General features: G+C 68.5%; 30 protein-coding genes. 15 read left to right on the forward strand and 15 right to left on the reverse strand.

Features of this window, described 5'->3' with window-relative positions; genetic code table 11:
- Positions 1-301: 301 nt before the first annotated feature.
- From E8D38_RS23725 to E8D38_RS23750, 6 genes are all read right to left on the reverse strand, one after another.
- The gene (locus E8D38_RS23725) at positions 302-4,981 is read right to left on the reverse strand and encodes a LamG-like jellyroll fold domain-containing protein (RefSeq protein ID WP_246099631.1); all 4,680 of its coding nucleotides are present in this window, start codon (positions 4,979-4,981) and stop codon (positions 302-304) included.
- Between the two features lie 60 nt (positions 4,982-5,041).
- On the reverse strand, positions 5,042-5,899 hold the full coding sequence (locus E8D38_RS23730; protein WP_140636325.1) for a class I fructose-bisphosphate aldolase: 858 nt from the start codon (positions 5,897-5,899) through the stop codon (positions 5,042-5,044).
- A gap of 100 nt (positions 5,900-5,999) precedes the next feature.
- Positions 6,000-6,983, reverse strand: coding sequence for an aldo/keto reductase (locus E8D38_RS23735; protein ID WP_140636327.1), 984 nt, complete (start codon positions 6,981-6,983; stop codon positions 6,000-6,002).
- Positions 6,980-7,963, reverse strand: coding sequence for an ABC transporter permease (locus tag E8D38_RS23740; RefSeq protein ID WP_219851851.1), 984 nt, complete (start codon positions 7,961-7,963; stop codon positions 6,980-6,982). Before E8D38_RS23740 ends, E8D38_RS23735 begins: the two co-directional genes overlap by 4 nt.
- Before the next feature lie 50 nt (positions 7,964-8,013).
- On the reverse strand, positions 8,014-9,567 hold the full coding sequence (locus tag E8D38_RS23745; RefSeq protein ID WP_140636331.1) for a sugar ABC transporter ATP-binding protein: 1,554 nt from the start codon (positions 9,565-9,567) through the stop codon (positions 8,014-8,016).
- A 49-nt stretch (positions 9,568-9,616) separates the two neighbouring features.
- On the reverse strand, positions 9,617-10,651 hold the full coding sequence (locus E8D38_RS23750; RefSeq protein ID WP_140636334.1) for a substrate-binding domain-containing protein: 1,035 nt from the start codon (positions 10,649-10,651) through the stop codon (positions 9,617-9,619).
- Positions 10,652-10,829: 178 nt separating this feature from the next.
- On the opposite strand from E8D38_RS23750, the gene E8D38_RS23755 reads away from it, so the two are divergent.
- Genes E8D38_RS23755 through E8D38_RS23765 form a run of 3 tightly spaced genes read left to right on the forward strand, consistent with a single transcriptional unit; the run spans position 10,830 to position 14,835 of the window.
- On the forward strand, positions 10,830-12,320 hold the full coding sequence (locus E8D38_RS23755) for an FGGY family carbohydrate kinase (RefSeq protein ID WP_140636336.1): 1,491 nt from the start codon (positions 10,830-10,832) through the stop codon (positions 12,318-12,320).
- A complete protein-coding gene (locus E8D38_RS23760) occupies positions 12,317-14,080 on the forward strand; it encodes a glycerol-3-phosphate dehydrogenase/oxidase (protein ID WP_140636338.1) in 1,764 nt (587 codons plus the stop codon). Before E8D38_RS23755 ends, E8D38_RS23760 begins: the two co-directional genes overlap by 4 nt.
- Entirely contained in the window at positions 14,077-14,835 is a 759-nt protein-coding gene (locus tag E8D38_RS23765; RefSeq protein ID WP_140636340.1) for a GntR family transcriptional regulator, read from the forward strand. The genes E8D38_RS23760 and E8D38_RS23765 overlap by 4 nt, the downstream gene beginning before the upstream one ends.
- An 86-nt stretch (positions 14,836-14,921) precedes the next feature.
- Here E8D38_RS23765 and E8D38_RS23770 read toward each other — a convergent pair whose 3' ends face one another.
- From E8D38_RS23770 to E8D38_RS23785, 4 genes are all read right to left on the reverse strand, one after another.
- Positions 14,922-16,055: a branched-chain amino acid ABC transporter substrate-binding protein gene (locus E8D38_RS23770; RefSeq protein WP_140636342.1), complete on the reverse strand. Its 1,134-nt coding sequence runs from the start codon at positions 16,053-16,055 to the stop codon at positions 14,922-14,924.
- A 234-nt stretch (positions 16,056-16,289) separates the two neighbouring features.
- Positions 16,290-16,700: a hypothetical protein gene (locus E8D38_RS23775; RefSeq protein ID WP_140636344.1), complete on the reverse strand. Its 411-nt coding sequence runs from the start codon at positions 16,698-16,700 to the stop codon at positions 16,290-16,292.
- Entirely contained in the window at positions 16,697-17,140 is a 444-nt protein-coding gene (locus E8D38_RS23780; RefSeq protein WP_140636346.1) for a DNA polymerase III subunit chi, read from the reverse strand. Before E8D38_RS23780 ends, E8D38_RS23775 begins: the two co-directional genes overlap by 4 nt.
- A gap of 34 nt (positions 17,141-17,174) precedes the next feature.
- On the reverse strand, positions 17,175-18,647 hold the full coding sequence (locus E8D38_RS23785; protein WP_140636348.1) for a leucyl aminopeptidase: 1,473 nt from the start codon (positions 18,645-18,647) through the stop codon (positions 17,175-17,177).
- Positions 18,648-18,674: 27 nt separating this feature from the next.
- Here E8D38_RS23785 and lptF point away from each other — a divergent pair, with 27 nt between their 5' ends.
- Genes lptF through E8D38_RS23810 form a run of 5 tightly spaced genes read left to right on the forward strand, consistent with a single transcriptional unit; the run spans position 18,675 to position 23,393 of the window.
- Complete coding sequence (gene lptF / locus E8D38_RS23790) at positions 18,675-19,769, forward strand: LPS export ABC transporter permease LptF (RefSeq protein ID WP_140636350.1); 1,095 nt, start codon at positions 18,675-18,677, stop codon at positions 19,767-19,769.
- Positions 19,770-19,782: 13 nt separating this feature from the next.
- Positions 19,783-20,892, forward strand: a complete 1,110-nt coding sequence (gene lptG / locus E8D38_RS23795; RefSeq protein WP_140636352.1) for an LPS export ABC transporter permease LptG — start codon at positions 19,783-19,785, stop codon at positions 20,890-20,892.
- Positions 20,892-21,284: a sirohydrochlorin chelatase gene (locus E8D38_RS23800; protein ID WP_140636354.1), complete on the forward strand. Its 393-nt coding sequence runs from the start codon at positions 20,892-20,894 to the stop codon at positions 21,282-21,284. The genes lptG and E8D38_RS23800 overlap by 1 nt, the downstream gene beginning before the upstream one ends.
- On the forward strand, positions 21,281-22,234 hold the full coding sequence (locus E8D38_RS23805; RefSeq protein WP_140636356.1) for a CysB family HTH-type transcriptional regulator: 954 nt from the start codon (positions 21,281-21,283) through the stop codon (positions 22,232-22,234). The genes E8D38_RS23800 and E8D38_RS23805 overlap by 4 nt, the downstream gene beginning before the upstream one ends.
- Before the next feature lies 1 nt (position 22,235).
- The gene (locus E8D38_RS23810) at positions 22,236-23,393 is read left to right on the forward strand and encodes a pyridoxal phosphate-dependent aminotransferase (protein ID WP_140636358.1); all 1,158 of its coding nucleotides are present in this window, start codon (positions 22,236-22,238) and stop codon (positions 23,391-23,393) included.
- 22 nt (positions 23,394-23,415) lie between these two features.
- On the opposite strand, the gene E8D38_RS23815 is transcribed toward E8D38_RS23810, so the two are convergent.
- Positions 23,416-25,362, reverse strand: coding sequence for a type IV pilus assembly protein FimV (locus tag E8D38_RS23815; protein WP_140636361.1), 1,947 nt, complete (start codon positions 25,360-25,362; stop codon positions 23,416-23,418).
- A 124-nt stretch (positions 25,363-25,486) separates the two neighbouring features.
- Between E8D38_RS23815 and E8D38_RS23820 the strand changes: the two genes are divergently transcribed.
- A complete protein-coding gene (locus tag E8D38_RS23820) occupies positions 25,487-26,266 on the forward strand; it encodes an oxepin-CoA hydrolase, alternative type (protein WP_140636363.1) in 780 nt (259 codons plus the stop codon).
- 12 nt (positions 26,267-26,278) lie between these two features.
- Positions 26,279-26,980 (forward strand): histidine phosphatase family protein, encoded by a 702-nt coding sequence (locus E8D38_RS23825; RefSeq protein ID WP_140636365.1) that lies wholly within the window; start codon positions 26,279-26,281, stop codon positions 26,978-26,980.
- Positions 26,981-27,035: 55 nt separating this feature from the next.
- Here the strand turns inward: E8D38_RS23825 and E8D38_RS23830 are convergent, their stop codons facing one another.
- On the reverse strand, positions 27,036-27,812 hold the full coding sequence (locus E8D38_RS23830; RefSeq protein ID WP_140636367.1) for a class II aldolase/adducin family protein: 777 nt from the start codon (positions 27,810-27,812) through the stop codon (positions 27,036-27,038).
- Positions 27,813-27,879: 67 nt separating this feature from the next.
- Here E8D38_RS23830 and E8D38_RS23835 point away from each other — a divergent pair, with 67 nt between their 5' ends.
- From E8D38_RS23835 to E8D38_RS23845, 3 genes are read left to right on the forward strand one after another with little or no spacing between them, the layout of a single operon-like run.
- The gene (locus E8D38_RS23835; protein WP_140636369.1) at positions 27,880-28,584 is read left to right on the forward strand and encodes a Crp/Fnr family transcriptional regulator; all 705 of its coding nucleotides are present in this window, start codon (positions 27,880-27,882) and stop codon (positions 28,582-28,584) included.
- A gap of 57 nt (positions 28,585-28,641) precedes the next feature.
- Positions 28,642-29,721: a phosphotransferase gene (locus E8D38_RS23840; RefSeq protein WP_140636371.1), complete on the forward strand. Its 1,080-nt coding sequence runs from the start codon at positions 28,642-28,644 to the stop codon at positions 29,719-29,721.
- A gap of 14 nt (positions 29,722-29,735) precedes the next feature.
- Positions 29,736-30,953, forward strand: a complete 1,218-nt coding sequence (locus E8D38_RS23845) for an acyl-CoA dehydrogenase family protein (protein WP_140636373.1) — start codon at positions 29,736-29,738, stop codon at positions 30,951-30,953.
- A gap of 11 nt (positions 30,954-30,964) precedes the next feature.
- Here E8D38_RS23845 and E8D38_RS23850 read toward each other — a convergent pair whose 3' ends face one another.
- On the reverse strand, positions 30,965-31,723 hold the full coding sequence (locus E8D38_RS23850; RefSeq protein ID WP_140636375.1) for a hypothetical protein: 759 nt from the start codon (positions 31,721-31,723) through the stop codon (positions 30,965-30,967).
- 65 nt (positions 31,724-31,788) lie between these two features.
- Between E8D38_RS23850 and E8D38_RS23855 the strand changes: the two genes are divergently transcribed.
- Together E8D38_RS23855 and E8D38_RS23860 are read left to right on the forward strand one after the other, a co-directional pair.
- Entirely contained in the window at positions 31,789-32,481 is a 693-nt protein-coding gene (locus E8D38_RS23855; protein ID WP_140636377.1) for a glutathione S-transferase N-terminal domain-containing protein, read from the forward strand.
- Between the two features lie 294 nt (positions 32,482-32,775).
- A complete protein-coding gene (locus E8D38_RS23860) occupies positions 32,776-34,410 on the forward strand; it encodes a cation:proton antiporter (protein WP_181179390.1) in 1,635 nt (544 codons plus the stop codon).
- A gap of 14 nt (positions 34,411-34,424) precedes the next feature.
- Here the strand turns inward: E8D38_RS23860 and E8D38_RS23865 are convergent, their stop codons facing one another.
- Together E8D38_RS23865 and E8D38_RS23870 are read right to left on the reverse strand one after the other, a co-directional pair.
- Positions 34,425-36,626 carry a response regulator gene (locus tag E8D38_RS23865; RefSeq protein WP_181179392.1) on the reverse strand — a complete coding sequence of 734 codons (2,202 nt, stop codon included), beginning with the start codon at positions 36,624-36,626 and terminating at the stop codon, positions 34,425-34,427.
- The coding region (locus E8D38_RS23870) for a response regulator (protein WP_140636383.1) at positions 36,623-40,576 on the reverse strand (3,954 nt) is incomplete at its 5' end. The genes E8D38_RS23865 and E8D38_RS23870, both read right to left, overlap by 4 nt.

A 40,576-nucleotide genomic window follows, 5' to 3' on the forward strand; every position in this document is an offset into this window, starting at 1 on the left:
CCGTCTGTGCCGCCTGCGCAGCGTCGCGGCCCGAGGGTTGCCGCGAAGCGGTCGAGCAAAGCTGTCTGAGCTCCGAAGCCGCAGGCTGAGGGCGAGTTCTTTGCTCGCCCTCGGGACGCAAGCCGCGCAGGGCAGTCGGCCCGTTCAGGGCCGACCGAGCACAGTCGGGGTCGCCTTTCTTTGCCTACTTTCTTTGGCGAAGCAAAGAAAGTAGGTCGCCTGCCGGGGCGAACTCCCGGCGGGCTGCGCGAACTCCCGGCGGGCTGCCTCCCCGACAAACACCGCCGCCCAAAAGCACCCACTAGTTCCCCGCCGTATTCAACGTCCAGTTCTGGTTGTTCCCCGTGTTGCACGACCAGGTCACGAGCTCCGTCCCCTGCGTGTTCGAGAGGTTGGGCACGTCCAGGCAGGCACCCGAAGCCCGGTTGCGCAGCGTGGCCCCGCTGAGCGACCAGTGCGTCGTGTTGCCCGAGCCGCAGTCCACCTGCACCACCGGCCCGCCGGTGGTCGTGGTGTTGCTCTGCGCCAGGCACAGGCCGCTGTGCTTCGCCACGAACTGCAGGTAGCCGTCGATGTTGTTGACGGCGTACTGCTCGTTGCCGGCCGTGCCGCACGGCCACTGGATGGCCCTGGCGCCGCTCGCCGTCGACCCACCACTGATGTTGACGCACAGGCTGTTGTGGTTGGAGCGGATGCGCAGCAGCGCACTGGTGGCATCGAGCGACCGCAGGTAGTCCACCAGCGCCGCCTTGTCGGCTTCAGACAGCGTGCTGCCGCCATGGGCCGCGGTGAAGGTGGCCGCCAACGATGCCGCCTGCCCGTTGTGGAAGAACGTGCCGGTGGCCCAGCTGCCGTACAGCGTCGGCGTGTCGAAGCCCACGCCCGCCAGCGGCTGGCCGTTGCCCTGCCCTGACGACGCCTGGATGGTGCCCACGTCGCGGCGCTGCCCGTCGCGCAGCGTGATGCCGGCATGGCAGGTGGCGCACTGGGCGTCGGCAAACACCTGCTTGCCGCGCACCGCGCTGGCGGTGAGCGTGCCGTCGGCATTGCGCGCCGGGCTGCGGGCATAACGCGACAGCGAACTCAGGTACACCGCCAGGTCGTCGAGTGCGGCGCTCCTGCCGGCCTTGGCCGCCCCGAGCGGATCTGCCGTCGCGGCGAAGTCGGCGTTGGTCATGAAACCGGTGCCGCCGAAGGCATTGCGAATGTCGTTCTCGAAGTCCTGGATCTCGTCGAAGTTGGCGCTCCAGTGCACGCGGCCATGGCCCAGGCCCTGGCGGCCCTGAAGGCTGATGGTGCGGCGCAGGCCTTCGCCGCGCTGGGTGAAGTCCCACACCATGCCGTCTTCGCCGCCGTCGGCATGGCAGCTCGCGCAAGACATGTAGTTGTCGCGGCTCATGCGCCGGTCGGCGGCGTTGTAGAAGAGCTGCTTGCCGCGCAGGGCTGCGGCCGTCAGCGGCTCCTGTGCCACCGTGGCCACCGTCTGCAGCAGCGTGGCCGCCGCGCTCTGGCTGGCCAGCACCGCCGCCACGTCATGCACCGAGACCGAACGGCCGAGGAAGTTGTTGACGAACAGGCGCTTGCGGGCAGCGTCGAGGTACAGCCCGTGCGGAGCACGGCCCACGTCGGTGATCTCGCCGCGCACCGCGCGGCTGTAGGCATCGATGATGGCCACCCGGTTGCCTTCCATCTGCGCGACGAAGATGTAGTCGCCGTTGGGAGCGAACACGGCGGCGCGGGCCGGGGCGCGGTCGTCGAAGTCGAGCTGCTCGCCGAAGGCCTCGGCTGCCGCCTGCAGGTCCACCTGCGACAGGATCGAGCGCACGGTGCGGTCGTGCTCGAGATCCTTGCCGTCGCGGAAACGGCCGCGCACGATGTTGTCCTTCTTCGAGGGCAGCGCGGCACGCTTGCCGTCCGGCGAGATCACCACCTGGTGCAGGTAGTTGGGCACGCCGCGCGAGCGGCTCTCGTCGTCCACCGTGGTGGTGTCCACCCGCAGCGCGATGGTGGCAGCGCTGGTGAAGGCCTGCAGGTTCACCTTGTGCAGCTGGCCGCCGCTGGCCAGGGACTTGAAGCGGGTGACGTAGGCCGACTGGGAGTCATGGCTCACCGCGATGCCGCGCACCGCGCCGGCGAGCGACAGCGTGCCGGTGATGGCGCCGTTGGCCGGGTCGAAGCTGTGCAGCACCGACTTGTGCTCCAGCGTGAGCAGGCCCTTGGTGCGATCAGGGGTGAACACCACGCCGTAGGGGCCGCTGCCGTAGGCAAGCGACACGGTGGCCGAGGTGCTGCCGTCGGCGGCGTTCAGCGCCACCAGCTTGTCCTCGTCCTGCACCGTGACCCAGATGCGGCCGTCGGGGCCCACCGCCAGCGTGCGCGGCTCGCGGCCCACCTTCACCTCCCAGCGCTTGGCCAGGGTCTGCGCGTCGATCGAGGTCACCGTGCCGGCGTCCGGGTCCAGGCTGTAGACGTTGCCGGCATCGCCGGTGATGTTGCCCGTGTGAGTGGGCGCGGTGGCGGTCACCGGGTTGATGACGGTCACGTTGAAGGTGTAGTAGCTCTCCAGGCCGTTGGCATTGCGCACGGTGAGCGTCACGCTGTAGTGGCCGGGGCGGGTGTAGTTGTAGCTGTAGCCCGGCTGGCTGGCGAAGGAGGTGCGGGTGCCGTCGCCGAAGTTCCAGCTGTACTGCGCGGTGCCGCCCAGCACGGTGGGGTTGAACACCAGCTGGCCGTTCACCAGCGTGGGTCCGCTGCCGATGCCGGGGTCGCCCACGATGGGCAAGGCCCGCAAGGCGGCCACGTCGGTATCGCCCAGCACGCGGTGGTACACCCGCACGTCGGCGAGCGTGCCCTTGAAGTAGTCGGCATTGCCCTGGATCTGGCCGAGCAGCTGGAACTTGTTCCTCAGGCCCAGCGCGCCGGTGCGGCCGGTGGAACTGGTCTTCACGCCGTCGATGTACATCGCCTGCGCGCCCGAGGCGGCGTCGCGGGTGAGCACCACGTGGTGCCAGCTGCCGTCGTTCACCGGGTTGGGCGACTTCGTGCCCGGGTTGCCGGCGCCGGCATCGCCCACCGACAGGTTCAGCCTGCCGGTGTTGTCGATCCAGCCCCAGAACACGTCGTCGGCGCCGCCCGTCTGGTCGCGGCCGAACACGCCGGGCGCCGTCCACGGCTGGCTCGTGCCCACCTGCGTGGTCTTCATGTAGAAGCTGAGCGAGGCGCTGCCGGCGAGCACCGACGCCACGGTGTCGTCCTTCAGCGCCACGCCGCCGCTGCGCTGCGCAAACTCGAGACCGATGCTGGCGAAGGCGTCGCCGGTGGTCGGCGTGCCGTCGTTGCCGGAGACGGGATCTGCCAACGTCCTGGCCAGGCTCCAGTGGTGGGCCAGCCCGATGTCCACCGCGGTGCCGGTGGTGAAGGTGGCGCGGTAGTCGGTACCCAGCGCGTTGCCCGCATAGTCCTTCACGCCGCCGGCGGGCAGGAAGACTTCATAGGTGGTGTTGGCCTGCAGCGGCTGGCTGGGCGAGAAGTTGATGATGCCCAGCTGCACGCTGTAGGTGCCGGGCAGCGTGTTGCCGCCCACCGGCCGCACGATGAAGGTGCTCGCGTTCACCGTCTCGGGAAGGATGCTGTCCGACAGGCCGAGGCCGATGCGCGAACTCAGGGCCTGCGCGCGCGCGCCGTTGGCCGGCGAGACCTGCTTCACCACCGGCTTGGTGGTGTCGGGCGCGGTCGAATGCACCATGAAGCCGCTGCCCGAGCCGTGGTCGTTGCCGATGAACAGCAGGTTGCCGAAGGGGGCGACCTGGCCGTGGTCGGAATGCGCCTGTTCGTCGGTGCCGTCGGCGAACAGGCTGCCGCGCCCCACTTCCACATGCTGCAGCGGGTTGCTCACGTCCACCTTGTGCACGCGCACCTGCGCGCCCTGGAACACGTAGTGGTCCTGGATGCCGCAGTACAGCTGCTCGTCGATGACGAGGCGGTTGTCCTCGGCGACGAAGCGGCTGCGGTCGGACAGGTCGTAGCTGAACATCCTGGCGCCGCCGCCGCGCACCGACGCATGCAGCCTGTGGCCGTCGTAGCAGGTGGCGTAGTAGTTGGGGTTCGACGTCACCGTGTCGAGCACCTTGGGGTTCAGCGGGTCCGAGATGTCCAGGCTCGCGAAGCCGTCGGTGTTGTCCATCGAGGTGAGCACCATCTGGTTGCCCATGGTGAAGATCGGCCCGACGCGGAAGCCGCCCAGCTCGCCGGTGGGCACCGGGTTGGGCTTGCCGGCGCCGCGGTTGGCCAGCACGGCGTTGGCAGGGTCGCGCGCATCGATGATGTAGACGCCATCGTTGGCCGAGGCGACGTACAGGTACGGGGCCTGCCACCACAGCTGCCAGCTGACGTTGGCATAGTCGCCGGCGTTGACCGTGGGCAGTGCGAGCTTCTTCACCTGCTTCAGGTCGTTGATGTCGGTGAAGTCCCAGAACTCCACGCCCTTGGTGGTGGCGATGACGATCCAGTCCTTGCCGCCGATGGTGGAAACACCCATCGAATGCGCCTCGCGGAATTCGGCGGTGCGGCCTTCGGGCTCGTAGATGCGCTTGACGAGCTGGATGGACCGCGGGTTCGACACGTCATAGAGCAGGAAGCCGCCGGGGCCCAGGCCGCTGTCGGGCGCGAACAGCGTGAGGAAGTAGCCCTTGTGCATGAGCCCCACGTTGAGGCCGAAGGCCTTGCGGCCCGGGTAGGTCGCAGGCACACCCTGGTCGTCGCGCCGGATCCACGAGACCGGCTTGAACAGCTCGGCCTGCGTGTAGCTGAGATTGCCGAGGCCGGGCCCCTGCACCGGCAGCGCATCGGCCGCCAGCGCGGTCACCGCGGCGGCCATGTTCTGCAGCGTGACCATCGGGCTCTGGCCTGTGACGGCTGCATGGCTCAGCAGCGCCGCAAGGAGGAGGCCCAACACCGAAAACAGATGCCTGAGTTTCTTCACCGTTGTCTCCTGTTCTGGCCAGAGCATGTCTGGTTGAATCAATGCACGTTCTGCAATCTGCTACGCCCGCTTCGCGCTGGCGGACTCGTAGAGGTTCCATGCCACCTCGGCACTCACGCCGCGGTGGATCATCGACATCAGCGCCTGCACCACCGCCGACGGATCGCGGTGCTGGTAGACGTTGCGGCCGTAGACCATGCCCACCGCGCCCTGGTCGAGCAGCACGCGCGAGCGGGCGAACACCTGCTGCAGGTCTTCCTTGCCGCCGCCGCGCACGAGCACCGGGCAGCGCGCGGCCTGCACCACGCGGTGGAAGTCCTGCGGGTTGCTGGTCGGGTCGGCCTTGACGATGTCGGCGCCCATCTCGCGCGCCAGGCGCACCAGCGTGACGATCTTCTCTGCGTCGCCGTCGACCATGTAGCCGCCGCGTTCGGCATGCGGCGCCATCACCAGCGGCTCGATCATCAGCGGCATGCCGTAGCGGTCGCAGTCGGCACGCACCCGGGCGATGTTGGCCACGCACTGGCGAAACAGGTCCGGCTCGTCCGGCAGCATGAACAGGTTGATGACCGCGCAGGCCGCATCCATCTGCACCGCAGGCAGCACCGGGTCGTGCTCGTTCTGCAGCACGGCCCACATCACGCGATGGCGCGTCGCGTTGTACGGATTGCCCATGTCGACCCGCATCACCAGCGCCGGCTTGTCGCGCCCGGCGCGGCCTTGCAGCAGGTCGGCCTGGCCGTAGTTGAGCTGAATGGCGTCGGGCCCGGCGGCCACCAGCTGGTCCATCACGCGGGGCATGTCTTCCAGCCCCGACAGGAAGCTGGGTTCGTTGCACACGCCGTGGTCAACCGCGATGTCGAGGCAGCGCCCGTTGCTGAGCAGCCGGTTGAGCCTCGCCTGTTTGCTTGTCGGCATTCGCATTTCTCCTGGTTCGTCAAAGGCAGGGACGGCCTCGCCCCTGCGCCGGCCGCAAGGGCCGGCGCATCTGCGCGTCGTCCTGGGTCTCAGTGCTTCGTCAGCTCATCAGCGGCGTGAGGTGACGGTCGGCGGCGCCGTCGATGAGCGCCAGGTCGCCACGGCTCAGCACCACCTTGCCGGCCCCGGCGTTCTCGATCGCCTGCCGGGCCGTGCGCGCGCCGCACAGCGCCACCGTGGCACTGCCATAGGCCGTGGTCCAGGCGATCATCAGTTGCGCAAAGGTGCAGTCCAGCCGCGCGCGCACCTGCTCGATGTCGGCGAAGAAGGCGTTGAGCCGCTGGCGGTTGCCGGCCGCGAAACGCGGGTTGTCCTTGCGCTGGTCGTCGCCGCTGAACTGGCGCTGCGGATCCATGGGCCCTGCCAGCAACCCGAGCGCCAGCGACGAATAGCCGAGCACCGCCACGTCGTGCTGCCTGCACAGCGGCACCAGCTGAGCCTCGATGCCGCGGTCGATCAGGCTGTAGCGTTCCTGGATCGCATCGACCGGCCCGTGCTTCAGGTATTCGGCCAGCGTGGGCGCATCGACATTGCTCACGCCGATGGCGCGGATCTTCCCCTCGCGCTTGAGCGACAGCAGCGCGTCCATGGTTTCGGCCACCGGCGTGGTGGCGTCCTGCCAGTGGGTGATGTAGAGGTCGATGTAGTCGGTCTTCAGGCGCCTGAGGCTCTGCTCCACCTCGTAGGCGATCGAGTCGCGGCCCAGGTAGCGGTGGACGGGCCGGCCTTCCTCGTCGAAGAAGTGCGTGCCCTTGCCGGTGTGCCACACGAGGCCGCACTTGGTGGCGATCACCGCTTCGTGGCGCCGGCCTTCGAGCGCCGTGCCCACCAGCGTCTCGGCATGGCCCAGGCCATAGGCGGGCGCGGTGTCGATCAGGCGCACGCCGGCGTCGAGCGAGGCGCGGATCGCATCGATGGCGGCCGCATCGTCGGCGCCGCCCCACATCCAGCCGCCCATGGCCCAGGTGCCCAGGCCGACGTCTTCGCATTCGATGCCCGAGGCACCGAGTCTGGTCGTTCTCATCGGATGACTTTCTTGACGTTCATGAGGTGGTCGACCGTGACGGCGACCAGGAGGATCAGGCCCTTGATCACGTCCTGCCAGTAGGGCGACACATCAAGCAGGATCAGCGAGCTGGTCACCACCGACAGCAGCGCGAGGCCCAGCACCGCGCCCAGCACGGTGCCGGAGCCGCCCTTGAGGCTGGCGCCGCCGATCACCACGGCCGCGATGACGCTGAGCTCCATGCCCACGCCGAAGGTGGGCGTGGCCGCGCCGAAGCGGGCGGTGTAGATCACGCCGGCCAGCCCTGCCATCGTGGAACACAGCACCGTGACCCAGAACTTCACATGGCCGGTGCGGATGCCCGAATAGAGGGCCGCCTTCTCGTTGCTGCCGGTGTAGAAGACCTTGCGCAGCAGCGTGGCGCGGCGCAGCGCGAAGTCGCTCACCGCCACGATGAACGCGAAGATCAGGATCACCGCCGGAATGCCGCCGACCGCCCCCTGCCCGATGAACTTGAACTCCGGCGGCAGCGAGAACAGCGACTGCGGCGTGCCCTGGGTGAGCGCCAGGCACAGCCCGCGCACCACCACCATGAAGGCCAGCGATGCGATGAAGTGCGACAGGCCGATGCCGGTGACGCAGCCGCCGATCATGGCGCCGATGAGCGCGCAGCAGGCGATGGCGATGAGGCTCGAGGTCCACGGGTCCAGCCCCAGCAGGAACAGCTTGCCGGTGATCACCATGGCCAGGCACACCACCGAGCCGACCGAAAGGTCGATGCCGCCCACGATCAGCAGCACCGTCATGCCGACCACGACGATGCCCTCGATCGAGAACGACAGCAGCATCGCCCGGATGTTGTCCCAGGTGAGGAAGTGCGGCGAGGCGAAGCTCATCGCCACGCACAGCGCCGCAATGATGATCAGCAGCCCGGCCTCGCGCATGCTGGCGAAGCGGTTTCGTGCGGCCGGCGCCGCGCCGGTGCGCTGCGCGGCCATGGGCAGCGCCGCAGCGCCGGCGATGCCGCTTGCGGTTTCGAGCTTGGACATCAATGCAACTCCTGTACTTCTTCGACCGCCTCCACTGCCTCCGCTGCCCCCACGGCCGCAAGGCCGGAGGCCAGGCGCAGCAGGGCCTCTTCGGTCATGTCGGCCGCCGCCACTTCGCCGGCGAGCCGGCCTTCGCGGATCACCAGCGCGCGGTCGCACAGCCCGATGATCTCCGGCAGCTCCGACGAGATGACGATCACGCCCACGCCCTGGTTCGCCAGCTCGCGCAGGATGTGATGGATCTCGGACTTGGCCCCCACGTCCACGCCACGGGTGGGCTCGTCCATCAGCATCACCGCCGGTCGGGTGGCCAGCAGCTTGGCGATGGCCACCTTCTGCTGGTTGCCGCCCGACAGGCTGGCCGCCTCGCAGGCCACGCCGTCGGACTTGAGGTTGAGACGCGCACCCAGCTCCTGCGCCAGCCGGCGCTCGGCCGATTGCCGCAGCAGGCCCCAGCGCGAGCTCACCCGCCGCGGCGCCATCGACGAGATGTTCTGCGCCACCGACATCTCGAGGAACACGCCGGCGGCCTTGCGGTCTTCGCTCAGATAGGCGATGCCGTGCGCCAGCGCGTCGGCGTACTTGCGGATCGACAGCGGCCGGCCCTTGAGCCGCACAGCGCCGCGCCGCGCACGGCGCAGGCCGCACACGGTTTCGGCCAGCTCGCTGCGGCCGGCGCCCATAAGACCCGCGATGCCCAGCACCTCGCCGCGCTTGAGCGCGAACGAGATGCCATGCACGGCTTCGCCGTCGCCGATGTCATCGACCTCCAGCAGCGGCTCTTCCGGCGCATCGCCCGCCAGCTTGGCCGGGTAGTAGTTGCCGAGGTCGCGCCCCACCATTGCGCGCACCAGCGCGTCGGGCGACAGCTGCGCGATCTCGCCGCAGAACACGTCGCGGCCGTCGCGCAGCACGGTGGCACGGTCGCAGTGCGCAAAGATCTCGGCCATTCGGTGGCTGATGTAGATGATGCCGATGCCCTGGGCCTTGAGGTCGTGCAGCACCCGGAAGAGCGCGGCCGACTCCACCTCGGTGAGCGCGGCGGTCGGCTCGTCGAGGATCAGCACCTTGCAGTCCAGCGTCAGCGCCTTGGCGATCTCGACCAGCTGCTGGCTGCAGATGGGCAGGGTCTCGACCGGACGCGCAGGGTCGATGTCCTGGCAGCCCAGGCGCGCGAGCACTTTCGATGCACGCTCGTTGAGGCCGGCATAGTCCATCCACGCGCGCCGGCTCGCGTTCAGCTGCGACATGAAGATGTTCTCGGCCACGCTGGCATCGCCGCACAGTGCGATCTCCTGGTGCACGAGGCCGATGCCCAGCCGCATGGCATGCGCCGGTCCGTCGAGCACCACCTTCTCGCCGTGGAGCACCACGTCGCCTGCATCGGGCTGGTGAATGCCGTCGATGATCTTCATCAGCGTGGACTTGCCGGCGCCGTTCTCGCCACACAGCGCGTGGATCTCCCCGCGCCGCAGCGAAAAATGCACCCCGGCGAGCGCTCGTGACGCGCCGAAGTGCTTGGTGATGCCGCGCAGTTCGAGCAGCGGTGTCATTGGAGCCCCTCGTCCGGCCTGGGAGCGGCCCGCTGCTTCGGCTCGGGCTTCATTCGTCGATGCCCTTGGTGCCGCGACGCTTCAGGTACTTGTCCCAGTAGAAGTCGTCGGCGTTGGCCTTGTTCACCACCGACAGGCCGTTGTCGAGGAAGGGCACCGCCATCGGGTTCGTGCCATTGCGCCTGGCGTCGTTCATCGGGTCGATGAGCTGCGAGTTCTTGGCCAGGAACAGCAGCATCATGCCCATGAAGCCCTGCATGCCCTGGTTCGGGTTGATGGCGCCGAACACGTCGCCCGACTTGATCATGTCGAGGATCTTCGCGTTCACGTCGCAGCACATCACGCGGATGTTCTTCTTGGTCTCGAGCTTGGCCTGCGCCGCGCCCAGCGCCGAATTGGCCTCGGGCATGAAGATGGCGCCCAGGCCGGGGTTGGCCTGCGCGATGCTGAGCGTCGCCTGGTAGGCCTTGTTCGGGTCCTGGTTGCTGGCTGCACGGCCCGCGAGCTTCATGCCCGGGTGCTTGGTCTTCATGCGGTTGATGAAGGCGGCGATGCGGCGGTCGTGGTTGTCCTGGCCCGGGTTCTCGAGCACCGCGTACTCGCCCTTGCCGCCCAGGGCCCCGGCAATGGCGTCGGCCGCCTGCGAACCTTCGCGATCGTTGTCGGAGGTCACGAAGGACACGCGCTTGGAATTGGGCGAATCGGCCGCGAAGGTCACCACCGGGATGCCCATCGCCGCGGCCCGGTTGATCGGTTCGATGAAGGGATCGGGGTTCATCGGATGCAGCAGGATGCCCGCCGGCTTGCGCGCCAGCTCCTGCTCGAAGGACGCGAGCTGCTTGTTCACGTCGTACTCGGGCGTGCCGCTGTAGCGGGTCCTGACGCCGAGCGTGCGGCCCAGCTGCTTCATCATTTCGTACACCGGGAACCAGTACTCGACGCCCGAGACCATCACGTTCATCACGTAGACGTCGTTCGGGTTGCCGCGCAGGCCGGCGGCCGCGGCGGTCTGTGCGAAGGCACTGCCGGCCCCCAACAGGCCGGTGCCGGCCACGGCCGCGGTCTTCAAGAAATCTCGCCTCATCTCTTGTCTCCTGTGTCGTTGATTTCGCGGGGATGCCGCCTCGACTTCTGGTGTTGTCCGACGGCCTGAAGTGATTTCAGTTGTCATGACAGCGACGAAATATAGAGGACTCTTGACAAGCCACACCTAGGGGAAACACGGCTACGACTCGGCAGAAAACCGTTCACGATGTCATAACATGCGAACAGACATCTTCATCGGTATAGACATGGGCTCCACCGGCTTGAAGGCCGTTGCCTTCGAGGCGGGGAGCGGTGCCACCGTGGCGGCAGCGGGGGGTCCCCTGCCCCACATCCGCCTGCCCGGCGGCGGCTGCGAATTGGCCGACCTGGCCATACGCGAGGCGCTCATCGAGGCGTTGCGCAGCGTTTCACAGCAACTCGGACCACGGGTCGGCGAGGTGCGCGCCCTCGGCTGCACCGGTCACGGCGCCGGGCTGTATGCGCTGGGCGCGCAGGGCGAGTTGCTGCGCGGCCGCGCGGTGGCCTCCACCGACCAGCGCGCCGCGGCTCGCGCCCGCGCGCTGGCGCAACGGCACGGGCCGGTGCTGTTCGAGGACGTGGGCTGCCAGCCCTGGTCCGGCCAGCCCGGCATGGTGGCAGCGGAGCTGCTGGGCAGCGGCGCCTTGCGGCGCGGCGAGATCCGCCACCTGCTGTTTGCCAAGGACTACCTGGCCTTCCTGCTGACCGGCGAGATGGCCAGCGATGCGAGCGACGCCAGCACGGCCGGCCTGCTCTCGCTGGCCACCGGGCAATGGTCGCCGCTGGCCTTCGAAGCCGCGGGCCTGACCGAGCTGGCCGCCGATGCGCTGCCCCCGCTCGTGCCCAGCGGCACGGTGATCGGCCGGCTGCGCCCCGCCCAGGCCGCCGACTGCGGACTCCCGGCCGGGCTGCCGGTGGCCGCCAGTGCGATCGACCTGTTGGCTTCGCTGGTGGCGGTGGGTGCGCATCAGCGCGGCCAGGCAGTCGCGGTGCTCGGCACCTGGTGTGTCAATGCGGTGGTGGCCCAGGCGCGTGAACCCAAGCCGCCGGTGGGGGCCATCGTCAACTTCGGCCCAGGCGACCAGCGGCTCTACCTGGAGAACAGCCCCTCTTCGATGGCCAACATCGCCTGGCTCGCACGCACGCTGCAGTTCCCGAGCGCGGCGGCGGTGGTCGAGTGCGCGATGACGGTGCCGCTCGGTGCCGAAGGCTTGCGCTTCGTCCCCTTCATCAACGGGGGCAGCGCGCCACCGGGCGCGACGGCCGGCTTCATCGGCCTGGCCGGCCACCATGAGCGCGCGCACATGGCGCGCGCCGTCGTCGATGCGGTGGTGGCCCTGCATGCGCAGCACCTCAGCCGCCTCGCTTCGTTCGGCCTGGGCGCGCCGGGCCGCGTGGCGGCCCTGGGCGGCGGCGCGCGCGATGCGCGGCTGGTGCAGCTGCTGGCGTCGATGCTGGGCCACGCGGTCGAGCGTTGCGGCGACGACGAGACCGGCGCACGCGGCGCAGCACTGCATGCCGCGCAAGCGGTGGGCGCGCCGCCCGAAGCCCTGCCCGCACCGAGCGACCTGGTGGAACCGTCGCTGCGCGACCTGCCCGCCTGCGTGGACTTCCGCACCGGCTTTGCCGCGCTTCTGGACAACCTCGCGCCAGCCTTCGCGCAGCTGGCAGCCGGAGGCCGGCCATGACCGCACGGCCCTTCGTGCGCCCTGCATCGCTGGCGGGGCGGCATTTCCCGGTCGTGATCGTCGGCGCCGGCATCAACGGCGTGGGCGTGTTCCGCGACCTGTCGCTGCAAGGCGTGGAGTGCCTCATCGTCGACAAGGGCGACTTCGCGGCCGGCGCCAGCAGCGCCCCTTCGCGCATGATCCACGGCGGCCTGCGCTACCTGGAGCATGGCTCGTTCTCGCTGGTGGCCGAGGCCACCCGCGAGCGCAACCTGCTGTTGCGCAACGCGCCGCACCTGGTGCGCCCGCTCAAGACGGTGGTGCCGCTGTCGAACCACTTCGGCGGCCTGCTGAGCAGCATGCTGCGCTTCTTCGGCGTCAGCCGCGCGCCCAGCAGCAGAGGACTGCTCGTGGTGGCGCTGGGCCTGCGCCTGTACGACCTGCTCGGGCGCCGCCAGCGGGTGATGCCTGGGCACCGCATCGAGCGCGTGCCGCCGCGTGACGGGGCGCTGTTCCCGCCTCGCGTGCGCTGGACCGCGACCTTCTTCGATGCCTGGATCAGCCACCCCGAGTGGCTCATCCTCGAGCTGATGGCCGATGCCAGCCGCGACCAGCCCGGCTCGATGGCGGCCAACTACTGCAAGGTGACCGGCTGCGAAGGCCGCACCGTCTGCCTGCGCGACGAGATCACCGGCGAGGAGGTGCAGGTCACCGCCGATGCGGTGGTCAACGCCACCGGCGCCTGGCTCGACCGTTCAGCCCAGGCGCTCGACGGGCCCGGCGCTCGTGTGATGGGCACCAAGGGGTCGCACCTCGTGCTCGACCACCCGGCGCTGCGCCGCTCGCTCGACGGACGCATGGCGTACTTCGAGGCCTCGGACGGCCGGGTGTGCATCGTCTATCCCTTTCTCGACCGCGTGCTGGTGGGCTCCACCGACATCCCGGTGGACGACCCCGACGAGGCGACCACCGAGCCGGCCGAGATCGACTACCTGCTGGGCGTGCTGCGCGAGGTGTTCCCGCTGCTGCATTTCGGCCAGGAGCAGGTGGTCTACACCTTCGTCGGCGTGCGGCCGCTGGCGCGCTCCGAAGCCGACAAGCCGGGCAGCATCGCCCGCGACCACTCGGTGGTGATCGACCCGCCCAACGGCCGCCGGCACATCGCCATGACCGGGCTGGTGGGCGGCAAGTGGACCACCTTCCGCTCGCTGTCGGAGCAGGCTGCCAACGAGGTGCTGCGGCAGCTGGGCCGCCCGCGCACGCGCTCCACCGAATACCTGAGCATCGGCGGCGGCGCCGACCTGCCGACCGACGCCAGAGCCATGCAGACCTTCATCGAGCGCATCAGCGTGGCCGCCGGCGTGAGCCGCCGCCGTGCCGAGCAGCTGGTCGGCCGCTACGGCAGCCAGGCCCATGCGCTGGCCTTCCGTTTCGCCGGCACCGGCGAACGCCCGCTGCGCAATGCCCCCGACTACACCGACACCGAGATCGCCTACCTCTGCAGCGAAACCGGCGTGGTGCACCTGGCCGACCTTGTGGTGCGGCGCACGCTGCTGGCCATCCTGGGGAAGGTGACCGATGCGCTGCTCGCCGAGCTGGCGCAGATCGCCGCCGCGGCGCTCGGATGGAATGCCGAGCGCCGCCGGGCCGAAACCCTCGACTGCGCCAGCGAGCTGCGCGAGCGCCACCGCGTGCGGCTGTCCGCCGACCGGGAGGAGGCGCCGGCTTTGGATGCATCATTGGCGCCCACGCGCCCCATCACCACACCGCTTCCGACGTGAACAGCCCACTCGACAACCCGACACTGCTCGACCGCAACTCCGGCTCGCCCCTGTGGGTGCAGTTCCGCGACACGCTGCGCAGTCGCATCCTGCAGGGCGACCTGGCGGTCGGCGCCAAGCTGCCCACCGAAGCCGAATTCGGCGAGCAGTTCGGCATCTCGCGCATCGTGGTGCGCGAGGCACTGGCCGACCTGGTGCGCACCGGCCTCATCTACAAGATCAAGGGCCAGGGCGCCTTCGTCTCGGCCCGCGAACGCGACGAGGACTTCGTCTCGACGGTGCTCGGCTTCTCCGACGAAATGGAGCGCAAGGGCCTCACCGTGCGCACCCAGGTGCTGGCGCAGGAACTGCGCACGCCCACCGAGCAGGAGGCCAGCGCGCTGGAGCTCAAGGGCGAAGACCAGCAGGTGGTGGCGCTCAGGCGGCTGCGCAGCGTGGATGGCGAATTGCGCCTGCTGGTCGAGACCGTGGTGCCGGCCGACCTGGCACCCGGGCTGCATCGCACCCGCCTGGAAAACCGCTCGCTGTACGACGTGCTGCGGCGCCAGTACGGCCTGCGCATCGTGCGTGCCGAGCGATGGATCGACGCGGTGCTGCCCGATGCCGACGTCTGCAAGCTGCTCGACATCGCCGGCAACGAGGCGCTGTTGCGCATCGAGTCGATCGCCTACGGCGCCAATGGCCGGCCGCTGGAGCACTACCGCGCGCTGCATCGCTGCCAGTCGAGCCGGCTGCACGTGCAGACCACCGCCTGACCACCACCGGCCCGATCCGATCGACGCACCAAGAAGAAAGGCGCCCGAGGGCGCCTTTCCTTTCAGCTGGCAGAAAAGCCGGTCGCTCAGTTGAGCGGGACCTTCTTGCCGTCCTTGTAGACGTACAGCGTCATGGCCGGGTTCTTCAGCTCGCCGTCCTTCTCGAACGCCACCTTGGCGGTCACGCCGGTGTAGTTGGTTTCGAACAGCTTCGGGCCATAGACCTTCGGATCCCACGAGCCGGCACGCTTCATCGCGTCGACCAGCACGAAGGTGGCGTCGTAGGTGTAGGGCGAGTAGACCTGGAACTGGCCGGGGTACTTGGCGTCGTACTTGGCCTTCCACTCCTTGCCCTTGGCCATCTTGTCGAGCGACGAGCCGCCTTCGGCACAGATCACGTTGCCCAGCGTCTTGGCACCGGCCGACAGCTCGGCCAGCTTGGCCGTGCAGATGCCGTCGCCGCCGAAGAACTTGACGTTGGTCATGCCCAGCTGCTCCATCTGGCGCAGCATCGGGCCGCCCTGCGGGTCCATGCCGCCGAAGAACACGCCGTCCGGCTGCTTCGACTTGATGGCCGTCAGGATGGCCATGAAGTCGGTGGCCTTGTCGGTGGTGTACTGCTCGTCGACGATCTGGATGCCCTTGGACTGGGCGGTCTTCTTGAACACCTCGGCCACGCCTTGACCATAGGCCGTGCGGTCGTCGATCACGGCGACCTTCTTCAGCTTCAGGTTGTTGGCGGCATGCAGGGCCAGGCCAGCGCCGAGGGCGTTGTCATTGGCCAGCAGGCGGAAGGTGGTCTTGTAGCCGGCTTGCGTGAGCTTCGGGTTGGTGGCCGACGGCGTCACGTGCGGGATGCCGCAGTCGTTGTAGACCTTGGAGGCGGGGATGGTGGTGCCCGAGTTCAGGTGACCCACCACACCGGCGACCTTGGCGTCGCACAGCTTCTGTGCGGCGGCGGTGCCCTGCTTCGGGTCAGCAGCATCGTCTTCGGCAACCAGCTCGAACTTGACCTTCTTGCCGCCGATGGTGATGTTCTGGGTGTTGAGCTCTTCGACGGCCATGCGAGCGCCGTTTTCGTTGTCCTTGCCGTAGTGGGCTTGAGGACCCGAGACCGGGCCGACGTGGCCGATCTTCACCACCTGAACGTCCTGGGCGGATGCCAGGCCGGCGATCGTCATGGCGATGGCGCCGACGACCGCATTCAGTTTGACTTGCATGAATAGCCTCCTGTTGGGAACGTTGAGAATCGAAAGGACAGGTTATGTCTCAACGGGCGCAACCATACCCCAAATGAAACACATTTCCCCTCGGGAATCCTCGGAGCGAAATGCGCATTCAACGGGTCAACGCGGCGTGTGCCGGCGTCGTTAGCAGCGCCCTGACATCGAGCGATCCGCTCGCTCGGGCCCTGTTGTTAGCAAGAGCCAGACCACTCGCGTGCAGCGCTGCATTCAGCGTGCACGCAGCCGCGCGATCTCCTGTGCAACGGCCTTGGCCACCACGTCGCGCAGGGTCGATGCGAGGTCGTTGTGCACTTCGCGGACGAGGCTTTCGGTGAGGCGCGCGAGCGCAGGCTCGAGGGTTTCGCGCAGGCGGTGCTCGAGCATCAGATCGACCTGGCGCTGCACGTCGAAGAGCACGCGCTGCACGAGGGCGGCTTCATTGAGCGACGACGACGTGACGCCTGCAGGCGACAGCACAGGCGGCGCCGGCACCGCAGGCGTGGGCGCCACCGGAGGAGGAGGCGTTGCCGCAGCCGCAGGGGCAACCGCGCCGGCGGCGGGCTTGGACTTGCCGACGTCCACCACTTCGGTGAGCGTGGGAACCTGGCGAGGCGGCTGTGGCGTGCGAGCGTGGGTCATGCACCGGCTCCTGCCGCCGCATCGTGCCGCGAGATGCTGTAGCCGCGATCCTCGTAGTGCTTCCAGCGCGCCCGCGCTGCGTGGCGGTCTTCGGTGTCGGCGGACACCACTTCGATCAGGCGCCTGAAGCTTTCGAACCCATTGGCCAGCGACGGCCCGAGGTTGACCAGCACCTCCTGGTGCGGCGGCTCGCGCAGGGAGTCGAGCAACAGCACCGGCGTGTCGCGCTGGCGCTCGGCCACACGGGCGGCGTCGGCCGCGCGCACGTGCGGCACGAACTCCAGCGGCTCGAAGGTCCACAGCACGCGGTCGAGTTCCTGCAGCAGCGCGGCGTCGCCGGTCACCACCACCCGCGCGCGGGCCCGACAGGCCTTGCGCAGCAGACGGCAGGTGTAGACGAGCTTGTCCGGCACGTTGAAGTGGAAGGCCACCTCGGTCATCGGTGTGCCCGCTCGGTGAAACGTGAGTCGTCGATCAGGCAGCCGGCTGGCGTGCCTGCGACAGCACGAAGTGCGTCAGCAGCGGCACCGGCCGGCCGGTCGCGCCCTTGGCAGCGCCCGACTTCCAGGCGGTGCCGGCGATGTCGAGGTGCGCCCAGCGGTACTTGCCGGTGAACTTCTTGAGGAACATGGCCGCGGTGATGGCCCCGCCCGCGCGGCTGCCCACGTTGCCCATGTCGGCGAAGTTGCTCTTGAGGCCTTCTTCGTATTCGTCGTCCAGCGGCATGCGCCAGGCCGGGTCGAGCGCCTTGCGGCTGGCCGCCAGCAGTTCGGCCGCCAGCGCGTCGTCGGCGGTGAACAAGCCCGAGTTGTGGTGACCCAGTGCGATGACGCAGGCGCCGGTGAGCGTGGCGATGTCGACCACGACTGCCGGCTTGAAGCGCTCGGCATAGGTGAGCGCGTCGCACAGGATCAGCCGGCCTTCGGCGTCCGTGTTGAGGATCTCGATGGTCTGGCCCGACATGCTGGTGACCACGTCGCCGGGCTTGACGGCCCGACCGCTGGGCATGTTCTCGCAGGCCGGGATGATGCCCACCAGGTTGACCTTGGGCTTGAGCTCGCCGATGGCGCGCAGCGTCCCCAGCACGCTGGCGGCGCCGCCCATGTCGAACTTCATCTCGTCCATTTCGGCCGAAGGCTTGATCGAGATGCCGCCGGTGTCGAAGGTGATGCCCTTGCCCACCAGCACCACCGGCGCCTGGCTCTTGGCCGCGCCCTCGTAGCGCACGACGATGAAGCGCAGCGGCTCGTCGGAGCCCTGGGCCACCGCCAGGAAGGATCCCATGCCGAGCTTCTCGACCGCCTTGCGATCGAGCACCTCGACCTTGAAGCCGAACTGCTTGCCCAGCTGCCTGGCCTGGTCGGCCAGGAAGGTGGGCGTGGCATGGTTGGCCGGACGGTTGGCGCATTCGCGTGCCAGACGCACGCCTTCGGCAATGGCTTCGCCGCGGGCGAGGCCCGCCTGCACCGCCTTGGATTCGGTCTTGGTGCACACGACGCTCAGCTTCTGCAGGGCCGGTGCCGGCTGCGCGCTGGGCTTGGTGTGGCGGTAGGTGTAGACCGCATCGGCCGCCGAAGTCACTGCGACTTCGGCATGCTCGGCGCCGAGTTCCCCGGTGCCGGCATAGGCCACGGCCACATGCTTGGCTCCGGTGCCCTTGGCCTGGCCGAGCGCGGCTTGCACTGCCGTACGGATGGCCTTGGCCGTGCCGTCGGCGGCCACCGCGACGATCACGCGAGGCGCCTTCACGCCTGGGAGCCGGTGGAGGTAGAGCACGCGGCCGGGCTTCCATTGCAGGTCGCCCTGGTTCACGGCGTCCTGCAGGGCATCGGCCAGCGGTTTGTCGAGCGTCTGCTGCTTCAGCTCGCCGGCCACCACCACGACCAGGGCGTCGGCGATCACGCCGGAGAGTGCGCCGCGCGCTGCAATGAGAGAACGAAAGTCCATAATGACGAGCGAATATTGAATCCGTCGATGTTATTCGATTCCTCCTTGCGCCGAGAGCTGGCGCGCAGCTTCGGTGCCACCCTGGTCGTGATCCTCACCATCGTGCTGACGATGATGCTGATCCGCACGCTCGGCCTTGCCGCCGGCGGCTCGGTGGCCCCCCAGGACGTGGCCCTGCTGCTGGGCTACACCGCGCTGGGCCACCTGCCCACCATGCTGAGCCTGTCGCTCTTCATCGCGATCGTCTCCACCCTCACCCGCATGTACCGCGACAGCGAAATGGTGATCTGGTTCGCCAGCGGACTGGGGCTCGGTCGCTTCGTCAAGCCGGTGGTGCGCCTGGGCTGGCCGGTGCTGGCGGCCATCGCGGTGCTGGCGCTGGTGGTATGGCCCTGGGGCAACCGGCAGGTCGCCGAGCTGAAGGACCGCTACGAGAAGCGCTCCGACCTGTCGCGGGTGGCGCCGGGCCAGTTCCAGACGTCGAGCGACGGGCGCCGGGTGTTCTTCGTCGAGCGCGGCGAAGGCGACTCGGTGGCCGGCCGCAACGTGTTCATCCTGCAGAACGAAAACGACCGTGAGTCGGTGACCACGGCACGCAGCGGCCAGATCGAGATGACCGACGGCGATCGCTACCTGATCCTCGAACGCGGCCAGCGCACCGACACCGACCTCAAGACCCAGGAAAAGCAGCTGGCCCAGTTCGACCGCTACCGCGTGCTGGCGGGTGAGCGCGTAGCCACCGGTTCCGACTACCTGCCGCCGCGGGCGCAGCCGACCTTCGAGCTGATGCTGCGCCCTTCGAACCGCCACCTGGGTGAGCTGGCCTGGCGCCTGGGACTGGCCTTCGGCGGCATCAACCTGCTGCTGCTGGGTGTGGGGCTGGCCGCCAGCAACCCGCGGCGCGGCGGCAGCTGGAACCTCATGTATGCGCTGCTGGCCTTCGTCGTCTACTACAACCTGTTGAGCCTGTCGCAGGCCTGGGTGTCGTCCGGCAAGCTGGGGCTGGGCGCCTGCCTGCTGCTCATCCACGGCGGCACGCTGCTGGGCGCGCTCACGCTGCTGTGGTGGCGCGACCGCGGGTCAGCCGCCGGCGGCTTGCGCCGACTGCGCCCGGCCCGTTGAACCCCCGCCAAACATGCGCACCGTCCGCCGACTGCTTTATGCCGACATCCTGGGTGCGGTCACCTTCGTGACCGTGGCCTTCCTCGCGCTGTTCTTCTTCATCGACTTCGTCGATGAGCTCGAAGACGTAGGCAAGCGCGGCTACGGCGCCTGGCACGCCGCCCTGTACTGCCTGCTCGAGATGCCGGGACACTTCTACGAGCTGTTCCCCATCACCGTGCTGATCGGCTCGATCTATGCCATGGCGCGGCTGGCGCAGTCGTCGGAGTTCACCATCCTGCGCACCGGCGGGCTCGGCCCGGGCCGCGCGCTCAGCCTGCTCGCGGTGCTGGGCGCGATCTTCGGGGTGCTGACCTTCGTGGTGGGCGACTTCGTGGCGCCGCTGTCGGAACGCGAGGCCACGCTGCTGCATGCGCGCTTCAAGGGCGGCCTGGCGCTGGGGCGCACCGGCGCGTGGCTCAAGGACAGCCGCCAGATGCCCGACGGCGAGCACACCTTCTCGGTCAACGTGGCGCGCGCCACCGCCGACGGCAGCTTTCACGGCATCCGCATCTTCGAGTTCAACCCCGACGGCCGCCTCGTCACCCGCATGGCGGCCGAGAGCGGACGTGTCGGCGGCCGGGGCGCCTGGACGCTGCAGAAGCTGCAGGTCACCCACTGGGACGCCAGCGGTACGGCTTTGCAGCCGGTTCGCGAGGAACGGCTCGAGGAAATGGAGTGGCCCACCACACTCACCAGCGCGGTGGTGTCGGCCGCAGTGCTGCCGCTCAAGACCATGTCCACCGCGTCGCTGTTCACCTACATGACGCACCTGTCCAGCCACGAGCAGGAGGCGCAGCGCTACGAGATCCAGTTCTGGAAGAAGGCGCTCTATCCGCTGGCCTGCCTGGTGATGGTGGGCCTCGCCCTGCCCTTCGCCTACCTGCATGCGCGCGGCGGCGGCGTGAGCTTCAAGGTCTTCGGCGGCATCATGCTGGGCATCAGCTTCGTGCTGCTCAACAACATCTCCAGCCACCTGGGCCTGCTGCAGAACTGGACGCCGTGGGTGGCTGCAGCGATGCCCAGCGTGGTGTACCTGCTGCTGTCGCTGGCCGCGTTCAGCTGGCTGGTGAGGTACCGGTGATGGCCGCGCACGGACACGGCACGCTCCTGTTTGCGCACGGTGCACGCGACCCGGGCTGGGCCGCACCGTTCGAGGCCACCGCGGCGCGACTGGGCGAGCTCTCGGCCGGTGAACCGGTCGCGCTGGCCTTCCTCGAGTTCATGACGCCGGACCTGGCCACGGCGGGCCGGCAACTGGCCGAGCGCGGCTGCAAGACGGTGACCGTGGTGCCGCTCTTCCTGGGCGCCGGCGGTCACGTGCGCAAGGACGTCCCCGAACTGCTGGAGCAGCTGCGCCGCAGCCACCCCGGCGTGCACTGGCGGCTTGCGCCGGCGATCGGCGCGCAGCCGGGCGTCATCGAGGCTATGGCGCAGGCCGCACTGTCCCTCGGCGTTTCAGCACCAACCCCATGAACCTGCACCAGTTCCGCTTCGTCCAGGAGGCTGCCCGGCGCAACCTCAACCTCACCGAAACGGCCAAGGCGCTTTTCACCTCGCAGCCAGGCATTTCGAAAGCCATCCTCGAGCTCGAGGAGGAGCTGGGCGTGGACATCTTCGCGCGCCACGGCAAGCGCCTGAAGCGCATCACGGAGCCGGGCCAGCAGGTGCTCAAGGCCATCGAGATCATCATGCGCGAGGTCGGCAACCTGAAGCGCATCGGCGAGGAGTTCTCGAAGCAGGACGCCGGCACGCTCTCCATCGCCACCACGCACACGCAGGCGCGCTACGTGCTGCCAGCGCCGGTGGCGGCCCTGCGCAAGCGCTACCCGAAGGTGGCGGTGAGCCTGCACCAGGGCACACCGGAGCAGGTGGCGCGCATGGTGCTCGAGGAAACCGCCGAGATCGGCCTGGCCACCGAATCGCTTTCCGGCTTCGACGACCTGGTGACGCTGCCCTGCTACGAATGGCAGCACGTGGTGGTGCTACCCGCGCAACACCACCTCGCGCAGGTGGAGCGGCTCACCCTGGAGCAGCTGGCGGCCGAGCCGCTTATCTCCTACCACCCGTCGTTCACCGGCCGCACGCGCATCGACCAGGCCTTCGAGACCAAGCGGCTCAAGCCCAACGTGGTGCTGGAGGCGATCGACTCCGACGTGATCAAGACCTATGTGCGCCTCGGCCTGGGCATCGGCATCGTGGCCGAGATGGCGGTGCGCGAAGACCCGTACCTCGCGCCCGGCGGCGAGCTCGTGTGGCGGCCGGCCAGCCACCTGTTCGGGCAGAACGTCGCGCGGGTCGCCTTCAAGCGCGGCACCTACCTGCGCAACTTCGTCTACACCTTCGCCGAGCTGGTGTCCGACCGCCTGAGCCGCGCGCTCATCACGCGGGCCATGAGCGGCGACGCCGAAACCTACGACCTCTGAGATGAACCACCGAACGCCCGCCGTCGAGAGCCGCCTGCCCCATGTGGGCACCACGATCTTCACCGTCATGTCGGCGCTCGCCCAGGAGCACGGCGCCGTCAACCTCGGCCAGGGCTTCCCCGACTTCGACTGCGACCCGAAGCTGGTGGACGAGGTGACGCGCGCCATGCGCAGCGGCCTCAACCAGTACCCGCCGATGACCGGCGTGCCGGCGTTGCGCGAAGCCGTTGCCGACAAGATCGCCACGCTGTACGGTCACCGCTACGACGCGGCAAGCGAAATCACCATCACCGCGGGCGCCACCCAGGCCATCATCACGTCCATCCTGGCCACGGTGCACCCGGGCGACGAGGTCATCGTGCTGGAGCCCTGCTACGACAGCTACGAGCCCAGCATCACGCTGGCCGGCGGCAGGACGGTATTCGTCCCGCTCACGCCCGGCACCTTCCGCCCCGACTTCGACCGCATTGCCGCCGCGCTGTCGCCGCGCACGCGTGCCATCCTCGTCAACACGCCGCACAACCCGAGCGCCACCATCTGGACGGCGGCCGACATGCAGCGCCTGGCCGAACTGCTGCGTCCCACCGACGCGCTGGTGATCGCCGACGAGGTGTACGAGCACATGGTCTACGACGGCGCGCCGCACGAAAGCGTGGCTCGCCACCCCGAGCTGGCCGCGCGCAGCATCCTCATCTCCAGCTTCGGCAAGACCTACCACGTGACCGGCTGGAAGGTGGGCTACGTGGCCGCGCCGGCCGCACTGATGGCCGAGTTCCGCAAGGTGCACCAGTTCAACGTGTTCACCGTCAACACGCCGGTGCAGCATGCGCTTGCCGCCTACATGGCCGACCCGAAGCCCTATCTCGAACTGGCCGCCTTCTACCAGCGCAAGCGCGACCTGTTCCGCGAAGGCCTTGCGGGCACGAAGCTGAAGCTGCTGCCCAGCACCGGCAGCTACTTCCAGTGCGTGGATTACAGCGCGGTGAGCGACCAGACCGAAGTGGACTTCTGCCGCCGGCTCACCACCGAGGTCGGCGTCGCAGCCATTCCGCTGTCGGTGTTCTACGAACAGGGCTTCGAGCAGCGCATCGTGCGCTTCTGCTTCGCCAAGCGCGACGAGACCCTGCAAACGGCGCTGGACCGGCTCGCGCGGCTGTAGGCGCGTCGGCGTCTCAGGCGCCTCAGGCGTCGCGACGGGGCAGCGGCTGCGTGATGTCGAGCCGCTCGAATTCGATCAGCCCGGAGTAACGCTGCAGTTCTGCCCGATGTTCGGGCTGCGGCACATGCTCGATCACCGGCGCGTGCTCCACGTCGAGATCGAGGTCGAGCGACGGCAGCTCGGCGGCAGGCGCCTGCCCGGCGGGCCCCGCCGGGGAGCTGGCCACCAGCGGCCCCATCGTCGTGAGCGTGAAGGCGCCGAGCTGGTCGGGCTCGTCGCCCATCGGCAGCAGCAGGTCCACCACGTCGCCCGTGGCACGCCCGGTGTCCGACAGGTCGCGCGCGATCGAATACAGGAACAGCAGCTCCCGGTAGGCCGGCAGGTCGAAGGTGCCCGCGCTTTCGTCCTGCCGCAGCAACGAAGCCTGGAGCACGTCGAGTGCATGCGCCGGCGTGGCCCACAGGCTCTGAAGGCGCCGGATCACTTCCGGATAGTCGGCCAGCGTGCGGCCATGCATCAGGTCTTCGTCCCACGACGGCGCGTAGGCGTTGAAGCGGCTGTTGAAGCGGTCGCGGATGCGGTCGTATTCGGCGCGGTCGCCGCGGTGCTGGTAGATCTCCAGCAGCTTCAGGTAGGGCAGCGGGCTGGTGCCTGCGGTGTTGCGCACGTGGCTCATCAGCAGGTCGATCGCCGCATCTTCCTGGCCCAGCACGATGAAGAACTCGGCCTGCTGCTCCAGGTCGATCAGTTCCTCGACCGAGACCTCGCGCCGCGGTGTGTCGACGGCCGCCGGCGAATGTGGCGGCAGCTCCAGCTCCGAGACCGGTTGCGCCGCCGGCATCGGCGCGGTCGGCAGCGACGTCACGGAGGCCGTGGTCGTGAACGGCGTGGGATCGGTCACCACCGGGTCGGAAAGGCGCGACGAGTTCGTGGCTTCGTGGCGCGCAGGCTCATGCGGCGCCATGGCTTCGGCGACGCCCTGCGCCTCCCGGTTCCACCAGGCGGCCTGCAGTTCGCGCCGGCGCTTCCACCAGGCCGAAACCAGCAGCAGGAACAGCAAGGCGCACAGGGCTGCAAGGCCGAAGACCAGCGGGTTGGCATGGCGCTCCTCTTCGGCACGTTGCAGGCGCGCCTCCAGCGCGGCCAGCGTGTTGCGAGTGGCATCGCTGTCCCTGCGCACCGTCGCGAACTGCTCTTCTAGCTTCTGCAGCTTTTCGCGGTCGCGCGCCATCTCTTCGGGCGTCGCGTTGAGCGCACGCCACAGCGCAGCCACGGCGGCACGCTGCTCGCTGCTGCCCTCGGCCGGCGGCGGCAGCGTGTCGTCCAGCCGCAGTTCCGGGTTGGCCAGCACGTCGGCATCGACCGGGTCGAGCTGCAGTCGCGGCGCGGGCGCGTGCGCAGCCGCCCGTTCTGCCCGCCTGGGCGCACGCGTTGCAGCCGACGACGGCGTCCGCGGGGCGCGGGGCTGGGTAGCCGCAGGCGCCGGCGTGCCGGCCCGGGAAGGCGCCGCTTGTGCCATGGCAGCCGCGGGGGCGCGCCGTTCGGGCGGTCGGTCCGCAGGGGGCGATGCCGTTGCCGCATGGGCCTGTGGCGCCTGTGCCAGGTTCACGACCGGCGGGTCGGCGAAGAGGGTGAACTCGCGCGAGATGCGAGCCGTGCAACCCACGGTCACGTGCGCGGTCACCACGGGTTCGTCGACCACGCTGTTGGTGGTGATGCGAATGCCTTGGGGATCCACCGAGACCTCGACGGCCGGCGACGGGAGACGGTTGTCGCCGAACAGCACGCCCGCACTGACGCACTCGGGCGCCAAGGCCTCGCCGGCGTCGAGCCGCACCGGCAGCTTGATGGAGAGCGGCTGGCCCAGCACGGCTGCGCTCGTCGCGCGGCCCAGGCCGATGGACCACGATGCGTGAGCGACGCAGAGCAGCGTCACCGCGATCGCCAGTCTCGTGAGTGATCGGTTCATGCTTTCGTTATCGTCACCCCCGGGGCACTCTAGCATGGGGTTACACGTGGTTTAGGCGCAAAAACGAGCAGAAGGCCACATGACACAATCCTTTTTCACTGCTGTTTCCCCACTGGCCAAAACCATGCCCGCCGAACTCCGAACCGAACGCCGAAACCAGACCCTGGTGCTCACCATCAGCGACCCGGCGACACGCAACACGCTGTCACCCCAGGTCTGCGACGCCGGCGTGGAAGCGCTGGGCGTTGCCGAATCGAATCCGGAGTTGCGCTGCGTGGTCATCACCGGCGACGCAGACCATTTCTGCGCCGGTGGCAACCTGCAGCGCCTGGCCGCCAATCGCGAACTCGGGCGCGAGGCCCAGCGCGCGCAGCTGGCCAAGCTGAACCAGCTCGTCGAGGCGATTCGCGCGTTCCCGAAACCGGTGATTGCCGCGGTCGAAGGCGTGGCCGCGGGCGCCGGCTTCTCGCTCGCCCTGGCCTGTGACCTGGTGGTGGCCGCACAGGATGCGAAGTTCATCATGGCCTACAACAAGGTCGGCCTGTCGCCCGACGGCGGCGCCACCTGGCACCTGATGCAGGCCCTGCCGCGCGCACTGGCGCTGCAGCTCATCTGGCTGGCCGAGCCGGCTTCGGCCCAACAGCTGCAGCAGCTGGGCCTTGTCAATCGCGTGACAGACAAGGGCCGTGCGCTCGACGAAGCTCTGCGCATGGCCGACACCTTGGCGGGTTTCGCCGCCGGTGCGCTGGCCAGCGGCAAGGAGCTCGTGAACAACTGGCCGCAACACACGCTGGGTGCGCAGCTCGGCGCCGAGCAGGAGCACTTCGTGCAGAACCTGTTCGACGCCAATGGCGGCGAAGGCTTGCAGGCCTTCTTCGACAAGCGCGCGCCGCGGTTCGGTTGAGAAGGATGCTGAATGAACTCACGTCGCCGCATCTACCTGATGCGCCATGGGTCGGTTGACTACTTCCTCGAAGACGGCACCCCGGTGCCGCCCGACGACGTGCGGCTCAACGGCGAAGGCCGGCGCCAGGCCGACGCGGCCGGCGCGCTGTTCGCCGAATGCGGCGTGCAGTTCGATCGCGCCGTGGTGAGCGGTCTGCCGCGCACGGTGGAAACCGCCACCCGCGTGCTCGCTGCGCAAGCCGGCGCAGCACCGGCACTCGACGTCGACCCGGCCCTGCGGGAGATCCGAAGCGGCCGCCTGGCCGACATCCCGCGCGAGAACATCCGCGATGCCTTTCTCGGCGCGTTCCGCACCGGCCCCGGCATCGAGGCGCAACGCTTTCTCGGCGGCGAGTCGGTGGGCGAGCTGCTCGACCGCGTGCTGCCCTCCTTCGAGCGCTGGCTGGCCGATGCGAGCTGGAGCTGCCTGCTGATGGTGCTGCACGGCGGCGTGAACCGCGCTCTGCTGTCGCGCTCGCTGGCCGGCGAGCGAGCGTTCTTCGGCCGCATGGAGCAGGCGCCTGCCTGCATCAACGTGCTGGAGGTCGGCGACAGCGAGGCCATCGTGCGCGCGGTCAACCTGGCGCCCACCCAGTGGCTGCACGAGCGCGAGCGCTACACCACGATGGAAAAGCTGCTGGCGCAGTACCAGCGCATCTCGCTGCCGGTGTAGGGCTCACGCATCGCCCCCTGCTGCCCAGGCGCGCCTAGTTCACTGACGCAGTGGACTAGGTTCTGTAGCTCGGATCCTTGCGGTCGAGCCGGCGCAGCAGGCCCGGCCACACCAGCTGCGCGCCCTGCCCCTTGGTGGCCTGTGCCGCCTGCTGCATCGCGGTGGCGATGACCTGCGGCTCCACTTGCGTGAGCTCCGAACCTCCGGCCATCGCCCGCACCTGCATGTTGCAGGTCGTCTCAAAGAAGTACATCGCCATGAAGGCATCGGCCACCGTGGGGCCGAGCGTCAGCAGGCCATGGTTGCGCAGCATCAGGTAGTTCTTGTCGCCCAGGTCCCGCACCAGGCGCGGCTTCTCGTCGTCGCGCAGCGCCACGCCTTCGTAGTCGTGATAGGCAAGGCTTGCCAGCACGAAGATCGAATGCTGTGAGATCGGCAGCACGCCATGCTTCTGCGCCGACACCGCCACGCCGTTGAGGGTGTGCGTGTGCAGCACGCAATGCGCGTCGTGCCGCGCCGAATGGATGGCGCTGTGGATGACGAAGCCGGCCGGGTTCACCGGGAACGGCGACTCGTCGAGCTTGTTGCCGTGCACGTCGATCTTCACCAGGCTCGACGCGGTGATCTCGTCGAAGAACATGCCGTAGGGGTTGATGAGGAACTGGTCCTCGGACCCTGGCAGGCGCGCGGTGATGTGGGTGAAGACGAGGTCGTCCCACTTGAACTCCGCCACCAGCCGATAGGCCGCAGCGAGGTCCACACGAGCGCGCCATTCCTCGGGGCTCACCTCGTTCTTCAGGCTCGGGATCTTCAGGGCTTGCGTGGTGTCCATCGTGGGTCTCCTCCTATGGACAATAGCGATCTCGCACTGCAGCATGCTGTCACTTCAGAGACAAGACATGAATACCCCGGTTCTTACAATCCAAGAGCGACAAAACATCGAAACAGGCTCGTGGTTTTCAAAGCTCTCACCTGCATTGCGCAATGCCATCCTGGCGCGAGCATTGGTGAGGCGCCTGCCGGACGGCGCGTTGATGTCTTCTCGCGGCGAGCCTGCGGACGAATGGGTCGGGGTCGCCAAGGGCGCGGTGCGCATCAGCTCGGTGTCGCTGTCGGGCAAGCAGATCGCGCTCACCTATGTGGAGCCCGGCATCTGGTTCGGCGACACGGCCCTCATCGACGGCATGCCGCGCACGCACGACGCCAACGCGCATGGCGAAACCACGGTGCTGGTGGTGCGCAAGCCCGACTTCAAGGAGCTGCTTGCGCAGCATGTGGAGCTGTACGACGCCTTACTGCGGCTCAACTGCCGGCGCCTGCGCCTCGTGTACCACCTGATCGAAGACCTCAACACGCTGCCGCTGTCGGCGCGGCTGGCCAAGCAGATCCTGCAGCTCGCACGCAGCTACGGCATCGCGCAGGGCGACGAGATCCGCATCGGCCTGCAGCTCGCGCAGGAAGACCTGGCGCAGTTGCTCGGCGCCTCCCGCCAGCGCGTGAACCAGGAGCTCAAAGGCTTCGAACGCGAAGGCGCCGTGCGTGTGGAACCCACACGCCTGGTCGTGCTGTCGCGCGACAAGCTGCTGGCCATCGCTGAAGGTTGACCGCCGCCTGACGACACCCGGTTGCAGGCGGCTTCTCTTTTCTCCAGAAGAAAGCCCATGGACGCCTACACCGGAACCAAGCCCGTCTCCGCACAACAAGCCTTCGACACCGGCGCGCTCGAAGCCTACCTGCGCGCCAACCTGCCCGGCTTCGAGGGGCCGCTGTCGGTCGAGCAGTTCAAGGGCGGCCAGTCGAACCCGACCTTCAAGCTGGTAACGCCGCGGCGCTCCTACGTCATGCGGGCCAAGCCCGCGCCCGCGGCGAAGCTGCTGCCCTCGGCCCACGCGATCGACCGCGAGTTCAACGTGATGCGTGCGCTCGCCGGCACCGAGGTGCCGGTGGCGCAAATGCACCTGCTGTGCGAAGACGAGTCGGTGATGGGCCGCGCCTTCTACGTGATGGAGTTCGTCGAAGGCCGCGTGCTGTGGAACCAGGCACTGCCCGACATGAACAACACCGAGCGCGCCGCCATCTACGACGAGATGAACCGCGTGATCGCCGCGCTGCATCGGGTCGACTTCAAGGCGCGCGGACTGGCCGACTTCGGCAAGCCCGGCAACTATTTCGAGCGCCAGATCGGCCGTTGGACCAAGCAGTACCAGGCCTCGATCACCGAGCCCAACCCGGCGATGGACCGGCTCATCGAATGGCTGCCTGCGCACATTCCGGCCAGCGCGCGCGACGAAAGCCAGGTGTCCATCGTGCATGGTGACTACCGGCTCGACAACCTCATCTTCCACCCCACCGAGCCTCGCGTGCTGGCGGTGCTCGACTGGGAACTCTCCACGCTCGGCCACCCGCTGGCGGACTTCAGCTACCACTGCATGTCGTGGCACATCCCCCATGGCGCGTTCCGCGGCATCGGCGGCCTGGACATCGCCTCGCTCGGCATCCCGAGCGAGCGCGAATACATGCAACGCTATTGCGAGCGCACCGGGCGCGGCAGCGGTGACGCGCTGGTGACTGACTGGAACTTCTACCTCGCCTACAACCTGTTCCGTATCGCCGGCATCCTGCAGGGCATCGCAAAGCGCGTGGTCGACGGCACCGCATCGAGCGCAGAAGCGAAGCAGGCAGCCGCCGGCGCCAAGCCGCTGGCCGAACTCGGCTGGTCGATCGCCCAACAGATTCGCTGACGAGAGGAAGCTCCATGGACTTCGACTACTCACCGCGCACCAAGGACCTGCAGGCCAGGGTGCGGGCCTTCATGGAAGCGCATGTCTATCCGAACGAGGCGCGCTACTTCGCCGAGATCGAAGCCAACACCCAGGCCGGGCGCCGCTGGACGCCGCTGCCGGTGATCGAGGAGCTCAAGCCCAAGGCACGCGCCGCCGGCCTGTGGAACCTGTTCCTGCCGGAAAGCGAGCTCGGTGCAGGCCTCACCAACCAGGAGTACGCACCGCTGGCCGAGATCATGGGGGCGGTGCCCTGGGCCAGCGAGGTGTTCAACTGCTCCGCGCCCGACACCGGCAACATGGAAGTGCTGGTGCGCTACGGCACCGAAGAACAGAAGAAGCGCTGGCTCGCGCCGCTGCTGCAAGGCGAGATCCGCAGCGCATTCGCGATGACTGAACCGGCGGTGGCCTCGTCGGACGCCACCAACATCGAGTCGCGCATCGAGCGCCAGGGCGACGAATACCTCGTCAACGGCCGCAAGTGGTGGACCTCCGGCGCCGGCGACCCGCGCTGCAGGATCTACATCTTCATGGGCAAGACCGATCCGGACGCGCCCAGGCACAGCCAGCAGTCGATGATCCTGGTCCCCGCCGATACGCCGGGGGTCAAGGTGCTGCGCCCGCTCACCGTGTTCGGCTATGACGACGCGCCGCACGGCCACATGGAAGTGCTGTTCGAGAACGTGCGCGTGCCGGCCTCGAACATGCTGCTCGGCGAAGGCCGCGGCTTCGAGATCGCGCAGGGCCGGCTCGGCCCGGGCCGCATCCACCACTGCATGCGCCTGATCGGCCTGGCCGAGCGTGCGCTCGAGCTGATGTGCAAGCGCGCCTCGTCACGGGTGGCCTTCGGCAAGCCGGTGGCCGCGCAGACGGTAACGCAGGAGCGCATCGCCGAGGCACGCTGCATGATCGAGCAGGCCCGCCTGCTCACGCTGAAGGCGGCCTGGATGATGGATGTGGCAGGCAACAAGACCGCCAAGGCCGAGATCGCGATGATCAAGGTGGTGGCACCCAGCATGGCCTGCCAGGTGATCGACTGGGCGATCCAGGTGCATGGCGGCGCCGGCATGTGCGACGACTTCCCGCTCGCCTACTTCTACACCGCCGCGCGTACCCTGCGCTTTGCCGACGGCCCCGACGAGGTGCATCGCAACGCGATTGCCAAGCTCGAACTCGGCAAGCACGCCCGCTAGTCAGTGCCGGGCTACTGGCGGCGCTGCTTGTTGTCGCCGCTCGGGAACTCGGGCTGCAGCTGGCTGTGCCAGGCGGTGGAGGTGGTGCTGGGCCACGCGCCGCCGCCTTCGTTGTAGTTCTCGGCCGCTGCCATGGCGCGGCGCACCGCGCAGTCGTACAGGGCCTGCACTTCCTCGAGCAGCGCGACGTCGAGGCTGGGTGCTTCCAGCCTCAGGTACACCCGCCCGCGCAAGGTCATGAGCACGAAGGGCGGGTCGCCCGCCAGGCTGCGGGTGGTGGCTTCCTCGAGCCTTGCCGCCAGTTCGCCTTCGACCCAGGTCGCCACCGGCGGAGCGGCGCTGGCCACCGCGACGAAGCGCCCGCGCAAGCCTCGATACGTCGACAGGTTCACCTTCGGGAACATCGCCAGCCAGCGCATCTCTTCCGGCATGGAGTTGTCGATCTGCGTCTGCATGTCCTGCGTGAAGCGATCGAAGGCATCTGCTTCCAGGCGCTCGGCCAGGCTGCGCGAAATGAGCAGCATCTGCAGGCCATGGGGCAGCGCGAGCTCCGCGCGCAGGCGCAGTTCGCGGCCGCCGATGTAGCTGCGCTGCGGGTCGCCCCATTCGAGCCGCCACACGTAGTTGTCCTTGCGACCCTCGACGACAAAACCCTGTTCGTCGCGCACCTTCTTGAATTCGAGCCCGTGCTGCTTGGCCCACGTGGCCAGAGGACGGCCGTCCGGGCCGCCCGGGGTACCGCCGATCCAGCGCTTGAAGGAGTCGAGCATTTTTGTGGTTCGTCGGCTAGAGTCCGCGCTATTGCGAACATCCACCGACAACAAGAGAGCGAGCAATGATCGAAGTGTATTCCTGGGCCACGCCCAATGGGCACAAGGTTCACATCATGCTGGAGGAGTGCGGCCTGCCTTACCGCGTGATCCCGGTGGACATCGGTGCGGGCGACCAGTTCAAGCCCGGCTTCCTCGCCATCAGCCCCAACAACAAGATCCCGGCCATCGTGGACCCCGACGGCCCCGAAGGCAAGCCCATCTCGCTGTTCGAGTCGGGCGCCATCCTGCTCTACCTCGCGGGCAAGACGGGCAGGTTCCTGCCCGAAAGCGTGACGGCCCGATACGAAGTGCTGCAGTGGCTGATGTTCCAGATGGGCGGTGTGGGCCCGATGCTCGGCCAGACGCATCACTTCCGCAACTACGCGCCCGAGAAGATCGACTACGCCATCAACCGCTACACCAACGAAGCCAAGCGGTTGTACGCCGTGATGGACAAGCGCCTGTCGAAGTCCAGGTACATGGGCGGCGCCGAATACTCGATCGCCGACATCGCGATCTTTCCGTGGCTGCGATCCTGGAAGAACCAGGGCATCGACTGGGCCGACTACCCGGTGCTCAAGGGCTGGTTCGACGAGATCGCCGCCCGGCCCGCCGTGCAGAGGGGCGTGGAGGTGCTGGCCGCCCAACGCAAGCCCATCACCGACGACAAGGCGCGCGAGATGCTGTTCGGCGCCGAGCAGTACAGGCGGCATTGAACTGATGTCAGCACCCCGGCCGGCGAGTACGCCGGCCACCCCTCCGCAAGGGGCCGGGCCTTGCTTGGGAGCGGCCCGGCGCTGCGGCCCGACAGGTGACCCTCACACTTGTCCGTGGTGTGCCTGCGAGGCTGCGTCTGCCGCGAACATGACGCCTTCGGGAACTTCACCGTCGCTTTTATCATCCAGCACCCGGCTCTGGTGCATCGGGCTGCCACATTGCCCGGCGTTGCCTTGAGTTGAACGCCGCCCGCGCCACGCGGGCATTCCGACGTCCAACCTTTGGTTCAAGGCGTGCACGACCTCACCGTCATCACCACACTCGTCGGCGCGCTGCTCGCCGCGCTGCTGCTCGGCTGGCTGACCCAGCGCATCGGGCTGTCCACCATCGTGGGCTACATGCTCGCAGGCATCGTGGTCGGCCCCTTCACGCCCGGCTTCGTGGCAGACACGCGGCTGGCCTCGCAGATGGCCGAGATCGGCGTGATCCTGCTGATGTTCGGCGTGGGGCTGCACTTCCATCCGCAGGAGCTGTTGCGGGTGTGGCGCCTTGCGGTGCCGGGCGCCATCGGCCAGAGCGCGCTGGCCGGCCTGGCAGGCTGGGCGCTGGCGCGGGCCTTCGGCTGGTCGCATTCGGCCGGCGCGGTGTTCGGCATGGCGCTGGCCGTCGCGAGCACCGTGGTGCTGATGAAAATGCTGGTCGAGCAGGACCGGCTGAGCGAACGCGACGGTCACGTCGCGGTGGGCTGGCTCATCGTCGAAGACCTGTTCACCGTGGCCGCGCTCGTGGTGCTGCCGGCCATGGCCTCGGGCGGCACCGATGCCGGCAACCTGCTGCCGGCCCTGCTCAAGGCGCTGGCGCTGGCCGGCACTTTCGCCCTGCTCGTGTGGATGCTGGGCACGCGCGTGCTGTCATGGCTGATGGAGCGCATGGTCCGCGCCGGCTCGCACGAACTCTTCACGCTCACCGTGTTCGTGGTGGCGCTCGGCGTCGCGGCCATCGCGGCCGAGGTCTTCCACGTGTCGGTCGCGCTGGGCGCCTTCTTCGCCGGGCTGGTGCTCGGACAGTCGCGCTTCGGGCCGCAGGCCGCCGCCGACATGGGCCCCTTCCGCGACGTGTTCTCGGCACTGTTCTTCGTGTCGGTGGGCATGCTGTTCAATCCCGCCTTCGTGCTCGAGCGCCCCGGCCTCGTGCTGGCCGCGCTGGCCATCGTGATGGTGGTCAAGCCGCTGGCGGCCTGGCTGATCGTCGCCGCGCTGCGCGGCACGGTGCGCACCTCGGCCACTGTGGCGGTGGGGCTCGCGCAGATCGGTGAGTTCTCGTTCATCCTGGGCAGCCTGGGTGTGGCGCTGGGCATCCTGCCGCGCCAGGCGATGGACACCCTCGTCGTGGTGGCCATCGTGTCCATCGCGATCAACCCGGTGCTGTTCCGCTTCGCCGCCAGGCTCCTGACCAGGAGGGCACGCGCAGAAGAAGCCGCCAGCGCCGCCGAGCGCGCGCACCAGGCCGCAACCGCCCCGCCGGCCGCGGTGCCCGTCGTGATGGTCGGGTTTCGTTCGCTGGGCCGGCGCTTGGCGCGCCGCTGCGCCGACATGGGCGTCGTGCTGCGAGTGGTCGACACCGACGACGGCGAGGCCCAGGCCGGCCTGCCGTTCGAGCGTGTGGTGGGCGACCCCACCGACCCCGAGCTGCTGCGCGCCGCCGGCGTGGCCGAGGCACGCACGCTGCTGGTGGCCGACCTGTCCCTGGCCGACAAGATGCAGGTGTGCCGCGCCGCGCGGCAGCTGAACCCGCGAGTGGCCATCATCAGTGCCGCAGCCAATGACGCCGAACGGGCCTGGCTGCAGGAGTTCGGCGCGCACTTCGTGTGTGACGCGCTCGACGAGATGAGCGAACAGCTGGCGCGCTCGGTGCGCGCCAGCCTGTAGTCGGCAGCCGATATTCAGCGACCGCGAGCCAGCGCAGCCGCCGTATCCGGCAGGTGCCCGGCCAGCCAGGCCGAGATGGCATCCGACAGCGCGCAGGGATCGGCGGGCTTCACGAGGTGCAGGTCGAAGCCCGCCTCGAAGGCTCGGGTCTGGTCCGCCTTGCTGCCGTAGCCGGTGACCGCCACCAGCATGGCCCCTTGCGTCTGCGGCAGCTTGCGCAGGCGCCGGGCCACCTCGTAGCCGTCGAGGCCCGGCAGGCCGATGTCGAGCACCACCACCCTGGGCGCATAGACCGGCGCGCTGGCCAGGGCCTGCAGGCCGTCGCACACCGTCTTGACCTCGTGGCCCAGCATGCCGAGGAACATCGCGATGGATTCCGCGGCGTCGTGGTTGTCGTCGACCACCAGCACGCGGCAGCCGGTGGCGGCCGGTGCGTCGCCCTGCTCGAGCATGAGCGGCGCGGCGCCCACTTCCACCAGGCATGGCAGGTACACGCGGAACTCGGCGCCCTTGCCGGGCCCTGCACTGTCGGCAGCCACGCGGCCGTTGTGCATCTCGACCAGGCGCTGCACCAGCGTCAGCCCCACACCCAGGCCGCCCTGGGCACGATCGAGCGTGCGCTTGCCCTGCTCGAAGAGATCGAACACGTGTGGCAGCAGCTCGTCGTCGATGCCGATGCCGTTGTCGCGCACGCCGATCACCGCCATGCCGTCGTCCTCGACGGTCAGCGACAGCTGGATGAGGCCGCCGTCCTCGGTGTACTTGGCGGCGTTGTTGAGCAGGTTGGCGACGATCTGCGACAGCCGCGCGAAGTCGCCGCGCATCCACACCGCCTGGTCGGGCAGCGCCAATGCGAGGGTGTGGCCGCGTGCGTCGATCATCGGACGCACCGTCTCGATGCTGTGCGCGATGACACCCAGCAGGTCCACCGGCTCGAGATGCAGCGCGATCTTGCCCTGGCTGATGCGCGCCACGTCCAGCAGCTCCTCGACCAGCCGCGTCATGTGGTTCACCTGCCGGTCCATCACGTCGTTGGCCCGGGTGAGCCGCGGGTCCGCCGGTGCGATGCGGCGGATCACTTCCACCGCGTTCCGAATCGGCGCGAGCGGATTGCGCAGCTCGTGAGACAGCATGGCGAGGAACTCGTCCTTGCGGCGGTTGGACTGCTGCAGCTTGTTCTCGGCCTGCCGGCGCTCGACGATCTCCGCTTCGAGGCTGCGATACAGGCGCACGTTCTCGAAGGCCACCGCCGCGCGGTCAGCCAGGTCGTCGAGCGCGCTCCATTCCTGCGGCGCGATGTCGGTTGCCACCAGCAGCGCACCCAGCAGGCGGTTGCCGATGGTGAGCGGCAGCACCGCCCCCAGGCTCGGCGGCGGCACCGGTGCCCCGGCGTCCGTATCCAGCGACACGAGCGCCGACAGCACCGAGGCATCGAGGTCGACGCGCATCTTCGAACCGAGGGCGCGGCCCACCGCGTCCTGCACGGCGGGCGGCAGCAGGCCCAGATCGCTCGCGGCGATGCGGCTTTCACCCGCGGCGGTGCACACGCAGCAGGTCGTGCGGGTTCCCTCGTGCGTGTCGCCCATCGTCATCAGCAGGGCCATGCAGCCCAGCGACGGCACCACCAGCTGCAGCAGCGTTCGGGTGCTGACCTCGGCATCGAGCGAATCGCCCAGCGCCCTGCTGGCGCGCGCCAGGAAGCTGGAGCGCCGGGTGTTCTCCTCGGCCGCTCGCCTGGCCGCCTCGGCCGCCACGAGCGCCAGCCGCTCCTCGGACTGCCTGCGCACGCGGCGCTGCATCTTGTGCAGCTCGACGAACACGCGCACCTTGCTGCGCAGCACCTCCGGCACCACCGGCGACAGGATGTAGTCCACCGCGCCCAGCGAATAGCCGAGGGCGGTCTGCATCTCGTCGGTGTAGGCGGTGATGAAGATGATCGGCGTGTGCGCAGAACGCTTGTACTTGCGGATGAGGCTGGCGGTTTCGAAGCCGTCGATGTCGGGCATGTTGACGTCGAGCAGGATCACCGCGAAGTCGCGGTGCAGCACCTCGCGCAGCGCTTCGCTGCCCGAGCGCACCAGCACGAGGTCCTGGCCGAGCTCCTCGAGCACGGTGCGGAAGACCAGCAGCTTCTCCGGCAGGTCGTCGACCACCAGGATGCCGGTGCGGTCATCGTCGGCGTCGGTGCCGGCGAAGCGGCCCTGGGGGTCGATCACGGACACAGCCAGCCCCGCAGCACGGTGAGCAGGTGGGCCGGATCCACCGGCTTGGAGATGTAGTCCCAGGCGCCCGCCTCGATGCACTTCTGCCGGTCGCCCTTCATGGCCTTGGCCGTCACGGCCACCATCGGCAGCTCGCGGCCCTGCGGCAGCCGCCGGATCTCCTTCATGGTTTCGATGCCGTCCATCTCCGGCATCATGATGTCCATCAGCACGATGTCGACGTCGGCATCGCTTTCGACGATGCGGATGGCCTCGCGGCCGTTGCCGGCCGACACGATCACCATGCCTTCGTCGGCCAGCACGGTGGCCAGCGCGAAGATGTTGCGCATGTCGTCATCGACGATCAGCGCCTTCTTGCCCGACAACGCATGGCGCGCTCCATGCACCTCCTCGATGGCTGCGCGCTCGCGGTCGGACATCGACGCGGGGCTGCGATGCAGGCAGAACGCGGTGTGCGCCAGCAGTGCCTGCGCGGAGTCCGCCTCCAGCTGCGCGAAGCCGTAGGGGCGTGTCGTCCAGGCCCCCTCCGCAGGCACCCCGCCCGGCCCGGTGAACAGCACCACCGGCAAGGCCAGCGCCCCCGGGCGCAGGTCCATGGCCTCCTGCACGTCTTCAGGGGCGAGCCAGCCGCTGGCCGCATCGATCACGAGGCAGTCCACCGTCCGCAATGCCTCGCGCGCGGCTTCCGGCGTGGCGGCCAGCACGATGTCCACGTCGTTCTCGAGCGACTCGATGAAGTCGTCGCGGACCTGCGAAGGCGGCATCACCAGCAGCAGGCGGCGCTGGGTGCGCTCGGCGAAGCCGTGCAGCAGCGCCAGGGCCTCGTCCACCACGTCCTTGGACTGCAGCGGCTTGGCCAGGAAGCCGATCGCCCCGGCCTGCAACGCGCGCTCGCGGGCGTCGTCGGTCGACACGATGCAGATCGGGATGTGGCGCGTCTCGACGTTGGTCTTCAGCCGATCGAGGATGCGCCAGCCCTGCATGTCCGGCAGAAAGATGTCGAGCGTGATGACCGACGGATGGAACTCGCGCGCCATCGTGAGGGCCCCGGCCCCGGTGGTGCTCACCAGGCCCTTGAAGCCGTTCTGGCGCGCCGCCTCGAGCAACACCTTCGCGAAGCCCAGGTCGTTCTCGACGATCAGCAGCACCCGGTCCTCGGCGGAGATGTGCTCCCGGTCGTCGCCCGCCACGTTGAGCGACAGCCGGCCTTCGTGCAGCGCATCGTCGGCGCCGTCGCCGGCCACCGGCTCGTGCAACTGCACCGGCTGCGCCACCCGATAGGTTTCGTGCTGGAGCGCGCGCGGCCGCTGTTCCACCTGCGCACCGCCGGCGGCGCGCGGGTGCCGCGGCGAACGTGCCGGGTTGTAGCTTTGCGGCAGGTACAGCGTGAAGGTGCTGCCTTTGCCCGGGGCGCTCACCAGCTTGATCTCGCCGCCCAGGAGGCGCGAGAGCTCGCGGCTGATGGCCAGGCCCAGGCCCGTGCCGCCGTACTTGCGCGAGGTGGAGCCGTCGGCCTGCTGGAAGGCCTCGAAGATGATCTGCTGCTTGTCCGGCGAGATGCCGATGCCGGTGTCCGACACCGAGAAGGCGATCACCTGCCCGGACCGGTTGAGTTCCTCGTTGTCCGGCGACCAGCCGCTCGCGGCGGTGGACAGCGAGAACACCACCGTGCCCTGGTGGGTGAACTTGAAGGCGTTGGACAGCAGGTTCTTGATGATCTGCTGCAGGCGCTTCACGTCGGTGAACATCGTCTTGGGCAGCGGCTGCTCGAGATTGATCAGGAAGTCGATCTGCTTGGACTCGGCGAAGTAGCGGAAGCTGCGTTCCACCGAGCGGTGCAGGTCGTCGAGCCGCAGCTCGCTGATGTCCACGATCACCGTGCCCGACTCGATCTTCGACAGGTCGAGGATGTCGTTGATGAGCATCAGCAGGTCGTTGCCCGAGCTGTGGATGGTCTTGGAGAACTCCACCTGCTTCGGACTCAGGTTGCCCTCCGGGTTCTTGCAGAGCTGGTCCGAAAGGATGAGCAGCGAGTTCAGCGGCGTGCGCAGCTCGTGCGACATGTTGGCCAGGAACTCCGACTTGTACTTCGACGTCAGCGCGAGCTGCTCGGCCTTTTCTTCGAGCGCCTGGCGAGCCTGCTCGACCTCCGCGTTCTTGCGCTCCACTTCCTGGTTCTGGTGCGCCAGCAGGCGGGCCTTTTCCTGCAGCTCCTGGTTGGTCTGCTGAAGCTCCTGCTGGCGGCTCTGCAGCTCCTCCGCCAGGGACTGCGACTGCTTCAGCAGGTCTTCGGTGCGGCTGTTGGCCTCGATCGTGTTGATGACGATGCCGATCGATTCGGTGAGCTGGTCGAGGAAGGCCTGGTGCACCGGGTTGAACCGCTCGAGCGAGGCGAGCTCGACCACGCCCCGCACCTGGTCCTCGAACACGATGGGCAGCACCAGCACGTCCATGGCCGCCGTCTCCGACAGGCCCGAAGCGATGCGGAAGGCCTGGCTCGGCACGTTGGTGAGCAGGATCTTTTCGGCGTCAAGCGCGCACTGTCCGACAAGGCCCTCGCCCAGGCGCACTTCCTTGCCGTGGGTGTGCTTGCCGCCCGAGGCGTAGCTGGCGAACAGCTTCAGCGCCGGCGTGTCGTCGGCCGTGTAGCTCATCACGTAGAACTCGGCCTGCTGGGCCCCCACCACCGGCGCCAGCTCCGACAGGATGAGCTGGCCCACGGTGACCAGGTCCTTCTGGCCCTGCAGCATGCGCGAGAACTTCGCGAGGTTGGTCTTCAGCCAGTCCTGCTCGGTGTTCTTCTGGGTGGTGTCCTTCAGGTTGCGGATCATCTCGTTGATGGTGTCCTTGAGCGCGGCCACCTCGCCCTGCGACTCCACCGTGATCGAACGCGCCAGGTCGCCCTGCGTCACCGCGGTGGCCACCTCGGCGATGGCGCGCACCTGGGTCGTCAGGTTGGCGGCCAGCTCGTTCACGTTTTCGGTGAGGCCCTTCCAGGTGCCCGAAGCACCCGGCACCTTGGCCTGGCCGCCAAGCTTGCCTTCAACGCCCACCTCGCGCGCCACCGTGGTCACCTGGTCGGCAAAGGTGGCCAGCGTGTCGGTCATGCTGTTGATGGTCTCGGCCAGCGCGGCGATCTCGCCCTTGGCCTCCACCGTGAGCTTCTGCTTCAGGTCGCCGTTGGCCACCGCGGTGACCACCTTGGCGATGCCGCGCACCTGCGAGGTCAGGTTGCCGGCCATGAAGTTCACGTTGTCGGTCAGGTCCTTCCAGGTGCCCGACACGCCCTTGACCTGCGCCTGGCCGCCCAGGCGCCCTTCGGTGCCCACCTCGCGCGCCACCCGGGTCACCTCGGCCGCGAACGACGACAGCTGGTCCACCATGGTGTTGATCACGTCCTTGATCTGCAGGATCTCACCGCGCACGTCCACCGTGATCTTCTGCGTGAGGTCGCCGCCGGCGATGGCGGTGGCCACCTTCGACACGTCGCGCAGCTGCACGGTGAGGTTGGAGGCCATCGAGTTCACGCTGTCGGTCAGGTCCTTCCAGGTGCCGGCCACGCCCTGCACGTCGGCCTGGCCGCCGAGCTTGCCCTCGGTGCCCACTTCGCGCGCCACACGGGTCACCTCGGCCGCGAAGCTGCGCAGCTGGTCCACCATGGTGTTGATGGTGTTCTTCAGCTCCGAGATCTCGCCTTTCACGTCCACCGTGATCTTCTTGGACAGGTCGCCTGCCGCCACCGCCTTGGTCACCTCGGCGATGTTGCGCACCTGGGAGGTCAGGTTGCCGGCCATGAAGTTCACCGACTCGGTCAGGTCCTTCCAGGTGCCGGCCACGCCCTGCACGTCGGCCTGGCCGCCCAGCTTGCCCTCGGTGCCCACCTCGCGGGCCACCCGCGTCACTTCGGCGGCGAAGCTGCGCAGCTGGTCCACCATGGTGTTCAC

Origin of the sequence: Methylibium rhizosphaerae (assembly GCF_006386545.1) — a bacterium.
In the GTDB taxonomy this organism is placed as follows: Bacteria; Pseudomonadota; Gammaproteobacteria; order Burkholderiales; family Burkholderiaceae_C; genus Pseudorivibacter; species Pseudorivibacter rhizosphaerae.

What these genes read in the sequence shown, in the direction of transcription:
- E8D38_RS23810 (WP_140636358.1), top strand. Translation starts at nt 22,236, where the DNA reads ATGAACCACCGAACGCCCGCCGTCGAGAGCCGCCTGCCCCATGTGGGC.
- E8D38_RS23820 (WP_140636363.1), top strand. Translation starts at nt 25,487, where the DNA reads ATGCCCGCCGAACTCCGAACCGAACGCCGAAACCAGACCCTGGTGCTC.
- E8D38_RS23770 (WP_140636342.1), bottom strand. Translation starts at nt 16,055, where the DNA reads ATGCAAGTCAAACTGAATGCGGTCGTCGGCGCCATCGCCATGACGATC.
- E8D38_RS23740 (WP_219851851.1), bottom strand. Translation starts at nt 7,963, where the DNA reads ATGGCCGCGCAGCGCACCGGCGCGGCGCCGGCCGCACGAAACCGCTTC.
- E8D38_RS23800 (WP_140636354.1), top strand. Translation starts at nt 20,892, where the DNA reads ATGGCCGCGCACGGACACGGCACGCTCCTGTTTGCGCACGGTGCACGC.
- E8D38_RS23840 (WP_140636371.1), top strand. Translation starts at nt 28,642, where the DNA reads ATGGACGCCTACACCGGAACCAAGCCCGTCTCCGCACAACAAGCCTTC.
- E8D38_RS23845 (WP_140636373.1), top strand. Translation starts at nt 29,736, where the DNA reads ATGGACTTCGACTACTCACCGCGCACCAAGGACCTGCAGGCCAGGGTG.
- E8D38_RS23760 (WP_140636338.1), top strand. Translation starts at nt 12,317, where the DNA reads ATGACCGCACGGCCCTTCGTGCGCCCTGCATCGCTGGCGGGGCGGCAT.
- E8D38_RS23755 (WP_140636336.1), top strand. Translation starts at nt 10,830, where the DNA reads ATGCGAACAGACATCTTCATCGGTATAGACATGGGCTCCACCGGCTTG.
- E8D38_RS23815 (WP_140636361.1), bottom strand. Translation starts at nt 25,362, where the DNA reads ATGAACCGATCACTCACGAGACTGGCGATCGCGGTGACGCTGCTCTGC.
- E8D38_RS23830 (WP_140636367.1), bottom strand. Translation starts at nt 27,812, where the DNA reads ATGGACACCACGCAAGCCCTGAAGATCCCGAGCCTGAAGAACGAGGTG.
- E8D38_RS23850 (WP_140636375.1), bottom strand. Translation starts at nt 31,723, where the DNA reads ATGCTCGACTCCTTCAAGCGCTGGATCGGCGGTACCCCGGGCGGCCCG.
- E8D38_RS23855 (WP_140636377.1), top strand. Translation starts at nt 31,789, where the DNA reads ATGATCGAAGTGTATTCCTGGGCCACGCCCAATGGGCACAAGGTTCAC.
- E8D38_RS23805 (WP_140636356.1), top strand. Translation starts at nt 21,281, where the DNA reads ATGAACCTGCACCAGTTCCGCTTCGTCCAGGAGGCTGCCCGGCGCAAC.
- E8D38_RS23775 (WP_140636344.1), bottom strand. Translation starts at nt 16,700, where the DNA reads ATGACCCACGCTCGCACGCCACAGCCGCCTCGCCAGGTTCCCACGCTC.
- lptG (WP_140636352.1), top strand. Translation starts at nt 19,783, where the DNA reads ATGCGCACCGTCCGCCGACTGCTTTATGCCGACATCCTGGGTGCGGTC.
- E8D38_RS23835 (WP_140636369.1), top strand. Translation starts at nt 27,880, where the DNA reads ATGAATACCCCGGTTCTTACAATCCAAGAGCGACAAAACATCGAAACA.
- E8D38_RS23785 (WP_140636348.1), bottom strand. Translation starts at nt 18,647, where the DNA reads ATGGACTTTCGTTCTCTCATTGCAGCGCGCGGCGCACTCTCCGGCGTG.
- E8D38_RS23780 (WP_140636346.1), bottom strand. Translation starts at nt 17,140, where the DNA reads ATGACCGAGGTGGCCTTCCACTTCAACGTGCCGGACAAGCTCGTCTAC.
- E8D38_RS23750 (WP_140636334.1), bottom strand. Translation starts at nt 10,651, where the DNA reads ATGAGGCGAGATTTCTTGAAGACCGCGGCCGTGGCCGGCACCGGCCTG.
- lptF (WP_140636350.1), top strand. Translation starts at nt 18,675, where the DNA reads ATGTTATTCGATTCCTCCTTGCGCCGAGAGCTGGCGCGCAGCTTCGGT.
- E8D38_RS23825 (WP_140636365.1), top strand. Translation starts at nt 26,279, where the DNA reads ATGAACTCACGTCGCCGCATCTACCTGATGCGCCATGGGTCGGTTGAC.
- E8D38_RS23745 (WP_140636331.1), bottom strand. Translation starts at nt 9,567, where the DNA reads ATGACACCGCTGCTCGAACTGCGCGGCATCACCAAGCACTTCGGCGCG.
- E8D38_RS23730 (WP_140636325.1), bottom strand. Translation starts at nt 5,899, where the DNA reads ATGCCGACAAGCAAACAGGCGAGGCTCAACCGGCTGCTCAGCAACGGG.
- E8D38_RS23735 (WP_140636327.1), bottom strand. Translation starts at nt 6,983, where the DNA reads ATGAGAACGACCAGACTCGGTGCCTCGGGCATCGAATGCGAAGACGTC.